A 57,671-nucleotide genomic window follows, 5' to 3' on the forward strand; every position below is an offset into this window, starting at 1 on the left:
GATCACCAAGGTCGCATGGTTGGCAGCCAACGAACCCGAGCATGCTTCGAAGGTCGCTGCCGTATGCCTTCCCCATGATTGGCTGAGCTGGCGCATAGCAGGTCATGGACCGGTCGAACGTGGCAACGCCGATTTGGGCGCGATCTTCACCGACCGTTCCGATGCATCGGGAACCGGGTATTTCGATTCGGTCCATAACCGATATCGGATGGATCTGTTTGAAATGGCGTTCCATCGCAGAGACGTAGTTCTGCCGCGAATTTCAACGGTTGACGATTCTTCCGTCATCGCCGACCCAGCCATAGCGGGGGCTTCGATTCCAGGTGGCTGCATCATTGCACCGGGCGGAGGGGATAACGCCATGGCATCGCTCGGGTTGAACATGGGCGTTGGGGATGTGTCGATTTCTCTGGGAACCTCCGGTGTGGCTGCGGCTGTCTCATCCGTTCCGGCAGAAGACATGACCGCATCCGTCACAGGATTCGCCGATTGCACCGGCCGCTGGCTTCCCCTTGCATGCACGATAAACGGATCGCGCATTCTTGATGCAGGGTGCAAGGCTCTGGGGGTTGGATACGATGAGTTGGCCCGGCTTGCCCTCAGTGCGAGACCTGGTGCCGATGGGCTTGTGCTGATACCCTATTTCGACGGTGAGCGCACGCCCAACCGCCCGGATGCCAAGGCCGCCCTGCATGGCATGACTTTGCTCAACCTCAGTCGGGAGAACATGGCGCGGGCATTCGTCGAAGGACTGCTCTGCTCTCAAAGGGATTGTCTTGAACTGCTTGGAAGGCTCGGAGTGACGATTCGTCGGCTTCTGCTGATCGGTGGGGGATCGCGCTCCTTGGCGGTGCGTGAGCTCTCTTCCGAAATACTGGGGATGGATGTGATGCTTCCCCATGCCGACGAATACGTTGCCATTGGTGCCGCACGCCAGGCATCCTGGGCATTGTCCCGTTCCTCAGAGCCTCCGGAGTGGCCGCTGACGATCGATCGACGGCTCTCATCGCCTGCGTACGAACGCGTGTATCGACAGTATGTGCAATACCGTGGCTGAAGGCAGTGTCTTTCCTGCATGCGGCGGACATCTTCCTCGTCATGCACAAGCCCCCGCCTGCAATGTGCTCGCAAACGGGGGCTTCGAAGGAGTTTGATGCCAGAGAACTGTTCTATTCTGCCAAGGCGTCGATGATGTAGTTGTTGATGGTGGCCTTGACCGATTCGAGGTGATCGGACTTGGTTGCGGCGATCAGGTCGGCCTGTGGAATGTCAAGCGCATGGTCTTCAAGCTGCGCGAGGGAAGAGATGGATCCATCGTCGATCTTCTGCCCGATGCCGGAGTCATAGGAGCTGTATCTCGTTTCCTGCAGCCTTTCGATGTAGTTGTCCTCATGCATCTGCGCTGCCACCAGAAGTCCTGCCGCGTATGTGTCCATTCCCGCGACGTGCGAGCGGAAGAGATCCTCCTCGGTGAACGAGGAGCGACGGGGCTTCGCATCAAAGTTGAGTCCGCCGTGGGGGCCGATGCCTCCTGCCGCGAGCACCTCCCACATGACCGCAACGGTTTCGTAGAGGTCGGTCGGGAATTCGTCCATGTCCCAACCGATGAGCTTGTCTCCCTGGTTGGCATCGAGCGAACCCAGGAAGCCGGACTCTCGGGCGACGCGTATCTCGTGCTGGTAGGTATGGCCTGCAAGGTTTGCATGGTTTCCTTCCAGATTGAGCTTGAAGGTATCTGTGAGATCGTGGGCTCGCAGGAATTCGATGGCGGTCGCGGCATCGAAGTCATATTGGTGCAGCGTCGGTTCCTTGGGCTTGGGTTCGATGAGGAACTGGGCGTTGAAGCCGATTTCATCCGCATAGTCGGCGCATAGATGGAAGAAGCGGGCGATATGGTCGGTTTCACGCTTCATTTCCGTGTTCCACAGATTCTCATAGCCTTCGCGCCCACCCCAGAACACATAGTTCTCAGCGCCGAGCCGTTTGCCGATCTCGAGGCTTTTCTTGAGTTGCCCGCCTGCATAGGCATAGATGTCGGCGAATGGTGAGGTCGCGGCCCCTGAGACGAAGCGAGGATTGGTGAACAGCGAGGAGGTGTTCCACAGGAGCTTCACGCCGGTCGCCTTCATGTTCTCTTCGATCTTGGCGACGACCCTGTCGAGATTTGCGTTGGTCTCGCGAAGAGTGTCTCCTTCTGGCGCGATGTCGCGGTCATGGAAGCAGAAGTATTCGACTCCTAGCTTCGTGAAGAGCTCGAATGCGTAGTCCACCTTTGCCAGCGCCTGGTCCATCGGATCGGTGTATTTGTAGTATGCACGGTGCGCGGTTCCTACGCCAAAGGGATCGACGAGTTCCTGGTTGAAGGTGTGCCACCATGCGACGCCGAATCTCATCCAGTCCTTCATCTTCCTGCCGGCTACGACGCGTTCGGCATCGTAGTAATGGAAGGCAAGTGATTCCTGCGGGCCTCGCGTTCGCCCCACGTATGCTACTTTCTCGACATTCCACAGGTCCATGTGCTGCTCCTTTGCTTGAAACGAATATGAACCGGGCTTCGCTGCCCGGTGTTACAGAAATGATAAGAGTGTCGAACATGTTTGTCAAATCGTTTAACTTATTTGCCGGTACCAATGACCGACCTGCCTTCGTGCATGATGTCGGGTCAGGACTGCCTGAGAATTGAATTTGTTAAATCGTTAAACTAGATATATGCTGTTAGGGAAACCAGTTGAATGGCCATCTGGTTTTACAACTCACATTTCTGAAATCATCCATTATCTCATCAAGGACGAGGAGAAATATATGAAAAAACTCATGAAAGGCATGGCTGCGCTCGGCACTGCGGCAATTCTGATTTCCATGGCTGGCTGCGGCTCTGCAAGGTCGCAGAGCGAGTCTTCCGATGCAAAGGTCAGCGTGGGGATATCGATGCCCGAACAGCAGCTGGAACGATGGCAGATCGATGGCAACAATCTGAAGAAAAAGCTGGAAAGCTACGGATATTCGGTCACCCTGCAGTATGCGGACGGCAAGACGGACCAGCAATCATCCCAGATTCAGAACATGGCGAACAATGGAGTCGATTACGTCGTGATCGCATCGATCGATGGAACCGCGACTGGTTCGGCAGCGGAGCAGGCGAAGGCGGCAGGAGCGAAGGTCATCGCCTATGACCGCATGATCATGAACACCGACGCGGTCGATTACTATGCGACCTTCTCCCTTACCGAAGTCGGAAAGATGCAGGGTGAATACATCGTCAAGAAGCTCGGCCTCGACAGTGGCAAGAAGGGCCCCTTCAACATTGAGCTGATGTCGGGTTCTCCCACCGATAACAATGCCAAATACTATTACCAGGGTGCCTGGTCTGTTCTGGAACCATACTTCAAGTCAGGCGCTCTGCAGTCGAAGTCAGGGAAGGTGCCCAAGACCGTCGACGACTATCGTTCCATCGGCATCGACAACTGGGATCAGCAAAAGGGCCAGAACGAGATGGAGAATCGTATCAATTCCTTCTATAGCAATGGCACCAATCATCTTGATGCCGTCCTGGCGCCCAATGATGCTCTTGCACGAGGCACAGTCCAGGCTGTGCAAAGCGCTGGGCTGGGCTATTACCCGATCATCACGGGCCAGGATGCGGAGCAGGCCAGCGTTCAGAACATCGTCAAGGGTCAGCAGTCGATGACCGTATACAAGGATACGCGAAAGCTTGCCACAAGCACCGCGAACCTTATCAAGAGCCTGGTGGAGGGCAAGACCCCGGAAACCACCAGCACCTTCCCCAATGGGAATAAGGATGTTCCGTCGATCATGCTGACTCCTGTCTCGGTTGATAAGTCGAATGTGAAGAAGGAACTTGTGGACTCAGGGTATCTGACCGCCTCAGAGGCAGGCCTGTGAGCCATCGTCAGAAAGGGGCGCGGCGCCAAGGCCGGCGAAGTGCCCCTCTGGGCAATCGAACACTCAATGCATGAACGATCAAGGAGCCACTATGGCAGATGAGCACGATGTGATATTGGAGATGCGGCATATTGTTAAACGCTTTGGCCCGGTCACCGCCCTTAACGATGTCAGCATCTCGGTGAGGCAGGGGCAGATTTTCTCCCTCTGCGGAGAAAACGGCGCTGGAAAGTCAACGCTGATGAATGTGCTTTCCGGCGTGTACCCATACGGAAGCTACGAGGGTGATCTGATATATAACGGAGAAACCTGCAAGTTCAAGACGATCCATGATTCGGAGCAGCAGGGAATCGTCATCATCCATCAGGAATTCACGCTTGTTCCTTACATGACCATCGCCGACAACATATTCATGGGCAGCCACATTCGCAAGGGTCTTTCGGTGGACTATGACGAGCAGAGGAGAAGAACGGCGGAAGTGCTGGCCCTTGTGGGGCTGTATGAGAGTCCTGACACGCTTATCTCGAATCTTGGAGTCGGCAAGCAGCAACTCGTGGAGATCGCGAAGGCCCTGACGAAGGATGTCAAGCTCCTGATTCTGGACGAGCCGACCGCGGCGCTCAACGATGAGGATTCCTCGCATCTTTTGCGGATCATTGACGATCTTCGCAAGACGAAGGGAGTCACGGCAATCATCATTTCGCACAAGCTCAACGAAATCGAGGAATCCGCAGATGCGGTTCAGGTGATCCGCGATGGAAAGACGGTGTCTCATGTTGACATTGATTCCAAGCATGCGCTTGACGTCGATGCCCTGATCCGTGACATGGTCGGCAGGCCGTTGACGAACAGGTATCCGGAGCATGTCTCGCATATCGGAAAAGAGCTTTTCCGTGTGGAGGATTGGAAGCTGTATCATCCGATCGACGAGAGCAGAATGATCGTGAAAGGCGTGAGCTTCAACGTTCATGCCGGAGAGATCGTTGGCTTGGCTGGTCTGATCGGCGCTGGCCGGACGGAAACGCTGATGAGTGTCTTCGGTCATCAATACGGAGTCAAGGCATCGGGAAGACTGTTCATAGAGAACAACGAGGTCAGATTCCCAACCGTGCGCTCCGCAATCGAGCAGGGCGTCGTCTATGCGACCGAGGATCGCAAGAAATTCGGATTGAATCTGCTGAAATCCATTCGGGAGAACATTTCCTTGGCAAGCCTGCTGAACATCAGCCTGCATGGCGTCATCAACCTTGGCGAGGAACTCGATATGGCCGAACGCTTCCGGAACGAGCTGAAGCTCAAGGCCTCGAGCATAGAGATGGAATCGGGCAATCTTTCCGGAGGAAATCAGCAGAAGGTCGTCCTTGCGAAATGGATGGCTGCCAATCCTCGTGTCCTCATACTCGACGAGCCCACGCGCGGCATCGATGTGGGCGCGAAATATGACATCTATGAGATCATCAACCACCTGGCGGATTCGGGCAAGGCCGTGATCGTCATATCGTCTGAACTTCCGGAGCTTCTGGGCATCTGCGATCGCATCTATACGATGAACGCCGGGAAAATCACCGCTTGCGTCGACAGGAAAGACAGCAGCCAGGAGACGCTCATGCATTACATGATCATGGATGATTCAAACGATCCGAATCTTCTTGCCAGGCAAGCACTGGCTCTCAATCAACAATAATCAAGAAAGGCATTACGAATATGTCAGCCGTTGAATCGCATGCACAAGACAAGTCACATGAAAAGTCCGTTCCGACCTTTTCACTTAAGGGTCAGATACTCGCGAATCTGAGATCATACGGAATCTTTCTCGCACTGATCATCATCATCCTCATCTTCCAGGTTCTTACAGGCAACCGTTTGCTCTATCCGAACAACGTCGTTGCACTCGTTCAGCAGAATGCCTATGTGCTCATCACTGCAATCGGCATGCTGATGCTCATCATTGCCACTCATATCGATCTTTCCGTGGGTTCCGTCATCGCGTTCATAGGCGGTGTGGGTGCCTACGCGATGATGAATTGGGGAATGAACTGGATGCTGGCCATTCTCTTCATGATCGTCGTCGGACTGCTTGTCGGCGTCTGGCAGGGTTTTTGGGTCGCATACGTCCACATCCCCGCATTCGTGGTCACCCTTGGTGGCATGCTGATTTTTCGAGGCCTTGCAACCCTTATCGCCGGAGAATCGATAGCCGTTCGCTCAACTCCCTTCCGCACGATCGCAATAGGCTATCTTCCCAATGTCTTCGGCTTCTGGTGGGGCTTTGACGGTCTGACCATCGTCATAGGCGCGATTGGCATTGCCCTGTTCGTATGGTCCCAGTTACGCAAGCGTGCGAAGGCGGCAAGGAACAGGATCGAAGTGGAGTCCTCGATCTGGACGACGGTCAAATGTGTGCTTGGCATTGCGATCATCGGTTACGTCACCTATCTCTTTGCAGGATCGGGAAACGCGACCGAGGGTGGAATCCCCATCATGTTCGTCCTGATTGCGGCGCTGATCGGAATATATTGGTTCGTTCTCAACCGCATGATCCTTGGGCGCGATATCTATGCCGTGGGCGGCAACAGAAAGGCTGCAATCCTGTCAGGAGTAAATACCGAAATGGTCGATTTCAAGATTTTCCTCAATATGGGATTGCTCACATCCATCGCTTCGATCGTCGTTCTTTCAAGGCTTGCATCTGCGAGTGCGGCGACCGGACAAGGTTTTGAGATGGATGCGATAGCCGCATGCTTCATCGGTGGCACTGCCGTGTTCGGTGGCATAGGAACAATACCCGGGGTCTTGGTGGGCGCACTTATCATGGGAGTCCTGAATCAAGGCCTGTCGATCATGGGCATTGACGCTTCGATCATCAGCACCATCAAGGGTCTCGTCGTAATCGTTGCGGTGGCCTACGATCTCCTGAGCAAAAGAAAGAAGGCATGAGATCGTGTCACCCGGCATCAATGGCAAGGCCACTGCAAAGACTCGTTTCGAAGCTGACGAACGGTTCCATATGAGGCTATACGCGCTTACCAGCATTTCCAGTGTGGGTTGGCTCGTGCAATCCATGCATTCGAGTCTCGGTGAACCTGCGTTCTTTAGCGTCGCGCATGTCGTGCTGTGGCTTTGCATTCTGACGACAATCGTGTACACCGGATACAATGCCTTTGTCCTGAACAGGGAGTTGAAAGTGGCCAAGGGCGGCGGCGGATCGGATGCTGTGCGTGATGCTGACGCAATGAGTCCTGTATCTCCGCCACACGGTCAAGGAAAGGATCACGCGGAAGGGCAGGCCGCCGGTCTGTGAAAAACCGATGGGAAGCTGACGTGAGCAAGGACCCCATGGGTTGTCCCGTCTCGTGACCTTTCGGGTTGAACTTTTCGGGTTTCAGCCTTCCGGGGTCTCGCCACGATATCGCGCCATCATCTGGGTCTGGAGCAGCTGTGCGCTTGGGGGAGTCCATGTCAGAGCGTCGGCGCCTGCCTCGAGCGTGCTGGCGATATTGATGTCCGTGCTCCCGCATGACGCGAGAATTGGTATTTCGGGGTGATGCGCACGAATGCCTGTCACGACCGAAGTCGTATTGGCGCCGGCTGCGACATTGATTATTGCAGCACCTGCAAGAATTTTTTCCTCGGTGATCTCATCGTCGGCGGTGACGGTTGCGATTACTGGGATGTCGATTGAATTCATTGCAGCCTCGACGGTCTCCGCAGGCGCAGGCGAATTGATGACGACGCCGGCGGCGCCCTGCATCTCTGCGACCATGGCCAGCTCGACGACGCGAGTGCCGGTCGTCGTGCCTCCTCCGACTCCTACGAATACCGGCTGCTGGGCGACGATGAGCAGTGCCTGTGTGATGACCGGTTCGCCCGTGAACGGATAGACGGCAAGAATGGCATCCGCATTGGTGTTACGAATCACCGCAGCATCGGTCGTATATGCGAAGGTCTTGATCGTATGGCCTTTGATGGTGATGCCACCCGCGCTCGCGGTGGATTCGGGAACTCGGGCAACGGGAGATGTCAGGCGTCCCTCGACGTTCGCCGTTCCCCTCGTCGTGCGGCTCACCGATGGTGTTGCACTATGCTGCTCGATCGCTATTGATTCACTCGATGAGAACATGTGCATGGTTGGTTTTGCGCTCATTCTTCCCCTTCTTGCATATTTGCCTCACGAAATTCACGCATAGCTTCCTTCATCATCCTACGGCGTTCCACAAACTCGTCTTCGGGATACTTCTTCTCTATGTTTTCGATGACCCTCTGCAAATATCCGCTAAATTGTACCAATTCCTCAGCGTCGAGGCAGTCGAAGGCATCGGCTGCATTCTGCATGGTCTTATGCAACTGCTGCGCGGCCTTCCTGCCTTTCTCCGTTATCTCGACCATGGCAACGCGCCTGTCGCCATCCGACGGTTTGCGCGAGATATAGCCCTTTGCCTCGAGCTTCCCCAGCAACTGACCCAGAGCCTGACGACTCAGACCGAGAATCGTTGCGAGGTCGCGCTGGCTTACCGTGGACCGCAGGGTGAGGGTGAGCAGTACTCGTCCCTGTCCTCGCAGGGCGTAATCGCCTCCGCCGAGTGCCTCCATGGGATTGGGCATGCCTGGCATGCGCGCCCGGTCACGGCTTCGTTCGGCCATGCGGGCCTGACGCTGAGCCATCCGGCGCTCTGCAAGATGGCGATAGGCTCGTTCTTGCATGCCGTCGTCGATGCGTGAGACCTGCGTCCGGATCCGGATCATCATCATGCTGAGTTCGCGAAGTTGGTTGAGTATCTGCGGCTTGAGCTCTGTCTTTCTTCCGGTTTCCAGGTCTGAATCGCTGCCGTGTGCTGAGCCGTCGGTTCTGTTCGTGCCGTGTTCAAGATGCGTAGCCATCATTGTTCCTTTTTTGGTGTGTGCCCTGCCTTGCCTCGTTTGGGAGGAGTCGAGCGTCCCGATAAATTTGTAAAGTACCTGACAGATATAACTGTATTCGAAGAATCGTATCTGTCAAGTACTTGACAGTGTCATATGGGTGGCAGGAAGCGTCTTAAATTGCCTGCGTTCTCGCAATTCGGCGCCATTCGTACCTTGGTGGCAAGTTCTCTGATTACGTTGTATGATATTTAGCTGTTGCCCCTCTAGCTCAATGGCAGAGCAGCGTCCTTTTAAGTCGTGGGTTCTCGGTTCGAGTCCGAGGGGGGGCACCTTTTCTCCGTCGGATTCGGTTCATGTTGCTTCGGATTCTGATCTTTTGATTTTTTATCCGATATTCTGTACTGTTCCAATCCGATATTTTGCATCATCGACAGCCGGTATTTTGTATAATTGCATTCTGGCGGCTTATTGATGCCATGACGACTGCAGAAGGAGTGCCGGTGACGCTACGACATGAAACGTATCGTCCGCGCATCATCGACGCGGTTCTGAAACGTCACCTTGCCACTTTCGGTGCAGTTGAGGTTGCGGGCACGATGTGGTCGGGCAAGACGTGGAGCGCGCAGGCGCAAGCGAACAGCCAGACCAGTCTGTATTCGCAGCAAGCGGCTGACTTGGCTCGGATAGACCCTGGGACCGTGCTTTCAGGGGAACCTCCTCATCTCATCGACGAATGGCAAGAGGTTCCGAGTGTTTGGGATTCGGCCAGACATGCTGTTGACGAGGCGGGGAGCGTGCCGGGCCAGTACATGCTGACAGGTTCCTCTACTCCTGCCAAGAATCAGGTGAGGCATAGCGGTGCCGGACGAATCTCGCAATTGCGCATGTGGCCTATGAGTCTAAGCGAATCTGGGGATAGTGATGGATCTGTTTCTCTGAGCGGTCTCTTTGATGGAGATTTCACATCCGGCCCCACGCAGAGCAGCATTGATGATCTCGCGCGTTTCATCTGTTTGGGCGGATGGCCAGGTGCGCTCAAGCTTAATCCCGACTCTGCGATTCTGATACCTGCGCAATATATGAGCACCTTAATCTCATCCAGTCAAGGGAAGACCCCGCGAAGCCAGCGGCAGCTTCGGGCATTGGGTGTGTCATTGGCAAGAAATGTAGGTGCATCCGCAACTTTGGATACACTCGGTGAAGATATGCGTTTGGACGCCGAGGATGCTCCTCAGACCAGACAAGTCGTTCGCCAATGCCTTGATTTCTATGAGGAACGATATGTGATCGATGAGATCAGGGGTTGGGATGCTCCGATTAAATCACCAAGACGCTTAAGAACGAAGCCGAAACGCTATTTTTCCGACCCTTCGCTCCCTGCATCTCTACTTGGTATGACCCCTTCCAGACTTATGTCGCAGCCTCAGCTGTTCGGCAATCTTTTCGAAGAGCTGTGCATGCGCGATCTGCGTGTATATGTTTCTGCTCTGACTGCTTCGCCATTGGACTCATTGAGATACTACAGGGATTCCGATGGTCTGGAAGTGGATGCGATTGTTGAATTGAACGATGGCAGATGGGGTGCGATTGAGATCAAGCTTGGCTCCAACAAGGTCGATCAGGGAGTGCACTCCTTGCTGCGCTTACGGAACAAGATTCAATCGAATCCAGCTGCACATAATCCAGAGCCATCATTCATGGCGGTGCTGGTAGGCAAGACGGACTTCCAATATACGACGCCAGAGGGCGTGCGCGTATTCCCGATTACCAGTCTGACCGTCTGATCGCACGATATCGCCATTATTCAGATTTCAACATCACTTCGTTATTCTGTGCCAGCAGACTGCCGCGTTATGCGCCTGTCGGCTGCACATAAGGTCGGTCTGACTGGTCGAATGCGGCTCTCATGCATTGTGGAATGGTTGTCTTGCATCGTCGTCGGCGATCACGGTCTGTCTTGGACGGCTCTCATAACAATGCCCCGGAACGGGCTGGGGGTGACCTGCTCGTTCCGGTCGGGGTTGCAGCAGCCGTGCCTGTGCCGCCGCAGTCGTGGAAGAAATGACCTCTTTCAAGAGCAGTCGCCCTACTCATGAATCCTTGTAAGTCGTGGGTTCTCGGTTCGAGTCCGAGGGGGGGGCACCGTCTTGGGGGAATCCGGTCTTGTATGGAGAATCTGGGTTTGGTGGGTGTCTCGCCGAATCGCCCGCGTGTCTATAGCTCTGAGTTCGGGTCGAGGTAGTGGTTGCCGAAGGGCACCACCTTGCCGTTCTTGTCATAGGCCTGTATCTTGCAGTGGCCCTTCGCGGGGTGCTGGCTGTCGAAGAGGCTGTCGCATTCCTTGCCGCTGGTACTGTTGGGCCAGTTCTTGGGATATGCGAAATACCAGTATCTGACGCCCTTGTAGAAGAAGCCGGGTATCGCGTGGGTGGGCACGCTCTGATGCTCGGCGATCTGCACTCTCACCGCGTTCGCCGGCGCTGGCGCGAACAACATGAGATCGCTGCCGTTCTGTGTGGTTGATCCAAGGAGGAAGCTGTATTGGTGATCCACCAGTCTCGTGTTGTCGAATCCACACCCGCCTCCGCCTTCATCAAGGACGTATGCGTTCGGATGCTTGGGGTTGTCGGCAATGTCGTCCGAAAGGCAGAGAGTGTTGTCGTTCAGCTTCGAACTGAGTCGCCACCGCGTGCCGTCCGGCGCGACTCCGGTGGTGAGGGTCTGCCGCGGCATGCTTGCTGCAGGTATCGGTCTGCCGAGAAGGAACCAGGTGCCAACCAACGCACCCAGCACAAGAATTGTCGCGATCAGCTTCCATCGCCCGCGACTCCCTGCATGATGGGGAGACGGGACTGTGTGCTTCTCCGAATTTTCGACATTCATCACATCCTGATCCTGCCGAGGCAAATTGATGTGCACATCGTCGTCAGTTCCACTCATCGCGTTCTCTCCCGTTCTCTTCCCCCATGCCCATCAACCCTACTATTTGTTCTGTGACTGGTTTCACGATCCAGATTCTTGCATTCCTTCCAAGGCCTTCTCAGGAATGATGGATGGGCCGGCTCTCCTCAGATCGAAAGCCAGTAGTGGAATACAAAGGCAAGATTTCACACACGGGCGGTAATTCTCGCCAAAAAAAGCAACAAATGACGGTGTTAGCTTAGGAGCGTGCAACAACGAAGGTTGCAGCAAGCTAGCTTCATACAGTTCATGTAAGGAATGTCACGATGACTTTGCCACCCAAGGAAGGAGAGGGAATGCCCAGACTCGACGTGCATCTGCCCTCTTCGACATCACATATCGTCTGCATAGGCGACAGCATAACGAACGGCGATACAGGACTGGGGTTTCATGCCTCGCGTCCGTGGCCGCAATCCGTTGGAAGGCTGTTGAACGCCAAGGTCACGGCGTGCGGTCACGATGGTGCGAGCACAGTGGATTACAGGAGTTGCCCCGAGTATGGGCAAGCGAAGGCGGCGGTTCCGTCGGCCGACATCATTGTCTTCGGTCTGGGCACGAATGATGTGGATTTGGAACATGCGCGCGATCGCGATTCGGTCGCCAAGGTGATTCCTCGTCTTGAATCCCTTGTCAGGGAATGCATCGGAGATTCGACGCGCAATCCTGAGATCGCAGTCCTGTCAGTGCTGCAGTTCGCGACCGAGGAGCCGATTTTTCGTGAGCGCTTCGAATTGGCTGAGCTTGAGCAGCTGAATCAAGGGGTTGACCTGCTCAACGCCGAATACCGATGCATGTGCCGCAGAAACCATTGGCATTTCATCGACTATGCTTCGAACTTCAATCAGCGCCGTGAGTATTATGGCAATTCGATTCATCCCAATCAGCGTGGATACGACTTCATCGCGCGTATCCTCGCACCACGTCTTGCAGGGCTGCTTGGAGCCTGAGCGATATCTGCCGAGCGGCGTCTACACGCCGAAACGACCGGGAAGGCTCACCGGGAGAACTCACCGGGCGAAACATGCCAGAACCGTCATTCACCCTGCACGAAGCAATCCACGCGCATGCCAGAGTTGACTGCGCCTGCATTCTTCATGGGTGTCTCAGAGGTGAGCGGACGGTCAGCGCATACTTCAGAACAATCTTCAGAACATTCTTTCAAAGAGGTCAGAATCATATGGAACCAACAATGTCAGAATATCTTCCAATTATCGTCTGATTCATAGTGCCTTGGCCAATAATCTATTGGGATTTACGCAGTAAATACCTGGTTGCTCAGTGGCTGAGACTTTGGTTCTCATGACAGAGTGTTAGGTGCGAAGTGATGAAATGTGAACAGAAAGGCAACAAAGGGATTGTTAAATAAGGTCATATCGCTTAAATTAATACGATATGTTATTTTTTAATTTATCTGCTCTATTTTCATGCTAGAAAAGAGAAATCATGCCTTTCAGTAACCATAAATTGCTTCGTCAAATGCTTGTGCCACTTATTGCAATCACAATAGCTGTATCTTTCTCATCTGTGTCAGCAGCTTCAGCCGAGGCAGATGAAAATCGATTAAGCGAGCTTTCCAGTGTTGAGGATTTTTCGTATGCAGAGGAGCTTAATTCAATTGAGTCTTCCAACGAGCCTACAGATGATCTTGCAGCCATTATCTCGGCGGCATCGAACTATGATTCCGAGGAACCCTCAACGGTGCTTGATCTTGCTCAAACAGTCGCGGGACGTGGTGCAAGCTACCAAGGCTCCGATGATGATTCAGTATCAGCGCCGGACGGGACGATGCTTTCTGTTAGCCCAGAATCTGGAGAGATTAGTCTGAGTACCGATGACGCAATGGGTGCTGGAGAAGGAATATCGTTCAGTACTGCTTCGGAACCTGCTTCGACTGAGATTCTTGATGGCGCTATCGTCCAACAGGATATTAACGGGGACAACTCAAGTTCCATAACCCAACCCACAGATGATGGTTTCCAGGTTATTTACATTCTTGATGATGCTGAGTCCGCAGATAATGTTGAATTTGACATTGAACTACCGGCTGACACAACACTTCAATTGCAAGAAGACGGTTCCATATCTGTTATTGAAGAGATAGATATTGAGGTGCCGGACACTCAAGATCAGAAGCGCTATGAGTCGGAGGTTGAAGATGTGCTTGGTTTGTCATTGGAGGAGGGTTTGGAGTTGTCAGAGTCCGAGTTCAAACAAATTCGGACCGTAGACGAGGTGACCACCGACATTACGACCGTGCCGATTGAAGTCGGACTAATTGAAACACCTTGGGCGGTGGACGCAACAGGTCAAGCATTAGAAACTCACTTTGAAATTACGAACGAGGGCATTCGTCAGGTAATCGAGACCGACGAAAACACCTCTTTTCCCGTGATAGCGGACCCCTCGTGGTTTGACAAAGCAAAAAGCTGGTTGGGAAAATCCTGGACTTGGACCCGTGGAAAAGTCTGGTCTGGGGTTACTCGCACCAGTAAATGGGTGAAAGTTGGAAGTAAATGGGTTTGGAAGTCTGGCAAGTTTGTCATAAAGAAGGCAGGTTATCTCGGGCTTGCCCTTTGCGCGGCCGGGGCGGGATGGGCGTGGTATCGCTCTGATGCCTCGGGATGGGTAAGGGTTGGAGATGCAATAACGGGATGTATTCTATGAATAGTGTCAAGCTTCTCGGATTAAATTGCATATTCTGGCTAGTTTCAATGCTGTCAGCTATAGCAATTTCTAGAGCGCTAACCCCGTTCGGGCTAATAATCATTCCAATCAGCTGGTTCATCTTTCTGATCATTGTATGGATCGTACGAAAAAAATACTGCTCAGAACATTCTGCCAAATTAGATTCATTTTCATTATCTGTGTCGTTCTTTATTCTGTCGTTCTTCATCGCTCACATAATTTCCTTTTCCACCACAATAGGAATAATGGCAACATATACGTATTGCGGCGGGTGGCTATTATCAATCATGATCGCCCTTTTCTTTGAATTGCGATCTAAGCGTGTGAAATAGTTGTTAACTTTCCAATGCAGTGCCGGTGATCGCACGGATAGGACGTTTGGCGCGATGCAGAACATCCCGTCCGTGCGATACCTGTAGTCGAACGTTGTGAGGGCTCAGCGTTGCCGCTGCCGTAGTATCTGCAATCATCATGCACGGCCTTGTACGTTTATCGGAGTCACAACTAGGAATGGAATGTGCCATGTGCAAGCCTTCTTGCAGCAACCATCGCTTACATAGTGAACGGCTGCGTATCACATTGACGATATGCCTTATTTTGGTGCTTGGCATTGCTCTCATTGTGCCGGCAGCGCTAACAGCCGGTACTGGGAACCGCGACAGCGCGCCGAAGGTAACGCCGACAGCTCCTCTTTATACATATCGAGAATCGCAATAACGAAGGCTCTGGACGAAGCACAAGGGGCTGAAAATGGGGCAGCGGCTTTGGAAGAAGTTCATGGGTGGCAAGCGACTTAGTTGATGCCGAGGCGTTCCACGACATCGCTGGAGAAGGTCTGTTTGTGAAACTTTGATGAAACAGCTGGGCGCAAACGGTCTTCATGCCGCGGCTGCAGATGCGTGGCTACGGTGCCTGGCCATGACACCCAACAACGGGCTGTGCCCCGGTGCGGAGCAACAGGGGTGTTTTCTATGAATCGTTTCAAGCTTCTCCGGAATGCTGGAATGCGGTTCTGATTTCCTTGAAGTGCCACGGCCGGCCCTCTATATGGGCTCCCTGCAACTGGAGCAGAACGACTCCCCATTCTCGTACATGATCCCGTAACAGTAAGTTGGGCTTCCACCGCTGACCTCGAAGCAACTCTCATGCCAATCTTCACCATTGAAGTCTATGTGACTTCCCTCATCCTTAATGGGTTCGCCACATCCGGTACAAACGAGCATAACTATAAGCTTTTCCCGATGATAATGCGCCCAACATTCGGGAGAGGTAAATGGCGAGCAATGGTCGCTATCATGACGTTCGGAATAGTCATTCATATTTGCGGTCATACGACCGCAATTCGGGCATGTCTGGTGCTCGCCCGGGCGCGTCCGGCTGTTGTGCCCATCCATTCCACAAATAGAACAGGTCATAGGCATCGCATTGACATGTTAATTAAACTGGGAATAACCTCACTGCAATGCACCCATTTTGACAGGTGGGGCGCTTCGTCTCAAATGTTGGAACAATTTGGCACACACAACCGCTTACCTGCTGCATTGTTGCCGACCTTTTGAGAAAGCGCTATTTGTTTATTTGGAAATGGCTTCATATCAACAATTGAAAATGCAATACTTATCTAAAATTCAAAACCGGCAACAAAGTAATCAGAACGAAGAGAGTATGTGCTGCAGACATGAGAGTCCATTCGCGTCTATTGAATGAACCCGTCAGAAGACTGATTGCTGGATTCGTATCCTTTGAAAGAGATGGCAGCATTGTCATGGATCTGTGGAATTCGGATAAAATTGCTGCCATGACTTTTGAGAAGAGATCGGCGAAAACGAAGATTCCTGTGTGGAGCCTTCTGATCATCACACTGCCCCTGCTCGGTCCTGTTCTCTGGTTTATCAGCGATTTCGAAACAGATCGGTCGAGGCAGGCGGGACTTGTCGCGATTCCATGCTTGCTCATCATCGGCTTTATGTGGGGCTATTTTTCACGAGAAGATGAAGTGCATGAACTTGCATCCTCAGTAGGTTCACGGTGATATGTGATGGTGAGGTTCTCTTCGAGATTGCGAGTTTCAAGTTTTGGGAACTTCGCAATGTAGCTAGGACCAAAATACTGGAACATCGACCGATATCAAGCCAAAAATCGGAGTTTGTACTTTCTGAAGTTCCCAAAACTTGCAATCTCGAAAGACGTCAGGGCTTTCCCTATGCGAGAACAGTCATTCTCGGCCATTCTTGAGAGAGATTTTTGCTGCGGCGCCTGCAGCCTTTGATTGCCGTCAGCATATGAACATCGCAGAGTAGGCATTGCCTGAGAGCCAGTGATGAGCGGCACTTGCGAGTCCCGTTCGCGGATGTGTCTAGACTCCGGTCTGGCTGTGATACATCTGCGCGTAAATGCCATTGCGTGCGAGAAGCTGCTCGTGTGTGCCCTGTTCCGCCAGATGTCCATGGTCGATGACGACGATCAGATCGGCGTTGCGAATCGTGGAAAGCCTATGGGCGATGACGATGCTTGTGCGGCCTGCCGTCATGGTTGCCATCGCCTGTTGGATGGTCGTCTCTGTCACCGTATCGACCGAGCTTGTGGCCTCATCAAGAATGATGACCGGCGCATCGGCGAGCATCGCACGGGCGATGGTGAGCAGCTGGCGCTCGCCTTGGCTGAGCTCTGATCCGCCAGCACGCAGATAGGTGTCATACCCATGCTCAAGACGCGAGATGAATCCTTCGGCGCCTGCTGCTTCGGCGGCGTGAACGATTTCCGCCTTGCTCGCATCCTCCTTGCCATACGCGATGTTCTCCGCGACTGTTCCTTCGAACAACGATGGATCCTGCAGGACGGTGCCGAAGGTCCTTCGCAAGTCCAAGAGCCTATATTCCTGAATTGGCTTCCCATCGAGCAGAATCTGTCCGGAATCCAACTCATAGAAACGTTCCAGCAGATTGATCAGCGTCGTCTTTCCTGAGCCGGTCTGACCGACGACCGCGACCTTGGTTCCCGCCGGAATGTGCAGGCTTATTCCATGGATGACCGGTTCGTCCGGATCATATCCGAAACGGATATCGTCGAATGTGATGTCTCCCTTTGGATTCGTCACGGCGAGGGCCTCTGCCTGGTCGACCGGTTCGGTCGGTTCGTCCATGATCTGGAAAATGCGTTCAGCGCCGGCAACGGCAGTCTGGAATGTATTGTAGATATTCGCGATATCGACGAACGGGCGCGAGAATTGGCGGACATACAGCAGGAAACTTGCAATCACGCCAATCTCGATCTGCCCATGGACCGCCATGATGCCGCTGGCGACGCAGACGGCCAGAAAGCCAAAATTATTGATGACATTCGATAATGGCATAAGCATTCCCGACCAGATCTGTGCGGTGGTCGCGGTTGTGCAAAGCTCCGAATTGAGTGATTCAAACTGCTCGGTCACAGCCTTCTCTCTCCCATATGCCTTCACCATGCTCAAGCCAGAAACAGTTTCTTCGACATGGCCGTCAAGTCTGCCGAGAACCTGCTGCTGCCGCGCATACAGCGGCCTGGTGCGAGTCGTGACCACCTTGGTCAGAATCAGCACAAGAACCACGGGAACGATGGCAATCAAGGTCAGCAATGGACTCAGAATCATCATGAACGTCAAGGTTCCGAGAATCGTGAAGCTGTAGACCATCAGCTCCGCGACGGAATCTGAGATCGTCGTGCTGATGTTGTCCACATCATTCGTCAGCCGGCTCATAAGCTCGCCATGCTGATGCCGGTCGAAGAACCTCAGTGGCAGATGCTTCAGGGAATCAAACAATGCCACGCGCAGATGCAGCACGACCCTCTGGCCTGCCGACGCAATCAGGTATCCCTGTGCAAAATTGACGAACCAATCGAAGACGTAGACGAGTGCCAGCAGGAACAGCGCACTTTCAATCGGATCTCTCAGAGAGATGCGACTGATGACCTTGCCGACCATCAGCGGAGAAAGGACCGATGAGCATGCCGATAGGCCGGAGAAGATCAGAACGGTCCCAAAGCCCTTGCGGTGCCCTGATGTGAGATCGAAGAGACGGCGCAGGGTTCCTCGCAGATTCTTTGGCTTGATCACGGCTCTGCCACGGCGCGCCATGCCGCCACCCATAGTGGGTCCGAAACCTCGTGCGCCGCTCATGCTCTCACCGGTCCGATCTGCGATTCAAAGATGGCATGATATTGTGCACTCTTCGACATGAGTTCGTCATGAGTGCCGGAATCGCTCAGACTGCCCGCATTCATCACGAGGATCTCATCCATGCCTCGTACCGTGGATATGCGTTGCGATACCACAATCATCGACATGCCCTTGGATTCAGCTGACATTTCACGCAGATTATCAAGCACCCGGGCCTCGGTGAAACCATCCAGTGCACTCGTGCAATCGTCGAGAATCAAAAGTTCCGGCTTTCGAAGGAGGGCCCGAGCCAAAGAAAGCCGTTGCTGCTGACCGCCCGACAGATTCACGCCGCCTTGCCCTATCTCCGCATCGATGCCGTGATCAAGGTGCTCGATGAATTCGTCGGCGCTTGCCCGGCGAATTGCCTGCCACAGCTCCTCATCGGTGGCCGCGGGGTCGCCCCATAGCAGATTCGAGCGAACGGTTCCTGTGAACAGCACAGGATGCTGAGGAACGATTGCCATGTGCGCGCGCAGATCATGCAGGTCCATGGAATTCAGAGGCACGCCTCGATAGAGGATTGTTCCCTTCTGAGGCTGATAAAACCTGGGAATCATGGTAATGAGTGTGGTTTTGCCTGAGCCGGTCGGACCGATGATTCCCAAGGTGGAAGGGCCGGGCATGTGAAAGCTCAATTGCTTCAACGAAGATGCCGAAGCCCCTGGATGGGTGAAGGTGACGTTCGAGAATGTGAGAAGATCGGTGCCAGCTGCATTCGTTCGTGGACGGACGGGATTCTCCGAAGGCTTATGGCGTGCGTTCTTCGACTCGGTCTGCGCAGGTCCTTCGCCAGTCGGCCGCTCATCTGGTTCATCAAAGATCTCTTCGATTCGATGGGCCGACGCCGATGCCCGCACTGCCGTATTCAGAATCGCAGAAACGCGGCCAAGTGCGAACAGAACTTGCGTCATGTAGTTCACGCAGGCCATGAGCACGCCGATTCTGCCTGGGTCCTGTGTTCGAGAAAGCCATAGCAGTGCGATTATTCCGGCATTGACGGTGAGATTTATCAATGGCCCATAGACGGCGGAGATGCGTGAGGCACTTACGGTCGCACGCGCGAAATGACCGGCGGCAATGTCGAATTTCCTCTGTTCCCGATCTTCTGCGCCGAAGGACTTGATTACTCTGACTGAGACCAGAAACTCCCTGCTCGCGCTGCCAAGACTGTCAAGCGCCTTCTGGGCGCGCATGAAACGGGGGAAACCTGCGCGCATGCTCGCGGTCGTGAGAGCTGCGCAGACCAGTATGACAACCAGAATAACCGCTGTCTGCCGAGGTACCTGAATGATGATCAGAACGATTGCGCCGATGCATGTGATGGGTGCCTTGAGCATGATTCGCGTCATGCCTTGCGTAAAGTTCTGGATCTGAACGACGTCGTTGGTGATGCGTGTGATTATTGCGCTGGTACGCAGCCTGTCGACGGATTGGAACGGTAGTCTCATCACCTTGGCAAAGGCGTCTGACCGAATGTCGCGGCCGATGAGCTGGGAGAACCTCGATGAATAGACGTTCCGTATCACTGCGGCCATGGCACCAAGCGCCGCGGCTCCCAGCATGACCATGCCCCAATGAAGCACGCTGGAAACATCGCGACGAGTCACGCCGTCATCCACGACATGCGACATCAGCGTGGGTTGAAGCAGATCGGTTATCGTCTCCACAAGCAGAAAGGTCAGGGCAGTGCACACCATTGCGATGTGTCTTCGAACATAGCCACCAATCAATCTCATGTGCCCTCCCCGAAACTGCGCCGTCCAGATGCCGTCATTACCGTGTGGACGATTCATGAGCTTACGCCAGAAACGGTCGCGAATCTCGACTTTCATGATTGGCGAGACGCCAGGCAACGGCAAGCCACCAATTTCATGCCTTTTCACTGGCGAATCCTGCGAGCTGCTAAGTTTTTGGCACTTCTCTGAGTAGTAGATGCTGAAATCGGTGAAATCACGGTAGCGGTTCGGCTAGATTCGAACGTCGATACTTGAGCGAGTGCCAAAAACTCGCAACCCCGACCTGCAATGCGGAAAATCATGCCGGAGATTCCCGTTTAGGCCTTCATGAACATTGCGCGTTCGCGATAGAGTTGCCTCATGGTTGACATTCTCGTGGTTGAAGATGAGCGTGATCTGAATGACGTCGTTTGCATGTATCTGCGGGACGCTGGATATGAGGTGACTGGCTGCCTGAATGTCCACGATGCCTATGAGGCGATGCACGGACGCATGTTTGATTTGGTGATCTCCGACATCATGATGCCGAATATCGATGGTTATGCATTCGCTGCAAAGCTTCGTGAGCTGTATGCGAACCTGCCAATAATCTTCATGACTGCCCGTGATGACATTGCATCCAAGAAGAAGAGCTTTCACACCGGCGTTGACGATTACATGGTCAAGCCAATCGACTACGACGAGCTTGTGCTGCGTATCGAGGCGCTGCTCAGGCGTTCGCACATCGTCGATGAGAACAGGTTGGAAATGGGTAATTTCTCCATGGACGCAGGCCAGATGACATCAAGCATAGGCGGCGAGGAAGTGCCGCTGACCGCGCGGGAATTCAATATCGCATACAAGATGCTGAGCTATCCGAAGCAGGTTTTTTCCAGGGCTCAGCTGATGGACGAGTTCTGGGACACTGAGTCATACACCGGTCTGAGGGCGGTTGACGTCTATATCACCAATCTTCGCAAGAAACTTGCCGATTGCGATGGTTTCGACATCGTGACCGTTCGAGGTCTGGGCTATAAGGCGGTGCCACGGTGAGAAGAAAATCATCAGTCGAAGCCCTTCAGATCCACGGACCTGATGCGTCCGAGATGGAAGCTCTTCCCAGGAAGCGCTCCATGCGTATCAAGGAACGCAGATTCGCGCCGAGCACCTTCATCTGGACCTTTGTCATCCTCTGTTCCCTTGCTGGATGCCAGGCCTTGATCCTGGGCTCCTATGTGAAGCTTCCCTCGTTCCCCCCGCTTTTCATTGCCGGAATGACCGGCTACTGGGCGATCGTCGCCGGAATCGTCAGCTTCATATCCTATCGCCAGGTCCGCAGGCGTCTTGAACCGGTGCATCGCTTCAGCGAAGCCAGTCAGCTGGTTGCCGACGGCGACTTTTCGGTCTATCTCAATCCCAGGCATCTGCCCGAGTCGAAGGACTGGGATGCCGACGACGAGATGTTCAAGGACTTCAACATCATGGTCGAGGCACTGGGAAGCATCGAGACCATGAAGAACGATTTCGTGGTCAATGTATCCCATGAGATCAAGACCCCGCTCGCCATCATCCAGAGCTATTCCCAGTTATTGGGCAAGCCTGGCCTGAGTGACGAGCAGCGCACGCACTATAGCGAGATCGTGACCAGCGCGACCAAGCGCCTTGGTCAGTTTGTGACCAACATCCTCAAGCTCAGCAAGATGGAGAACCAAAGCATCGACCTGCAGCTTGAGGACTGTGACATTCCCCGCCAACTGACCGATATCGTTCTGGGTCTGAGTGACAGCTTCGATGCGCGCGACATTCAGCTGGACATCGATATGGACGATACGGCCTTGGCCAAGGCCGATTCTGGTCTGTTGGAGATCATCTGGGGAAACATTCTTGGCAATGCCATGAAATTCACGGAACCTGGCGGCCATGTCTCCATCAGGCAGAGCTCCGATGATTCGATGGTCAGCGTCGAGATTCGCGATGATGGCTGTGGAATGAGCTCCGATGAACTCGCCCACGTCTTCGACAAGTTCTATCAGGCAGACACCTCGCATGCAGCGCAAGGCAACGGATTAGGCATGGCGATGGTGCATCGTGCGGTTGAGCTGCTCGGCGGTTCGATCACCATCCACAGCGAAAGGGGCAAGGGAACTGAGGTGCAGGTGAGGCTCCCTGCCGCCTGATCTCTCCAGTGTTCGTGCGTATTCGCAGAATTCGCAATAACTAACACAAATCAAACAATTCACCAATATTCGCCGAACGTGTCTTCTTTAGATTAGATGTTGTCAGCTCAACAGCACAACGTGAAGGAGATAGCAATGACCGCCGCAAACGCAACAACGATCTCAGCAGCAGCACATGACTTCGTTGGATACGAATACAAGACCATATCGGTTTCCGCGTCGCTCGAAGGCCTGTATGCAGACAGCTACCGTTCGTTCGGATGGTCGCTCGAATCATCGGAGCAGGATTTTCTGTCGAAGAAATCGATTCTCAAGTTCAAGCGCGATCGACAGATTCGCAACAAGGCGGAGCTGCTTCGCCTGCAGCGACAGTTCGATTCATATGCGGACCGCATCGATTCCTTGGAGACGGAGCCAAAGTCAAATGCAGGAATGCTTGCCGTCGGCATCGGGGTTGTGGGATGTGCGTTCCTTGCAGGCGCTGTCTTCTCATATCTGGGTGGCCTGATCGTCGCCATGATCCTCCTCGCGATTCCAGGATTCCTGCTCTGGATGCTCGCCTATCCGATGTTCCGGCATTACGTGTCTTCGAAGACCAGCAAGGTCGCCCCTCAGGTCGATGCGGCATACGATGCAGTCTATGAAACGGCGAAGAAGGCAAGCTCGCTGCTGTAGTGCCAGACGACGATTCGCAGTCGCACCCCGCTCGTGCAATCAGGATTCATGTATCCAAAACTCATTCAATTCACTAAAAACTGTCCAACAATATCAGTACTCACAATAAATCAACAATATTATGAAGGAGTCATCATGAAGGTTTTTCTAGGCATCGTCGCAGCAATCGGCATCGCAGCAGGAGCTTATATATGGAGATCACGCGCCGTGGAGAAGAATTGACGTATTCGATTTCGATGGCTTTGCCGCAGGTGGTGCGCAAGGCCATGAGAAGTCCGCATCATGAGAGGCTAGCCGATCCGAGGATTCGGCATCGTTCTGGGTGCTTAAAATCCATACTGCGATCAGCGCGCACTTATGATGCATGAAGTGTGAAGAGAGGAGAAGGGGATGATTCATTACGCCCAGTCGCTTTGGAAGCAATACAAGAACCTTGAGGTTTCCGATCGGGCGGCTCTTGGCGCAGCAGGTTCCTTTGCCGCAGGTGTCGGGATGGCATCCGTAAAGTTCGGGTTGGGAATCTTCACGCAGTCAGTCCTGTTCATCGTCAGCGCCGTGTATTACCTCGTGCTATGCCTCTCTCGATTCGTCATCGTGTACCGTCATCAGAAGATCAGGCAGCTGACAGATGCCGTTTTGCGTCTGAACCGTGAGACGAGCGTGTATCACAGGACCGGCCTGTTCCTATCATGCATAGGCCTGAGCTATGCCGCATTCTCAGTGACATTGATCTTCGTTGGATCGACGGGAAAATATTCGGATATAGTCGCGATAACCGTCGCGACGATCACCTTCATCAAGATCGGCATTGCAGCCAGAGGTCTGATTCTTTCTAGGCGTGAACGCAATCCGATGGACTCTGCCGTGCGCTTCCTGGCGTTCACTGACGCGATGCTGTCGATCGTCGTCATGCAGAACGTTCTGCTGGTTTCCCAAGGCATCAGTGAAGCGGGCAGAAGCTCGGGAATCTTTGGAATCGTTCTTGGCGTATGCGTCGTCGTCGCCGGGCTTGTCATGTTCTTCAGGCGTACCTCGAAAACGACGTTCCAGGCGAAGCAGATCGAGCGATAGCTCAGTCGAGACCCAGCTCGAAGGCTGCCTTCATTTCCTTTCGCGAATACGTCTTGAAGGCCATCAGGGTCTGTGTGCTCAGGACTCCGTCGACCTTGGCTATGCCATCGGGGATGATGCCGGTCAGGTCATCGAATGCCGCAGAGGATACGACGGCCACGAGGTCGATGTCGCCTGCCACGGAATAGACGTCCCTGACACCGGGAATCTCTACGATTGCCTGTGCAGCCTCATTGATCTTCTGCGATTCAGCGCTGATAAGTACGATTGCGTCTGCCATAATGCTCCTTCTTGATGACACCGAGGGATTCGTCACGATTCTACTCGCTGCGTGGCCTCATCCATCCTTCGCCACCTTGCATCTCAAGTATATGGCGACGATTGGGAAAGCAAAGGTGCATGTCTGGAAGTGCCTCATTTGCTCGATTCCTCGCAGTGATCGGCATTCACTTTCCTCTGCCATACGATGGAGGGAACTTGACGACGACACGACTAAAGGTCACATAGACCATAAGTCATGTATACTGACAGTGGTTTCCGTGAACGGCGCGGAATGCAAGCCACGCGAGTTGTGAAGGCCATTGTCCGTATTTGATGAAGATTGCCGTCATTGCAATGGGCGCCGCCTTGATGCACTCGTCAGAGAGAGGTGAATCATGCCTTTGGGAAATGTCTCGGAGCGCAGACGAAGCGCCCCCGATCTGGGCGTATCGGTGGTCATCCTTGCTCTTGACAAGCATGGCGGGGCATCCGCTGGGACTTGCGATTCAATGGAGTCACAGGGTTTGTCCAAGCCCGAAGTTGGCAGGCTCTGGCTGCCTCTTGTCAGGCGCGTGAAGCAGCCATTCCGCGATTGCTGGGCTCTGCCTGGGGCTGGTCTGCGAAGCGACATATCGCTTGAGGATGCCGCATTCGCCGCCTTGGAATCGACGACGAAGCTTCATCCTCACTATCTTGAACAGCTCTATACCTTCGGAGGCCCACATCGCTCCCAGGGAGGACTTCCTATGGTCTCGATCGTGTATTGGGCCCTCGTCGGACAGGCCGAAGCCGAGGCACTGCATGAGGCGCACAACGTCCAGTGGTTTGCGACCGATGCCCTGCCCACTCTTGCCTTCGACCATGCTTCGATCGTCGACTATGCGCTCTGGCGGCTGAGGAACAAGATCGAATATTCCTCGATAGCGTCACGACTCGTGGGAGACGAGTTCACACTCGCCCAGCTTCGGCATGTCTATGAGGCGGTTCTTGGAAAGGCTCTGGACCCTGCGAACTTCCGCAGACGGCTTCTCTCTTCGGGAACGTTGCAGGCGACCGGAAAATCCCAGGTCCGGGGTCGCCACAGACCTGCTGCGATTTACCGCTATGCTGCAGGGACGCCCGCCGATGAAGCGTATGAGGGAGTGCTGTCCGCGGTCACTGCAAACAGGCTGTTGGCAGACAGGATTTCCGTCGGGGATTCGCAATGAGACGGAGATTCGCAGTGAGCTGGGGATTCGCAATGAGACGGGGAAGCGGGGGTGTCCGGTGCTCATGTGCGGCGAATCCCGCGGAATCGAATCTTCGAATCCCCAACGATCAGATGAAGATGTGATGAGAGAAAAGGAATGTCATGACCGCAATCAATGAGATACTCGAGCGTCTTGGCGCCGAAGACAGCTGTGATTCCCGGCTCACCCTCGACCCCTGGGCCTTCGACAGACCTGAGGAGAAACCGACATATGGGCCAGGAGCCTCGATCTTCGACACCCTGCCATCCTTGGCTCCCAAGCAGCGCATGATTCCCGAGCGTTACAGGTCGGCCAGCGATGCCGAGCTGGATTCACGCATCACGGAGGCCAAGAGGAAACTCGGGTCACAGCTACTGATTCTGGGACATTTCTATCAGCGTGACGAGATCGTCGCTCATGCCGACTACATAGGGGATTCCTTCCAGCTTGCCAAGAACGCGACCGAACATCCCGAGGCCAGATATATCGTGTTCTGCGGCGTGCACTTCATGGCCGAGACTGCGGACATCCTGTCCAACCCGGAACAGTCGGTAACGCTTCCCAATCTTTCCGCAGGCTGTTCGATGGCCGACATGGCCAACATCGACCAGGTCGAGGATTGCTGGAAACAGCTGATGGATGCTTGCCCAGACAATGCAGACGACGATGTCCGCGCTCCCATCATTCCCATCACCTACATGAATTCGTCCGCAGCCTTGAAGGCCTTCTGCGGTCGTCATGGCGGCATCGTATGCACATCGTCCAACGCCCGGGCTGTGCTGGAGTGGGCCTTTGAGCGCGGGAGGCGGGTCCTCTTCTTCCCCGACCAGCATTTGGGCAGGAACACCGGGATGCAGATGGGCATTCCTCCCGAGAGGATGCGGTTGTGGAATCCCAGGAGGCCGATGGGCGGATCGACGGCTGATGCGTATGCCAATGCCAGGATGATTCTCTGGAAGGGCTTCTGCTCGGTCCATCAACGATTTACCGTCGAACAGATCGAAAGGGCACGGCAGGCATATCCGGGCGTGAAGGTCATCGTGCACCCCGAATGCTCGATGGAAGTCGTTCAGGCGGCCGATGGCACGGGATCTACCGCCTATATCGTCAGGGAAATAGAGGAGGCACCATCGGGTTCGGCCATAGCAGTCGGCACTGAGATCAACCTTGTCAATCGGCTTGCCGCCGAGCATCCGGACAAAACGATTTTCTGTCTCGATCCGGTAGTGTGCCCTTGTTCGACGATGTATCGCATTCACCCTGCATATCTGGCCTGGGCATTGGAGAGCATAGTCGAAGGCGACATCGTCAATCGCATCACGGTGGACCCGCGGACGGCAGCCGATGCACGCGTCGCGCTGGAAAGAATGTTGGAGGTTCGTCCATGATCGTCGTCGTCGGTGCAGGAATTGCGGGGATATCCGCTGCGCTCGCCATAGCCGGGGGAAGCGGTGAGAAGGAACTCGATTCAGGGCAGACCGGGCAGGATGTGCTGCTGATTTCCAAGACCAGCTTCACCATGTCCAATACCTTCTGCGCACAGGGTGGCATAGCGGCTGCGGTCGCCGATGACGACAGCCCTGAGATGCATGCCCATGACACCCTGATCGCAGGCGACGGGCTGTGCGACAGGGAAGCGGTCGCAATCCTGACGACCGAGGGAGCAAGGGAGGTGAAGGCTCTGGCCAGGAATCTCGTGCATTTCGACCGTGACGGTTCCGGCCAGCTGCAGCATGGCATGGAAGGGGCCCATGGCGTTGCACGCATACTGCATGCCGGTGGCGATGCCACTGGATACGTGATGGAGAACGACCTGGCATCCGTCGCAGCTCTGAACCCGCGCATCCACATTCTTGAGCACGCTTTCCTGGAGAGTCTGCGCGCACGCGATGGAGAGATCGAAGGTCTGCGCGTGCATATCGATCTCGACGCCGAGATGTCTGCGATGTTGAGGAAGGTCTATGAGACGCGAGCGGACGATGAGGTGGTGCATGAGCTGCGTGCCAGAGCCGGAAGCGATGGTGGCGGCGCGGTCGAGATAGCGGCGCGGTCGGTGATCCTAGCCACTGGGGGAGCTGGGCAGGCGTACGAATATACGACCAATCCCGAAATTGCCACCGGTGACGGTGTGGCCGCCGCGTGGCGAGTGGGAGCTCGCATACAGGACGCGGAATTCTATCAGTTCCATCCCACGGCTCTTGCGGCCAAGAAGCATTTCCTTGTGTCGGAGGCCGTTCGGGGCGAGGGGGCGGTGTTGCTTGACAGTGCCGGGGAGCGATACATGCCAGATATCGATTCCAGAGCCGAACTCGCTCCACGGGACATTGTCGCACGGGCGAATTTTCGCACGATGCAGCGCCAGGGTGGGGATCCGGTTCGTTTGGACGTCACCGTTCTGGCAGACAGACATCAGGATCTGGCCGCTTTCCTGAAACGGCGCTTTCCGACATTGGACCACTTCACGAAAAAAGAAGGCCTTGACTGGGCGACGTCGCCGATTCCGGTCACTCCTGCGGCTCACTATTGGATGGGCGGCATCCACACCGATCTATGGGGAAGAACCACGGTTCCAGGACTCTATGCCGCAGGGGAATGCGCGAGAACAGGAGTTCATGGAGCGAACCGTCTGGCTTCGAATTCGCTGCTCGAAGGCTTGGTGTTCGGAAGACGTGCGGGCATTGCCGCCGTGATGGACGCCGCCGCCAGCCGTGCCGATGGCAGTCCTGTAGATGACAATGGTGTAGATGACAGCGGTGTAGATGACAGCGGTGTAAACAGCAACCGTGTAGATAGCAACCGTGTAGGCAGCAGCGGTGTAAACAGCAACCGTGTAGATAGCAACCGTGTAGGCAGCAGCGGTGTAAACAGCAACCGTGTTGATGCCGTTCGCCTATTCCCGGATGGAACGCTCCACATTTCGGGACATATTCCCACCCGCGAGGAAATCCAGAGGCTGATGTGGACGAACGTCGGCGTGATTCGCAGAGAATCCGACCTGAAGCAGGCCGTCCATACCCTCTTCGAGTGGTTGCAGACAATGGATGCGGTATATGCGCATCGACTTGCGAGCGACGTGCAACGGGGTGGCGGAGCCAAGGGGCAGGGCGAGACCCTTGGAGACGGAAAGCCTGAAAGTCCGTCGCAGTTCGAAGAGAGCAAGGCGTCTTCGGCAACGACCTTCATGGAAAATCGCAATCTGGTGACTGTGGGGTATCTCATCGCAAAAGCGGCCCTGAACCGGCCAGAGTCGCTCGGCGCGCATGCCAGAGAGTGAATGAAGACAGCATTGAGACATGCTTGATAACGGTTCGGGGGAGTGTGCGAAAGAGAAAGGATCCGATTGCAGAAACGTCAGGTCCTGACTCGTGGTCCAGGAATGCATGTTCATCCAACCGCAACAGCTGCGCCCTGTCTCCATCAGGTCAGGACGACTGCCGATTGACCCCGTGCGTCCATATAGATAAGGAAGCTGTGATGTTGAACCAAACAATTGTTCAGGAACTTCTGCAAAGAGCATTTCAAGAGGACTCGCCCCAAGGGGACATAAGTTCGAGCCAGGTCATTCCAGAAGACTTCATTGGTGAGGCGGATCTCGTTGCCAGGCAGGAAGGCGTCATCAGTGGGATTGACATATTCGCGCAGGCATTCGGATACATCAATCCGCAGGTGACGGTCGAGCGATTCATAGCGGACGGCCGGAAGTTCGATTCTGGCGAGAGACTTGCAAGGGTGTGCGGTCCCATGCGGGCGATTCTGAGAAGCGAGCGCGTCGCACTGAACATCGTGCAGCATATGACGGGCATAGCGACGGCGACTGCGGCATTCGTCCGCGAGGTGGAAGGCAGGAACATAGCCATAAAGGATACGCGCAAGACGCTGCCTGGACTTCGGGCCGTGCAACGCTATGCGGTGACCTGCGGCGGTGGTGTCAACCATCGCAATGGTCTGTCGGACGCCGTGATGATGAAGGACAACCATCTGGCCGTTCTGCGTGCCCTCGGGGTGCCTGTTTCGCGGGCAATCGCTCATGCCCGAACCATACGCATCGATGGAAGTCCTGTCGTCGTCGAGGTAGAGGTTGATGATCCTACCCAGATCGAGGAAGTCCTGTCAGGGCATCCGGATGTCATCATGCTTGACAATTTCTCGCCTGAGGACACCGTCGCTGCAGTGAGACAGATCGATCATAGGGCAGAGGTCGAGGCGAGTGGCAACATGACGCTGGAGAAGGTTCGTTCGATTGCGGATTCAGGAATCGACACGATTTCCATAGGATCGCTCACCCACAGCGTCAAGGGAATCGACCTAGGTCTGGATTGGGCGGATTGATGGCAGGGAATGCGTCCTGGGAGGCGTCGGATGCTCATGATTCATATGCTGCAGATGAGGCCATGTATCTGGATGCCGCCTCGACCGTGGCTGTGTCGCCAAGCGTCATCAAGGCGATGCTCCCATTCTGGCTGAGCGATTATGCGAATCCTTCAAGCGTCCATGCCTATGGGAAGTCAGCTGCCGAATCTCTGGAGAATGCAAGAAGGATATTCGCAAGCGACTTGGGTGCGCCAGCTCATGAAGTGATTTTCACATCGGGTGGCACGGAGTCGGATAACTTGGCGATCAAAGGCATGGCCATGGCTCTGCGCTCTGCGCAGATCTCCGATGGCGACACAGCCACTCCTAGAGGCGACCGCACCCGACGAAATCACATTGCAATCTCTGCCATCGAGCATCCTGCCATAATGGAGTCCGCACAGTGGATGTCTCGGTATTTCGGTTTCCAGATCGATGCGCTGCCTGTCGACTCGTCTGGACGGGTTGATGTGGAAGCATATGAGACGATCGTTTCACATCGCACCGCATTGGTGAGTGTCGCCTTGGCCAACAACGAAGTGGGAACGATGCAGCCAATTTCGGAGCTTGCGCGAATAGCCCATCTCAATGGTGCCTTGATGCATACCGACGCCGTTCAGGCCGCCGGCCATGTTCCCATAGACATGGCTTCCCTTGGCGCTGATGCAATGAGTGTTTCCGGTCATAAATTCGGCACTCCGAAGGGCATGGGAGCTCTTATCCTGCGTTCGGCAGCGCCATATGAACCCCTTATCTCGGGTGGAGGGCAGGAGTCAGGCCGCCGTTCAGGGACTCAGGACGTCGCAGGAGCCGTCGGCATGGCGGTCGCGCTTCACGAATCTGTGCAGCGCATGAGATCCGTTGGCGAACAGATCGCGGAATCGCGCGACATGCTCATCTCGGCGGTTCTCGAAGCCATCCCCGAGGCCCGGCTGACCGGTGCCCGAGAGCCTTCGCAGCGACTTCCGGGCCATGCGTCCTTCGTCTTTCCCCGTGTCTTGGGCGAGGCACTCCTCGTGGATTTGGACACGGCAGGAATCATGTGCTCCAGCGGATCGGCATGCTCCGATGCACGCGACGTGGCACCGCGCACCTTGATGGCAATGGGATATGACGAGCAGACCGCGAAGACATCGATCAGGATGACATTCCAGACACCATTGGAACCAGGACAGATACGGAGAATCGTTCATGTGCTGGATTCCTCCTACCATAGGCTCGCAGGGTAGCCGATCCAGCCGGTGGTCCTTCCCGAATGAGCTCAGGTCTCGGTCTTGATTCCGGTTCCGTGACGGTCTTCAGGAAGCGCCGTCGTCAATCCATGGACTGCATGGCGTTCAGCTCTTGTCGTCATCGTTCGGATGCTCGGATTCCAAGGCGTCATCATCTGGAGATTCATTCACGTCTTCGAGGATTCTTTGTGGGCCCTTATCGGAGTCGAGCCTGTCATCATCCTTCTTGGATCGTGGAGACTTTGCGTGCTTGCCCACATATCGAAGCGTCGGTTTTGATTCCAGACGGGATAGGCCATTCCATGCAAGATTGACGATATAAGCGGCAAGCTGCTCCTTGCTTGCCTTGCGGCTATCGGCCCAGTACTGCCCAGTGAACACGGTGAGCCCAACCAGCATCTGGGCATAGAACGGACTGCCTTTCGTGGATATCCTGCGACGATGAAACTGCTCGCTCAGAATTTCCTCGACACGCATGCTCACCTCTCCCAGCAGCGAGCTGAAGGAACTGGCAGGGTCGGTTGTAGGGGAGTCGCGTGCAAGAATCTTGAATCCCTCGGTGTGCTCCTCTATATAGGTGAGCAGAGCCAGCGCGGTCTTCTCGACGATCTGACGTGGATGGCCCTCGGCATCGCTCAGAGCCTCTGTCAACGCATTCGTCAGGGATTGCATCTCTCTATCCACAACAACGGCATACAGGCCCTCCTTGCCGCCGAAATGCTCGTACACTATCGGCTTGCTCACCTTGGCCTTCGAAGCTATTTCCTCGACGCTCGTCGACTCGAAGCCATGTTCTGCGAATAACGACCTGCCGATGGCCAGAAGCTGCTCCCGGCGCTGAAAAGAAGTCATCCTTGTAGTCCCGCTCATGCTTCCTAGTGTCGCACGCGTGCTAGCCACACGGGATACTATGCTCAGAGATGGCACACATCGGAAGCTGACGATGAACGCGCTTTGCCTCGATCGTTTCCTGCGCCCGCATTCGCCTGCGGCAATGCTGCAGCGCAGTGATGCTTGGGCAAAAACCGGTCCTCAGGTGTAAGGAACAAGGAGGAGTGCCGTTCGTTGTTGGAGAATTGAGCGGAAACTGGCAGAATGAACACTATGGTTTGGGTAATTCTCATTTGGCTGCTAGTACTTGCAGTTCTGGTAATTGTGGTGCTGTGGCTCGCTCGCGGGAATCAAGGAATGGTTCGGGTGACCGCTGACATAGACGAGCATGCGCGCGAAGGCTGGGACATCAAGCGCAAGCGCCACGATCCGCGCGTCGCAGGCACCGCGCCGTCGTTCCAGCCCAAGGTCCACGCGCATCCTGCTTCGGGTGCACGCAGCATTCTTGAAGAGACATCTGAGAATCCGGTATATGTCAACAACGACTCGGTTGTCGAGGTGCATGCGCTGTTCCAGAGCGATTCCGACGAACCTTCCTCGTTGAAGGACGACACGAACCAGGGCTTGTCCGGCACGCATTCGCCGCAGGATGACCGCGGCGGTTCCACGGCCGAAGGCCAGTGAGGAAGTCTGTCCCTCTCCATTTTTAGGGTGAACGGTATGGATACAACTTCAGTAATTTACATTGTCATCGGGCTGGCGATACTGCTTATCGCAGTCGTCGTTGCAGCGCTGATCATCAGACGCGCCGGAGTCAGACGGCGTGGCGCGAGCGCATCAGGTGTTTCACGTGAAACCGAGGCTGGGACGCAGGGCACTTCGCCGGATGTTGAGCATGCGGTGGTTTTGACCGCATCTCAATCGGAGACAGAGACCGTTCCAGCGTCGTCGATACCAACGGCAGGTCAAGACACACGACCATCCTCGCCGCTTCAGGCTCCTGAGTCATCGTCGTCGAGGCTCGTGCGCCTCAGAGCGAGACTTTCGAAAAGCGCAAATCCGCTTGGCAAGGCGCTGCTCACCATTCTTTCCAAGAGTCATCTGACCGAAGGCGATTGGGAGGATGTCGAGGACACGCTGCTGCTGGCCGATGTCGGTGCCGAAACGAGCGCTCACCTTGTCGAGCAGCTGAAATCCGATGTGCGCGTGCAGGGTGAGGCCGATCATGCGGCCGTGCGTGAAATGCTCAGAAATCGTCTGCTTGCAATAGTCGACGCAGGGATGGATCGTACGCTTTTCGCTGAGCGAGCCGAGATGCAGCGATCTGATGCGCCAAAGCCATCCGTGATCATCATGGTGGGCGTCAACGGAACCGGAAAGACGACGACCGCCGGGAAGCTTGCACGGCTTTTCGTCGCCGAGGGCAAGTCGGTGATGATGGCCGCCGCGGATACCTTCCGAGCCGCCGCCGCGGACCAGCTTGAGACATGGGGCAACCGTGTCGGAGTGAGTGTGATTCGCAGCGACCAGGACGGTGCGGATCCGGCGTCGGTGGCCTTCGAAGCCGCGCACGAGGCGCAGGACAAGAATGTCGACGTGCTTGTGGTCGACACTGCAGGTCGTCTCCAGAACAAGGCCAATCTGATGCAGGAGCTGGGTAAGATCCGTCGAGTCGTGGAGAAGACGGCGAAGGTCGATGAAGTACTGCTTGTATTGGATGCGACGACAGGCCAGAATGGCATGGCTCAGGCGAAGGTGTTCGCTGAGGCCATCGGAATCACCGGCATAGTATTGACCAAGCTCGATGGCTCGGCGAAGGGAGGCATCGTCATCTCGGTGCAACAGGAGCTCGGAGTTCCTGTGAAGCTTGTCGGATTGGGCGAAGGTCCCGACGACCTGACCGTTTTCGACCCGCCCGCGTTTGTTGAAGGTATCCTTGCAAGCAGTTGAATGAACCCAATGTTGCAGGATGTTTAATTTTGTTACATTGTCGTAACGCTGAGTGACTCTGACCGAAATCCGTTGCACGTTGTATTGCAATCGTTGGTCTCTAAGAAGAGGTCGCTACCATTGTTACAGGTCGGGTTCACTCGACATCGGTTCTCGGTCTTGGTAGGCAGGGAGAAAGAAATATGAGAGGGAGGTAGATATGGACACTGGAAACGCAGCATGGATGTTAACGTCCGCGTCCTTTGTATTCCTCATGACGCCAGCAGTGGCGTTCTTCTATGGAGGTATGGTCCGCGCAAAGGCAATTCTGAACATGCTCATGCTCTCGGTAGGCGCATTGGCGGTTACCGGAATCGTATGGACCCTATGGGGTTGGTCGATTGCATATGCAGGTACTGACATCGGTGGGATTTTTGGCGACCCTGCCACCGGGTTCCTGCTTAAGGATACGATGGTCTCGACGGACGGCGTCTTTGGATCGGTGAGCACCAAGGGAGCCTCGTACCCACCGAGCATTGACGTCGCCTTCCAGGTAACGTTCGCAATGATTACCGTGGCCCTGATTTCCGGTGCTCTTGCAGAGCGCATAAAGTTCAGCACCTGGATGATATTCGTCGCCCTATGGATCACATTCGACTATGCACCGATGGCGCACATGGTCTGGAATGGCGGTCTGCTTTCTCCAGATGGCGCGATCTCACAGGCGATCGGTGCGCATGCCCACGATTTCGCAGGCGGCACCGTTGTCCATATCAATGCTGCAATAGCGGCTCTGGTCATCGTCCTTATCATTGGCAAGCGCAAGGGCTTCGCCAAGGAGCCATTCCGTCCCCACAACGTCCCATTCGTCATGCTTGGCGCATTCCTCCTGTGGTTTGGCTGGTTTGGATTCAATGCAGGTTCCGCATTCGGTGCGAATGGCACCGCGGGCTATGCCTGGGTCTCCACGACGGCGGCGACATCCGCCGCAACCTTGGGCTGGCTCTTCACGGAAAAGATTCGTTCGGGGCACTACACGGCAATTGGCGCGGCGTCGGGCATGGTCGCAGGCTTGGTCGCCATCACTCCTGCCGCTGATGTGGTATCACCGTTCTGGGCCATGGTCCTCGGACTCATCGCAGGCATCGTCTGCTGCTTCGCATGCGGACTCAAGTTCAAGTTCGGCTACGATGACTCGCTCGACGTCGTCGGCGTGCACGGTGTAGGTGGCGTCACGGGAACCGTCCTTATCGGCTTCTTCGGCGAAGGCACGGGTTTGTTCGCGGGTGGCGACTTCAAGCAGCTGCTCGTTCAGATTGTGATCGCATTGGTTGCGATCATCTTCTCCGCAGTCGTTACGGCGATCATCGCCTTCGCTCTCGAGAAGACCATTGGATGGCGCGTTACCGAAGCCCAGGAAGTCAGCGGTGTCGACTTGGCTGATCAGGGCGAGCGTGCCTACGATTTCGCTGGGACTGCCAGCTCGATACTCAAGGAGGTGAAGTGAGATGAAGCTTATAACAGGAATCATTCAGCCACATAAGCTTGATGACGTGAAAGAGGCATTGTCTGCTTCTGGGGTCCATGGTCTTACTGTTTCGGAGGCCAACGGATACGGCCGTCAGCGAGGACACACCGAGATCTATCGCGGTGCGGAATATACGGTCGATCTCATTCCAAAGGTGCGTATCGAGGTCATCGCGGACGACGCTGATGCGGAGACGCTTGTGGACGTCATCGTCAAGGCGGCGGCGACCGGCACCATCGGCGATGGCAAGGTCTGGGTTTCGGCTCTCGAATCGGTGACACGGGTTCGTACCGGCGAGACTGGCTCCGCAGCCATATGATAGCGACGCAATGAGCACATTTCAGCTCACAATCGAACGAATCCCCATACATGGTCTTGTGTGGGGATTCGTTTTTTTGAGATCGCGAGTTTTGCGGCAATCCGAAAGTATGCAAGCAAATTTTTGGCTTAATGGCATCGTCATTTCAACGATATATAGGTCTTGTACCTTGAAAAGGTCGCAAAACTCAAGATCTCGCGTTGTGATACCGAGATTTTTCGGGACAACTACATGGTGAGGGATGAATTTTCATGATTACCGCGGTTCAAGGTCTCCATGACAAGCTCGTTTCGATGAGCCAGCCTGACTCCGATGGCGTATATCGACAGGGCAGCAAAAAACGTGGCGAACGATCCGAATTTGTGCTCGGTGCTCTGCATTCCTTGTGGGAACAGGCCACAGAGGAAATGCCTTTCGAGATACCCGAGAGCGGTGTTGGACTTGCGGCGGTCGGATCACTTGCCAGGAAGCAGCTCGGACCATGCTCCGATCTCGATCTGGTCTTGATCGTTGACACCCATGCCTTAAACGATGGACAGATTTCACAGCTGGCCGACAAGCTGTGGTATCCGCTGTGGGACTCGGGTCTGGACCTCGATCATTCGGTAAGAACGCGGGCGCAGTGTGAATCAGTGACGGACCATGATCTTCCAGCGGCCATGGGATGGTTGAACGTGATTCCGGTTGCAGGCGATTCCGAACTCATCACCGACATAGCATCTTCGATTCTCGATCGTTGGAGAAAGGCTGCGAGAAAGCGTCTGCCAGAGCTCATCGAGTCGGCCGCCACCCGCCTTGACAGGTTCGGGCGCCTGGCATATATCAACCAGCCTGATATCAAGGAGACGCGCGGTGGATTGAGGGACACCATCCTGGTCTCCGCGCTCACCGCATCGTGGCTTGCCGATCGGCCGCATGGAAGATATGATGCCGCGGTCGAAAGGCTGCTTGACGTTCGAGACAGCATTCATCTGGTTGCCAGGCGGGATACCGACATGCTGCTCCATCAATATCAGCCGAAGGTGGCCCAGATGCTGGGCCTGACTGATCCGACGCTTCCGGAGGAGTCTCGGGACATCGTCGCCATCGATGACCTGCAGACGCTGCTTGCCGCACTTGGACGCCGCATTGCCTTCTCGCTTGACATGACCTCTTCGAACGCCCAGCACTCGATGATCCACGAAAAGCCGCGATTCACCTTCTTTCGGGGCAGGAGAGGCGCTCCACGATTCGATGTCGTCGCGCACGGAGTCGCCAGGCATGAACAGGAAATCGTTCTGGCAATCGGTGAGAACCCGGTTCGGGATCGTTCGGTCGCCCTGCGCGTCGCAGTCGCGGCTGCCGAGTTCGACCTTCCAATCGCCGTGGCGACGCTGCTGAATCTTCGCAGGTCTCCGATCCAGGATCACGCCTGGACCGACGAGGAGCGGGAGCTCTTCGTGCGGCTCCTTGCATCCGGCCCAACGCTTATGCGCATATGGGAAGAGATCGATTACGTTGACATTCCAGGTCGACTCGTCCCTGAGTGGCTAGGCGTTCGCAACCGTCCAAGCGCCTCTGACGCCCACCGATACACCATTGATCGTCATATGGTCGAGGTGGCTTCACGGCTTGGAAGGCAGACCCACAGCGGAGGGCGCTATGACGATGAGCATTATGCCGCCTTGCTGCTCGCCGGGATCTTCCACGATATCGGCAAGCGTCAGGGCATACTGGACCATTCCATCGAGGGTGCGCGGCATGTGCCCATCATCCTCAGCCGAATCGGCTATCCTCAGGGCATCGTCGACATGGCGACGCTGCTCGTTCGTGAACATCTGACGCTATCGCAGTATGCGACATCGAAGAGTCCCCACGATGCCGCCGTGGTCGAGGACCTTGCGAATCGAGTCCGCCGCGATCCGGTGCTTCTGGATATGCTCTACGACCTCACGAAGGCGGATGGGTCGTCGCTGGGCGCGACGGCAAGTGAGGCAATCACGAAGAGATACGGCTGGTCGGCGTGGCGCGCATCAATCGTCGAGAATATGTATCAGGCGGTGCGAGAGGCCATTGCCCATCCGCGGGTCTGATTCATGCCATGGATGGAAGGTGCCTCACGGCTCCGACGGCTGCCTGCCATTCCAATGCGTCAGCTGCATGCTGTGGCACTCTGGTGTGCAGGCCGATGGCAAGAGCACGGCGATAGGCACCGATGGTATCGCCGCGTTGCGGTCCTGAGACTATCTGGATGTCACTCCGACGAGCGCATGGTCTATCCATGCATCCCCGCGGGCCCGGATTCCATTGCTTATGGCTCGGATCCCGATGAAGAAGACATTGATTGCCGCCCATAGCATGGCGATTCGCCATACGTCGCTGCGCCATTCCAGCGATGTCAAGCCCCACAGGGCGAGGACGTAGATGACCGATGTGAGCGTGCAGGTCGCGGCCAGATATCGATAGTCCTCGGCGCCGATGAGAATGCCGTCGAGCGCCCACATCCATCCACACAGGGGTAGAAAGACGGCCTGCACGACCATGCCGACAGTGATCAGATGCTGAATGTGCGAATCCGGGCTGAACATGCCGGCTGCAGTGAAGCCGATGATCGCCATGACGCAGCCGGAAGCGACTCCCATCCACAGTCCGGCGGCACCGGAGGCGCGGACCATGCGACGGGTTTCCCGACGGTTCCCTGCTCCCAGTGCCGTGGCGACAAGGGATTGTCCAGAAATGCCGATTGCATCCAATACGTTCAGGGCGAAGTTCCATGTGGCACTGACGCCCTGATATGCGGCCAGCACCTGCTGGCCCATTCTTGCCGCGGCGACAACCGTCATGAACAGCGATGCGCGCAAGGCCAGTGTCCGTATGAACAGGGGCAGCCCATCGCTTGCACTCGATGCAATGCCGGATACGCGGGGCATCCAGCTGGCTCCCTCCTTGAAGACCCACACGGCCGCAGGTGCGATGAGCATGATGCACATGACCCATTGTGCGATCAGCGTTGCGATGCCCGATCCAAGGATGCCCCAATGCAGTACGATCACGAACAATATGTCGAGAATCGTATTGATGACTGCACCGGTAATCGCCGCGATCAGCGTGATGCGAACCTTCTGAAGACCACGGAAAATCCCATTGGCGGCGTAAACGAGCAGCATGCCGGGCAGCCCGAATACGATGGCATTCACATAGGTCTCAGCCTGATCCAGGACCTCGCCCTCTGCGCCCATGAAGGAACATATCTGGCGGCTGAACAGAAAGATCGCAATCGAGACGATCACACCGACGATGAGCGCAAGCCACATGCCGTCCACTCCCGCTTCGAGGCCTTCGCGCCTTCTGCCTGCTCCGATCAGCCTAGCCACCTGAGAGGTCGTTCCATATGCCAGGAACACGCATAGTCCGACCGTGGTGAGGATGATGGTGGAACCGATTGACAGACCAGCGAGAGCGGATTCGCCGACGTGGCCTATGACCGCCGTATCTATCAATATGAATGCCGGTTCGGCGATCAGCTGCCCAAAGGTCGGGATTGCAAGAGTCGCTATATGCAGCAGCGTCGAACGTCGCTGCATGGCAGACATGTCCTTGTTCTCTGGGCTTTCTCGCATCGCTTCCCCTTGTCAGCTCAGTCATCCACGTTCATGATCATTGTGCGCCTATGCAAGTATAAAATGCCGAAATCGTTGAAATGGCAAGGCGTCGAGGCAAAATCAGTCTGGGTTTCTCGAAGTGTCGAACAGGATCGGCTCCGTATGGATGGCAACGGTGATGCGCAGGCCTGCGCGCACCGCCACATGCTCGAATGAGATTGCATAGCATGGCGGGGAGAAAAAGAGAAGCAGGCAACGCCCAGAAGCGGTTTATCCCCCGTCTGTCCACAAAGTTGTCCCCATCATGTGGATAACTTTGTGAATTATCCCCTTAAACACGCCTAAATTGTGGATAACTTATTTTGTTATCCACATCGGGTTATTGGGTGGTGAACGTCAGTGATATTGTCGATGAATTCGTTCAGATAAGGCTTGAATTCAAACCGTCCGTTCATTCATGTAATTTATTAGGGAATCATCATGTTGCTCATCGAATGAGGCAACGGGTGAAAGGGGACATATGAACACTGACAAATTCTTCCACTACCTCAGCTGGGTGGCAACGATAACCGCAATACTGATGTATGTCTCGTATATTCCGCAGATTGCCAACAACCTCGCAGGAGACAAGGGAAGCCCCATTCAGCCGCTTGTCGCGGCTTTCAACTGCACTCTTTGGGTAACCTATGCCTTGCTCAAGAAGCCCAAGGATTTTCCGATCGCCATTGCGAACGCTCCTGGAATACTCTTTGGCCTGATCGCCTTCTTCACCGCGCTCTAGTCCACTCGCGCTCTGATCGTCTCATATTGTCAGCGTGCCATGTGGTGAGTGCTGACAAGGGGGAATCGTAGAATCATCGATATGAGTTCCTCTGATTTCTCTCCTTCATCACGTAAAAACGATTCAAGGACCACTGCCAGCCTGCCTTCGGGCGATGCACTCTTCGATCGCGTTCCACCTCACGACGACGAGGCGGAAATGGCAGTTCTGGGCGGCATGCTGATGAGCAAGGATGCCATTGGCGAAGTGAGTCAGCTGATCGACGTCTCTGATTTCTATCAGCCGAAGCACCAGACCATCTATGAGGCTGTCATATCCCTGTTCTCGACTTCCCAGCCTGTCGATGCCGTTCTTGTGGCGAATCAGCTGCTCAAGGATGGCAACCTCGACAAGGTTGGTGGCACTGACTACCTTCACTCGCTGGTCGCATCGGTTCCGACCGCTGCGAACGCGACATACTATGCCGAAATCGTGCATCAGAGGGCGATCCTGCGCAACGTGATCACTGCTGGGACGAAAATCGCCCAGCTTGGATATTCGGCCGAGGGCTCGCAGGCGGAGGACATCGTCAATCTCGCCCAGTCCGAAGTCTACGAGATGAGCGTCGGAAAGGTCCGTCAGGACTACTCTGCGATAGGCCCGGTGGTCCACGATGCCCTCGATCAGCTCGACAAGCTTCAGAACGGGGACCTGCAGCGCGGCGTGCCGACCGGTTTCCGCGACATGGACGATGTGACGCAAGGCCTGCAGCCAGGCCAGATGGTGGTCGTTGCCGGGCGACCTGCAATGGGAAAGTCGACCTTGGGCGTCGACTTTGCAAGGTCGGCCGCACTGCATCACGATATGGCGACCGTCATATTCTCTCTGGAAATGAGCAAGACCGAGCTGGCGCAGCGCATCATCTCGGCAGAGACGAACATTCCCCTGGTGGCTCTGCGACGTGCCGACGACATAACGCCCGAGCGTTGGAACACGTTGAATCGTTTCTGGAGCACGCTCGATCAGTCGCCTTTGTTCATCGACGATTCGCCGAACATGAGCCTGATGGAGATTCGTGCGAAATGCCGCAGGCTGAAGCAGACCAACGATCTGAAGCTTGTGGTCATCGATTACCTGCAGCTGATGAGCTCCGGCAAGCGAGTCGAATCACGTCAGCAGGAGGTTTCCGAGTTTTCCAGGGCGTTGAAGCTGCTTGCGAAGGAGCTCAATCTTCCCGTCGTCGCCTTGAGTCAGCTGAACCGTGGTCCGGAGATGAGGAACGACCGCAAGCCTATGCTGGCGGATCTGCGTGAATCCGGCTCGATCGAACAGGATGCGGATGTCGTGTTCCTTGTCCATCGTCCTGATTTCTACGATAAGGAGGATCGCCCGGGCGAGGCGGACATCATCATGGCAAAGCACCGAAATGGTCCCACCGACACCTTCCATCTCGCGTTCCTCGGTGCGACATCGAAGTTCAAGGACATGCCGCAGGACTATCAGCAGGACGGTGTGTGACAGCGTCAGGGCAGGAACCCACGTTTTGGTGCATTGGGTGTGTATCATGGCGTGGAAACGCAAAGCGGGCATCGCATGCCGCGGTGGACGGCGGCGAAGGACTTTGGCGATGCACCGCATGGCCGGGCGTGACGGCTGCGCGATCAGGCAGGTGTGAGCTTGTGGGGAAAACGAGATGCATTTGGTTTGCAACGATTCGAGCAATGTATGTGGTGGTGTTGAATGACCTCAGCAATCAGCAAGGATAGGCCTATGGAACCGTGGTACGCGTTCATGATCCCGGCACTGGGAAAGGGCATCCGCGCACTTTCGAGGCTGGCCCGTCATGGCGGCAGCGCGCTGCCAGGCAAGGTCATCGAGGCGTGTGATCCGGATTTTCTGGCTCGGACCCTGGCGCAGCTGCCTGGGGGCGTGGTTCTGGTTTCGGGGACGAACGGGAAGACCACGACGACGCGAATGGTCGCATCGATTCTCGAATCGCTGGGCATGAGGGTCTTCACCAATCCGACGGGCTCGAATTTCACCCGAGGAGTGGTCTCCGCGCTTCTGGACAAGGTGGACATGAAGGGTGCGATTGACGCCGACATCGCGGTCCTTGAGCTTGATGAGGCATACGCGGTGCATTTCGTCCATCAGGTCGAGCCGAAATATGCATTGCTGCTCAATGTCATGCGCGATCAGCTTGATAGGTTCGGTGAAATCGACAACACTGCCAAGCTGCTGGGCGAGGTTGCGAGACATACGACCGGCACTGTGGTCCTGAATCGTGAGGACCCGCGGATATCGGCGCTTTCGCGCGAGATTCCCATTGGCACTCAATGCGCATATTTCGGCCTCGCTCCGGCAATGCGCAAGTATTTCCCTGATGACGACAACATGCATTACGACAACATGCATGACGACAGTATGCATGATGATAAAACCGATGCCCATGGCTCCGAAGAGGCGGCAACTCTCGCTGAGCCGGACCAGATGACTCCCGAGCCTTCCGCGGACGTCACACTCGACGGTCTGGTCGACCACGGTGCGATCTTCAGGATGGACGGTGCGACCCTGCAGACCACGGTCAGGCTCGAGGGCGTCTATAACCTCTTCAATGCCGCCGCAGCGCTGACCGTCGTAGGCAGGGTGATCAGGAACGCACCCTCTGACAGCAAGGCCAGTGCGGCTGACGCGCATGCGATGCTCAAGGCACTGTCGCACGTCACCCCTGCCTTCGGTCGCGGAGAGGTGATCGATTTCCACGGCACTCCCGTCGAGCTCGTTCTGGTGAAGAACCCGATGGGCTTCCGCCTTGCGCTGGCATCGTTCGACCCAGCGGGCCATGACACGATGATCGTCATCAACGACGATTTTGCCGACGGCCGTGATATGAGCTGGCTTTGGGACGTGGAGTTCACGACTCTGCGTCAGACCGGGGTGGCGGTGGTGTCGGGCGTGCGTGCATGGGACATGGCATTGCGTCTGGATTACGACCAGGTTCATGTGGGAGCGACCGAGACGAACCCGGCCACAGCCCTCGAAGCTTTCCTGGCAGTGAATCCAAGCCAGCCGAAACGGATTTTCTGCACATATACGGCTATGCTGAAGGTCCGAACCTTGATCTCACATCTTACGAAGGTTGCCGATGCAGGTCTGTAAGACATGCATGAGGCGTCCAGAACTCACACCGCATGGCACTGACCATGGCAAGGGAGGCAGCAGACTGTGGCTGAGGTAATTGACATTGTGTCCCTGTATCCGAAGGACATGAACATCTACGGCGATTCGGGCAATCTTCTCACGATCGAGCGCCGCCTGAGGCTGTACGGGTACGAGCCGACGATTCACCATTACAATCAGGATGATTCCTGGCCGGACCATGTTGACATGGTTCTCGGCGGCGGCGGTCAGGACGAAGGCCAGCGCAAGATCATTCGCGATCTGTGCAAGCGCGGGGAATTGTTGCGCGGGCTGGCGCATCAGGGCGTGCCCATGCTCATGATCTGTGGCCTGTATCAACTGTTCGGCGAATATTTTCAACCCATCGAAGGTGACCGGCTTCCAGGCATCTGCGTTCTCGGCGCTCATACGATTGGCGAGAAGCTGCGGCTCATCGGCAACCTGGTCGAGCATTCGCAACGATTCGGTTCGGTCGTGGGCTACGAGAACCATTCCGGCCAGACTTTTCTGCATGAGGGCACCAAGCCTCTCGGAGAGGTCGACGCACCCAACACGGGCAACAATGGCTCCGACCATACCGAAGGGGCCATGAACGACAACGTCATAGGAACCTACATGCATGGCTCCCTGCTTCCCAAGAACCCTGACATAGCTGATTTTCTGATAGCGAAGGCGGTTGAGCTCAGATACGGCAGCTTCAATCCCCAGCCGACGCAGAAGGCGCTTTCGGAGCTCAAGCGTCTGGATACCCTTGCCCAGCATGCCAGGGCGGTCGCCATGCGCAGGCCTCGATAGAGGCAGCGCGCCCCTGGAGTCACTCTGAAGATATACGCACAGTTAAACCTCAGGATTAACCCGTGCGGCAGAGTAGAGTTGAATGAACGCAGACACGCAGGACCGGGGCATATGCCTTGTCCGTACCGCCCTGCCTGTCATGTCTGCTCGTGCGATACACGATTTCAACAGCTAAGGAGAGTGTCATGGCTACTCAGGATCTAGGTGACGGACTTCGCAAGGTCTTGCTCGCGGGCGTCGGGGCATTGGCCTCTGGAATTGAAAAGGGCCAGGCGATCGTCGATGACCTTGCCCGCAAGGGGGAAATAACGGTCGAGCAGGGTAAGCAGCTCAATACGGAACTCAAGCGCACCTTCAAGGAGAATACCGGTTCGGATGCCCGTTCGGCCGCGGCGGATCGCGTCGATGCCAAGAACGAGGCCGACAGTGCCCCATTCGAGACGGCCGACAATGACTCGGCTAGCGACTCGGCTGCCGACTCGGATGGTGACCTTGGCAATGGCGTCAATGCACTCTGAGTGCATGGAAAAGGCTCTGTGAGGGGCGGTAAAGATCAATGGTCTCAGGCGATGCAGACGCATCCGAATTCAACTCAGCCAATGATGGTGGGGGGAATCGGCAGCGGGTTCGGACGCAGAAAATCGGTCTGTTCGGCGGATTGTCTGACAGCGCGGAGGGGGAGACCCTTCGCGCAGGCAGGCATGGTCGGCTTCGCAGGCTGTTTCAGATTGCCAGAATCACGAGCAAGTTCGACATAGTTCACGGCGTGACCCCGATGAACATGCGCTTGATGCTTGAGGCACTTGGCCCCACATTCGTGAAGGTGGGGCAGATTCTTTCGATGCGTTCGGAGATACTCCCCGAGGCGTTTCGTAAGGAACTCTCGAAATTGCGGGCGGATGCCGATCCCATGCCGTACAAGACGGTCATCGACACCCTCACGAAAGAGTATGGAAGGCCGATCGATACGATCTTCTCCTCGATCGATTCGACGCCCCTTGGATCGGCTTCTCTTGCCCAGGTGCATCGCGCACGGCTGCTGACAGGAGAGGACGTCGCGATCAAGGTACAGCGGCCAGGCGTCAAGGAGACGATGGCACAGGACGTCGAAATCATGCGGACCTTTGCCAGCTACGCGACACGATTCACGCAAAGCGCTCAGATACTCGATCTGAGGGGTGTCGTCGAGGAACTGTGGGATACCTTCCAGGACGAGACCGACTTTCTGATGGAGGCACGCAATCTCAGCGACTTTCGTCGCTTTTGCGCACCGTATGCATACATGGACTGTCCGAGCCCATACATCAGGCTTTGCACCCAGCATGTGGTCGTGATGGACTACGTCGAGGGCATTTCCGTCTCACACCCGCAGGAGCTGATCGAGGCCGGCTACAGCCTCAGCGACATAGGCGAGAAGCTCGTCGACAACTATGCCACGCAGATTCTCGACGAAGGCTTCTTCCACGCAGATCCGCATCCAGGAAACATCATTATCAAGGGCGGACGCATCGTTCTCATTGACCTGGGGATGACAGGACGCATAGGCAAAAGTTCGCGCTCCGCGCTCAGGGAGATGATCTTTGCTGTGGCGAAGCGCGATTCGCCGGCACTTGCAAGGGGTCTGCTGCGATTCACGTCGAGCACCGACAAGGTCAAGGACGACTATCCGATTCTGCTCGCTGACCTGGATTCGGTCATCGACGAATATGGAACGGTCAACCTTGCAGATCTGAACATCGGCGAATTCTTCAATGCAATCATGCAGCTAGCCCGCAAGCATTCGATCGCCGTCCCGAGCTCCGTGACGACCGTGGCTCGCGGACTGGTCACGCTCGAGGGAACCGTTGACGAGTTTCTTCCCGACGTGAACATCATCGAAATCATCTCGCGCCACATCGCAGCCTCCCGCGGAGGCATCGAAAGCCTGAAGAACGAGACCGTTCAATTGGGCAGGGAGAGTGCCAACGCCATGCATGGCGTATTGGGGGCGCTCGCCGATGCAAAGACCGTCTCCACCATGCTCTCCCGTGGCCAGCTACGGATCAACATGGAGCTTGTCGGTTCGGAACAGCCGCTCCAACAGCTTTCTGACATGGTGAACCGCATCACCATGGCACTCATCGTGGTCGGGCTCTACGTTGGTTCGTCGATCGTGTACTTTGCCGGAATCAAGCCAGTCATTCTTGGAATTCCAGTGATCGGCCTCATGGGGTACGTTGTCGCCTTCGTGCTGTCCGTATGGATAGTCATTGACATCTTCCGCAAGAATCGTGCGGTCCGCAAGCATGCTTCGCGTGCGTGAGTTTCAAGGACATGCGTGTCGCCTTCCTGTTCGAGGCTGTTTCCGAGGAGCTTTGAAACCGGCAGAGGGGCGCCGCCAACCCTTATATGCCGCCATTCTCTAAGTGGCTACAAAAGATTGCTATAACGCTGGTCGAAAAAATAATCGACCAAGTAACACATTTTCGCTTTTCTTCGGTTACATTGAAGTCTGTGATTGAGCCGGAACGTGGGGCACGCACATCGCACTGGGCGATGCGCGCAGCCCTGCCGAACGGATCTAGAAGAAGGAGATCGATTATGTCACTTATGGGGAAGCGCGTGCGTTCCTATCGCAAGGCATACGTTGCTGGTGCCGCAGTTCTCGCGGCCGCCTCGATGTTGCTTGCCGGTTGCGGCGAGGCGCCAACTGCGTCAACGGCCAGTGGAAGCAGCTCAAGCTCTTCCGTGAATCCGGACATCGATGTCAGCGCCTATACGAAGATCATCGATTCCGGTGCGACTGCAGATTCCTCAACCGTGGAGGCCAATACCTGGGCGGCTGCCATCAAGAAGGCCGGTGTGCTGAAGGTCGGTGGCACGAAGACTTCGACGCTGTTCTCGCTGCAGTCCACAAGCGACAACAAGATTCGTGGATTCGATGCAGGTCTTTCCCAGCTGCTCGCCAAATACATCATTGGAAAGGCCGACACGCAGCTTACCGTGGTCGACTCGTCGACACGAGAGAGCGTTTTGCAGAACGGCACGGTCGACTCCGTGTTTGCAACCTATTCAATAACCAGTGAGCGCAAGGAAAAGGTTGACTTTGCCGGACCTTACTATGTCTCTCAGACTGGCATTCTGGTGAAGAAGAGCAATACCGACATCAGCAGCGTCAAGGATCTGAACGGCAAGAAGGTCGGCGTTCAGGAAGGATCGACCGGAGCTGACATCGTGGCGAAGAACGCTCCCAAGGCAACGGTCGAGCAGTTCCAGACCGATGCGGAAATCACCCAGGCCCTGCGTCAGGGGCGCATCGATGCATATGTCGTCGATGAAAGCCTCCTTTTGGGCGATGTGGTGAAGAATCCGAACGACTTCAAGATCGTCGGCAAGCCATTTGGCGATAAGGATCCTTATGGCATCGGATTGCCGAAGGGCTCTGACGCCACGAAGTTCGTGAACGCCTGGTTGAAGAAGATCGAAGCGGATGGAACGTGGGCAAAGCTCTGGAAGGTCACCATCGGTGACCGCACGGGTGTCACCGATGTTCCGACTGCGCCGACGATCGAATAGGGACTGCTGCGACGCAAGACCGCTGCACTGCATGGTTGACATTGCGGTGCAGCGTTTTGCGTTGTACGGATTGAGGGTTGCCCTGTCGGTCCAGACTGCGAGCGTGGTGAGCATCGGCAATGCGGTTAACATCCGATGCGAAGGCCGCAACTTGCGAGTGGTAGCTTGGTTTCATGATCTTGTGCAGGGCGCGCCTCTGCATGGTTTCGTTTGGGAGGACATGTGAAGCAGCTGATAAGCGACTATGGTTGGCAGTTCATTGCGAGTTATGGCGTCTCATTGCGCATCTCGTGCATAGCCTTCGTGCTGGGTCTGCTGCTTGGTACGGTGCTTACGATTGGTCGAATCAGCCCGATTCCGCCTCTGAGAGAGGCGATCAACGTCTATGTCGAGACATTCAGGAACATACCTGTTCTGGCGCTTTTGGTGTTCATCGTCTATGCCTTGCCCGACCTGGGCCTGGTCATCGACTATGAGCCTTGCGTCATCATTTCTTTGATTCTGGTCTCGTCCGCGTTCACCTGCGACAATCTGCGCACGGGCATCAATACGATAGACGCCGAGCAGATTCAGGCTGCCCGTGCATTGGGATTGAACTTCAGCACCATCGTGATGTCGATCATACTTCCACAGGCTCTGACTGCAGTGATACAGCCGATGGTCACCCTGTTCATCTCTGTGGTCATCAGCTCTTCAACGGGTTCCCTCGTGCCGCTGGCACACGAGGAATTGACCGGTCTGGTCACCGAGATCAACAACAAGGAGGCGATGGGAGTCGTGACCTTCCTTGTGGCATCGATCCTCTATGTGCTGACTGGGCTGATTATCGCATTCATAGGCCGCAGGCTTGAGAGGAGGTACGCAACATGGCGATGAGCAGGACGGAAGCGGCTCTCTTCGAGGCGAGTGGCCCCAAGGCACGCCGCAGAATCATGATAGGGACGACCATCAGCGTCATTGCGCTGCTCGCCCTTGCCGCCTGGGTTGTGTACCGCTTCTATATCGAAGGTCAGCTTGAGCCGCAGTATTGGTATTTCTTCACGCAGCTCAATGTATGGGAATTCATAGGCGCCGGCCTCGTAGGAACGATTCGGGCCGCAATCGGTTCAGGTGCCATCGCGCTCATCATGGGTCTGGTGCTGATGTTTGGCAGGAACTCCAAGATCGCACCCGTACGTTGGCTCGCAACGACGCTTATCGAGTTTCTTCGCGGCACACCGACGCTGCTGTTCATATATTTCATGTTCCTTGTTCCATCGCAGTTGGGGCTGCATATCAGCACATATTGGATGGTCGTCATTCCAACGTCTGCATATGCCTCCGCCGTGCTTGCCGAGGTGTATCGCGCAGGCGTTGCTGCCGTGCCTTTCGGTCAGAAGGAGGCTGGTCTGTCGCTTGGCTTCACCCGCGCACAGAACTTCCGATACATCGTCCTTCCTCAGACGATGCGAATCGTGACTCCCGCATTGGTGGCACAGCTTGTCGTCGTGGTGAAGGACACCACCTTCGGCTATGTCGTCACCTATCCTGAGCTCATGGTCAACGCGAAGGTGATCATCGCGAACTTCGATTCGCTCGTTCCGGTCTACCTTGTGGTCGCCATCATCTATATCCTGGTGAATTACGCCATTTCAAAGTTCGCTAACTGGCTTTCCCACCGCCAGAGCGTCAAATTCAACATCTGAGCGAACGGGCATTCAAGTTTTTGGCACTTGTCCAAGTATAAAGACGGTTTTTCCGCGGTATCACGTTCCATATTGCAACGATTATTCGTGCAGATACCTTGACAAGTGCCAAAAACTTGAACGCCCGCCGAGCTTTACCCTTTTCCCGCCGTCGTTGACGGGTCGAGTGCGCCTCCACGGCTGAAGTGAGGCTGCACCGCTATGATGGTGTGTGGTTGTCGAAGAGTTTGCGACAGAGGTTTCCTCGCCGAATATCGATTCCGACTGAAAGGGTAGTTGAGAGTATGGGGTTCTCCAAAATAGTGAAGTCGATGGCTCTGTTGGGCGCCGCCTCCGGCGCAGCGGTCTGGGCATTGCTGCCACGCAACGCACAGGGACGAAAAGACGCATGTGTGTCTTCAATACCTGGTTCCTTCGGTTCCGGTTCCCAATATCGTGACGACGATGTCATTCCTGATGTTCCCTACGCTCATCGCGGTCTGCACGATGCAGGTTCGGGACTGACTGATGCATATGCATCGACCAGCAGCGAATATGTTGCCTTGGCGAGGGCCATGGCGGCGAAGGCTGGATACGGCAGCCTGCAGTCCCGCTGCCCGATTGCGCCAGAGAACTCACTCGCCGCGTTTGCCGCTGCATGCGAGGCTGGCTATGGCATCGAACTTGACCTGCAACTGACCCGTGATGGCCAGGTGGTCGTCGTGCACGACGACAATATCAAGCGTGTGACCGGCATCGATGCGAAGGTGGCCGATCTGACGTATCAGGAATTATGCGAGATCCCGCTTTTCCCCACGCCGGCGGTTCCCGGCGATGCCAAGGCCCGGCCGTCTGATTCCGATGCTGCGATAAAGGATGAGCCCAATGGCATCAAGCCAGGTGAATTCCAGCATGTCCCGCTGTTCACCGATGTGCTCGAAGTCATTGCCGGCAGAGTGCCGATCATCGTTGAATACAAGATGGGAGAGACCTTCGATGAGCCATTGATGGAGGCTGGACACGAGATTCTTGAGGAATATAGAGGACCTTATGTCATTGAGTCATTCCATCCGGATGCGGTTGCCTGGTACCGCAACAACGATCCTCAAGTCTGCCGTGGACAGCTTTCGAGTGAGTTGGGTCGGCCGATCAGGACTCTGATCGACGGACAGCAGTGGCTGCTCGCAAAGCTGCTGCTGAACTGGAAGGGTCGGCCAGACTTCATCGCCTATGACTGGCATGGGGGTGACTCATTGCAGCTCAAGGCCTCGGTGAAGCTTGGAGCCATTCCGGTGTCATGGACGGTTCGCAGCAAGCATGAGTTGCAGGCATCGGCTCCGCATTTCGATAGATACATATTCGAGGCCTTCGTTCCTGAGCAATAGGTCTCTCAGCGGGAGTCGTCGAGGAGGCGTTTGCGGGAGCTGAGACAAAGACGGCATTGACTTTCCAAAATGGGCGGGCTGCTCTCAGGAATCGCCTGAGAGCAGCCCGCTCACTCCGACTGTCGTCTTGATCAGTCGATCACACCGTACAGTCTGTCACCGGCGTCGCCCAGGCCTGGCACGATGTATGCCTTGTCGTTCAGCTTCTCGTCAACCGCACAGACGACGACCTTGAAATCGATCGAAGGGTCGATATCGCGCTTCAGACGCTCAAGACCTTCAGGGGCGGCGAGGATGTTGATGGCAGTGACGTCCTTCGCACCGTGCTCGGCAAGATAATGCGTCGCCGCGACGAGTGTGCCGCCTGTGGCAAGCATCGGATCGAGAAGGAAGCACTGACGTCCCGAAAGGTCGTCTGGCAGACGATTCGCATAGGTGATGATGTCGAGTGTGCTTTCGTCCCGTTTCATGCCGAGAAAGCCTACTTCGGCGGTTGGCAGAAGACGTGTCATGCCATCGAGCATGCCCAGTCCTGCCCTGAGCACCGGCACGACCATGGGCCGTGGGGTGCTGAGTTTCTTGCCGACCATGGGAGCGACCGGCGTTTCGATGGGATATTCAGAGACACTCAGATTTCGTGTCGCCTCATAGGCTTCCAGCATGACGAGCTCACTTACGAGCTCACGGAAGGTGTTGGATGGTGTTTTCTTATTCCTCAGGACTGTGAGCTTATGCTCAATCAGAGGATGTTCTAGTACATGGAGTTCCATACCTCTAAGCCTAACCCTTCGGCAGTCAGAATCGCAGGTGGACGTTTGACATTGATGTGTTTCATCGGATTGTCCGCTGAAATTCCGAGTTTCTCGAAGTCGCGCACCCATTCGAGCAAGGGCATCTCGGAGGCGAATATGAGGAAACGCCGAACCGTGAAAGCGCCTGTCGGCGCAAACGCCGCTCGCAGCGGCAACAAATGGAGCCCGGGGCTTAAACACGGTTCGACGCGGATTTCATTGTACGGCATGATTTGTTGTCGTATGTTCATAAGCGCTCTGCGAAAGGCATCGCAAAGGCCCTTTCGCATGTTCCGCAGGGACGGGCGAGTCTGCGATGGGGCAGACGGTTCGTGGCGAATCGATGCGAAATGGGTGCCAAATCCCTAGGGTGAGCCGCCAGAGAGCTCGGTGACCTTGCCTATTCGAGACTGTCCTGACGCCACAGGTGGGCCCCATGAATGAAGTCGCGGCCTGTGGTGTGCAATGCCTGCGCGGAATGCAGCGAACGCGCCAGCTGTGTTGCCAGTGCCGACCTGGACGGCGAACCTATGGCATCGGCGCTCGCCTTTTGCCGCCGTCTGCATTGCGTGCGGATTCCCAGACTGATGACCTCGCAGAATGCACCCGCCCGCTCAAGCGCGACTGCGAAGTCGCCCTGGAATGCACCCGAAAGGATGGAATCGGCCGTATTGGCTATGTCGTTCGCTATCAGCGGCCTGTCAACGCCGACGATTGCCGATGCTGCTGTATCAACAGGTTCTCCCAAGGCCCATAGTTCACTGATGACGGCCGAATCGCGTCGCATCCAGCTTCGGAGCGTATAGAGTCGCCATAGGATGCCAGGAAGAGAGTCGGCGTCGGCATCGCTCCACAGCTCGGCGATGATGTCGATTCCCTCGCGATCCACGAGCGTGAGCACACGCTGCACGATTGCGGGATCCTGCGTCCGATGAACCCTGTTGAGCAGGGATGCAGCGGAGACATGGCTGATTTCGCTGACTTGCTGAGGGTCCATTCCCCCTGAGAGATGGTCGACGATGGCCTGATCGAGCTGTCCGGGGCGAGATGGCCGTTGCGAACCGGATGCAGAGAATCCTGAGCGTGATGCTCGAATGGAAGAGGAACCATAGCTTGATGAAGCTTTAGTAGACAATCGGAATCACTTTCTGTATGTCGATAACCCGCGGTCCGTCGCTTGTGTTCACCACGCTGAGCGCAACTCCATGCCCTGTGGGGATATATGGCGATTTCATGGGAAGGCGTTTCGCCAATGCGGTGCCTATGCACAATTCACGGACGAGGTTGAAGATACCACCCAGCAGCGGTCGGTGCGTGCATACGATGGAATTCTTCCGCAAGCGTATGGATTCGGCCAGAATCTCGTTCATTGAGTCAAGGGCGTCATGAGGCGCAATCTCGTAGCGTGATTCGGTGAGCCGCTCATCCTCGTGGATGTGCAGGTCTGACTGAAGCGCGAACGGTCGAATCGTGTCGATGCATCGCAACCATGGTGACGAAACCACGAAGGTGGGATCGAAGCATGCCAGTTCGCGGCCCAGCGCGTATGCGGCCGCTGCGCCTCGAGGCATCAGTGGACGGTCGCAATCCTTGCCGAGCCAGACCTTGCGCGATTCCGCCTTGCTGTGGCGCACGATGAAGACGATTCGAGAGCGTAGGGCGCCCTCCTGCACTCTGTCCGTGAATTCGTCGAGAACGTCTCTGTCGGTCGAGTGGGAAAGCATGTGCCGTGCCTCATGCGGGAACACCCACCGCACGCCATCGATCTCGTTGAGATCCGGCTCATGAACCGGGCCGAAGGTGAGCCTTCGACGCTGGCAATCCTGCTCTGGGAGCATGTGGGCAATCCAGAACGATACGCGCTTGTTGCCGGTGATGTTCCCCTTGCGGAGTTTTCCGCCCTCGCGATTCAGCGGATATTCAACCGTTCGCAGGAATGATTCCAGTGCGATGGGAATGCCGGTCTCCTCGCCGACCTCACGTACCGCAGCGTGGTATGAGGATTCATGCTCTTCGATCTTGCCTTTCGGCCAGCTCCAGTCATCGTATTTTGGACGGTGTACCACGCATAGCTCAATCCGACCCATCAGATCGTGCACCTGCTCGTCGCTCAACGGGAGTTTGCTGGCATCGTCAAGCGTTCGAGGCGTGCCATCGCGCCAGCGATAGACTATCGCACCAGCCGCTTCAGTCGTTTTGGACATTGATCATCGCTTTCCGGACCTGTCTTCCATCATGCTGCCGTCTGACGCGTCGGATGCCTTGCCCCTCGTTGATGGAAGTTGACGCAGACATCCGATGCAGTGGCAATAAATTGCGGTTAACGGAGCTGTGCCGTTAACCGCAATTTATTGCGTCAGTGGGTGACCCTCTTTATGCGCGTGTGCTTCTTGATGAGATATTCCTGACAGTCGACGAGCGGATTGCCCTGCTCGTCGCGCGAATGGCGAATATAGCTTCCGTCGCCCTTCATGTGCCATGATGCGGTGGTATCCGCCATCTGCAGATCGATGTATTTGATGAGCTCGTCGATTTCGTCGGGGGCAGTTATCCTCACCAGTGCCTCGACTCGACGGTCGAGATTCCTATGCATCAGATCGGCAGATCCGATCCAGACCTCCGGACCAGAAATCGGCCCTTCACCTATCTGCGGACCTTGAGAATTTGCAAATGCGAAGATTCGACTGTGCTCAAGGAATCGTCCGAGAATCGAACGCACGCGGATGTTGTCGCTCAGTCCTGGAACCTCCGGTTTCAGGGCGCAGATACCGCGCTCGACGATGTCGATCCTCACACCAGCCTGGCTTGCGCGATACAGCGCATCGATGCATTTCTCGTCTACCAGGGAATTCACCTTGATCTTGATCCATGCGTCCTTTCCCGCCTTGGCGGCGGCCTCTTCCCTCTGAATGCGTTCGATCAGTCCTGAGCGAACGGAACGTGGGGCGACCAGCAGTCGGTGGAAGCTTGACTTCGGCGCATACCCCGATAGCTGATTGAAGAGTCGCGTCAGATCCTGTCCGACGACCGGATCGCATGTCAGGAGGCCGAGATCGGTATAGAGCCGAGCTGTCTTCGGATTGTAGTTTCCGGTTCCGATATGGCAGTAGCGGCGCAGGCCATCGGCTTCCTGACGTACTACCAGCTGCAGCTTGCAGTGGGTCTTCAGCCCGACGATGCCATACACGACATGCACCCCTGCTCGTTCGAGCTTGCGAGCCCAGGCGATGTTCGCCTCCTCGTCAAAGCGCGCCTTGATTTCGACGAGCGCCAGAACCTGCTTTCCTGCATGGGCGGCGTCCACGAGCGCATCGATGATCGGAGAGTTGCCAGAGGTTCGGTACAGAGTCTGCTTGATTGCCAGAACCTGCGGATCGGCTGCGGCCTGAGCCAGGAATGCCTGAACCGAGGTTGAGAACGAGTCGTATGGATGATGGAGCATGATGTCATGCTCGCGGATCGCGGCGAAGATGTCCTGTGCGCGGCTTGATTCGACCTCTGCGATCTGACGGTTGGTGCTGGGAATGAAGGGCTGATATTTGAGATCCGCCCTGTCGATGGACTGCAGTTCGAAAAGCACCGTGAAATCGAGCGGCGCTGGGACCCGATACACCTCATCGTCGCTGACGCGCAGCTGGTTTGCGAGAAGCTGCGAGAGGAAGGGCGATGTGGTATCAGAGATCTCAAGGCGGATGGGAGGGCCGAATCGACGGCGCAGCAGCTCCTTCTCCATCGCATTCAGAAGATTCTCGGCATCGTCCTCCTCGACGTCGATGTCCTCGTTTCTGGTGACCCTGAACGAGCGGGCCTCCTTGATGACCATTCCAGGGAAGAGTGATTCGAGATGGGCGATCAGAAGATTTTCCATCGTGATGAAGCCATATCGTTCCTCTTGCCCTTCCTCGTCGGTAAGGTCATCGACCGCCACCAGCCGTGGCATGTTGTCGGGAATCTTGACGCGTGCGAAATGCGACTTGCCTGACGTCGGGTTCTCGACGATGACCGCGAGGTTCAATGAGTTGCCGGAAATGTATGGGAACGGGTGCGCTGGATCGACGGCCAGTGGCGTCAGGACAGGGAATACCTGCTGACGGAAGAAGCGTGAGAGGCGCTCCTGCTCGGTTGCGGTGAGCTGATTCCAACTCAGCAGAACGATATGCTGCTCGGCGAGCTCTGGAAGGATGTGGCTGATGACGTAATGGGCGTATTCGTCCTGAAGCTTGTGCGCCTGTTCGGAGATGGATCGCAGCTGCTGACGAGGGCTCAGACCGCTTGCCGCGGTGACCGCGATGCCAGTGGCAACGCGTCGTTTCAGACCGGCCACGCGAACCATGAAGAATTCGTCCAGGTTGCTGGCAAAGATGGCAGCGAAGTTGGCACGTTCAAGCATCGGCTGGGTGTCGTCCTGAGCGAGTTCGAACACGCGCTTGTTGAATTTCAGCCAACTGATCTCGCGGTCGAAGAAGCGATCGTCGGGCAAGGGCTCTGCTCCCTCATCCGGATTGGTTTTTCGCAACGAGCGTTCGGATTCTGCAATATGTTCCGCAATCTGGCTGCGGAGCACTGATTTCGAGGGTGCGTCAAATATCTGGGCCATGCCACCATCGTAGTTGATGGCTTGAGCAGCGTGGTGTCGAAGTCGTAATAATTCAAGTGGAATTCATGGAAATCTCAGGAATTTCAGGCAATCCATGCATGGCCGCGCCGTTTTTCTCCCAATCCGTCAGTCACACTCAGCCATGCAGCACAGTCACACCGCATGGATGGGGTGCGAAATGCGTGCGATGATACCGTGCGTCGTGTGGGCTCTGTGCCGCGTGGTGGCCAGGATCGGGCATCCTGCACATACCAATGAATCCGGATCGGGCCTGCAGAATTGCGAACCACACCTGCCATTGCCGAATCGAAGGATTGTCAGCTCGCCGTTCCTTTCGGAACGCTCGATGACCATGTCGACCAGGTCGAGGGGCTGATGAAGCATCTGAGCAGCCTGACGCGGGGTGGCGCCCGATTGGATCGCGCTGAGAATCCGGTCTTTGACGGAGCCTCGATTCTCCGATGTCTCATCGCGATCATGTGATGAGACGCGATTGGACACGTGGAGCGGATTGGTCAGATGCCCGGACCCATGCGTCTTCAGGGCGCTGCCGGTTTTGCGGAAGTGGTTCATAGCAGCCGTCCCAGTTGAAATACGACGACCGCGAGAACATAGGCAATGATCAGTCCCATGGCCACGGACTGCGCCGCTGCCCGTGTGCCGAACTGGCGTTTCATCTCGGCGATGGTGGCCAGGCATGGCGTATACGCCAGAACGAAGATCATGAAGGCAGCCCCGGCTGCCGCGGCATGGCCTCCGCTCGATTGTTCGAAGCTCTCGCGCACGGCTGTGCCGAGCGCCCCACGGCCTTGCGCGCTTTCCGAGACGTTGCCGGAATCGTCGATCGAATAGCTCTGGGACATTGACCCGACGACGACTTCCTTTGCGACGAATCCGGTGATAAGGGCCGCCGAAGCGTGCATGTCCCCGAATCCTGCCGGATTGAAAAGAGCGGCGGTCCTGGAGGCGACGACCCCGTAGACGGAATGCTCGACCGAGTCGACATGGCCGAAGCTGTTGGTCCCAGCGATGCCGGCGCTCACAGGAATGGCGGCCAGAAGCCACATGACGATCGTGGCCGAGATGATGATGGTGCTTGCTCCTGTGATGAAGGCCCAGAGACGCAAGCATACCGACTTTGCCAGCCGGAGAGGCTTCGGAAGCTGGTATGGCGGCAGTTCCATCGCGAAGGGCTGCGCCTGCATATTGCCGAACTGGGTCTTTCTGAGCGCGAAGCCAGCGGTCAGGATGATGACGATCGAGGCGACATACATGAGGAAGATTGCAAGTCCCGCATAATTGCCGAAGAAGGCATAGGCCAGAACGACGAAAACGCTCAGCCTTGCAGAGCATGAGGTGAAGGGTATGAGCAATCCCGTCAGCAGACGCTGCCTTGAATCGGGAAGCGTGCGAGTAGATGCCAGAGCCGGCAGGTTGCATCC

The 57,671-nt window shown here is 55.7% G+C and carries 50 protein-coding genes, 1 tRNA gene and 1 pseudogene (2 of these 52 only partly in view); 35 read left to right on the forward strand and 17 right to left on the reverse strand.

Annotation, left to right across the window (positions count from 1 at the left end; all coding sequences use genetic code 11):
• Positions 1-1,057 carry the 3' portion of a xylulokinase gene (locus tag QN062_RS07385; protein ID WP_369341183.1) on the forward strand. The gene continues 434 nt to the left of window position 1, outside the view, so the window shows 1,057 of its 1,491 coding nt (coding positions 435-1,491); the start codon falls outside the window, past its left edge; the stop codon is at positions 1,055-1,057.
• A 112-nt stretch (positions 1,058-1,169) separates the two neighbouring features.
• Here QN062_RS07385 and xylA read toward each other — a convergent pair whose 3' ends face one another.
• A complete protein-coding gene (xylA, locus tag QN062_RS07390; RefSeq protein ID WP_369341184.1) occupies positions 1,170-2,516 on the reverse strand; it encodes a xylose isomerase in 1,347 nt (448 codons plus the stop codon).
• A gap of 286 nt (positions 2,517-2,802) precedes the next feature.
• On the opposite strand from xylA, the gene QN062_RS07395 reads away from it, so the two are divergent.
• The 4 genes from QN062_RS07395 to QN062_RS07410 all read left to right on the forward strand — a co-directional run bounded on the left by QN062_RS07395 (position 2,803) and on the right by QN062_RS07410 (position 7,204).
• On the forward strand, positions 2,803-3,903 hold the full coding sequence (locus QN062_RS07395; RefSeq protein ID WP_369341185.1) for a substrate-binding domain-containing protein: 1,101 nt from the start codon (positions 2,803-2,805) through the stop codon (positions 3,901-3,903).
• A gap of 91 nt (positions 3,904-3,994) precedes the next feature.
• Entirely contained in the window at positions 3,995-5,587 is a 1,593-nt protein-coding gene (locus tag QN062_RS07400; protein ID WP_369341186.1) for an ATP-binding cassette domain-containing protein, read from the forward strand.
• A gap of 20 nt (positions 5,588-5,607) precedes the next feature.
• Positions 5,608-6,840: an ABC transporter permease subunit gene (locus QN062_RS07405; RefSeq protein ID WP_369341187.1), complete on the forward strand. Its 1,233-nt coding sequence runs from the start codon at positions 5,608-5,610 to the stop codon at positions 6,838-6,840.
• A gap of 4 nt (positions 6,841-6,844) precedes the next feature.
• A complete protein-coding gene (locus QN062_RS07410; RefSeq protein ID WP_369341188.1) occupies positions 6,845-7,204 on the forward strand; it encodes a hypothetical protein in 360 nt (119 codons plus the stop codon).
• An 81-nt stretch (positions 7,205-7,285) separates the two neighbouring features.
• Here QN062_RS07410 and QN062_RS07415 read toward each other — a convergent pair whose 3' ends face one another.
• Together QN062_RS07415 and QN062_RS07420 are read right to left on the reverse strand one after the other, a co-directional pair.
• A complete protein-coding gene (locus QN062_RS07415) occupies positions 7,286-8,023 on the reverse strand; it encodes a dioxygenase (protein WP_394854717.1) in 738 nt (245 codons plus the stop codon).
• Positions 8,024-8,043: 20 nt separating this feature from the next.
• Positions 8,044-8,781 carry a MarR family winged helix-turn-helix transcriptional regulator gene (locus tag QN062_RS07420; protein ID WP_369341190.1) on the reverse strand — a complete coding sequence of 246 codons (738 nt, stop codon included), beginning with the start codon at positions 8,779-8,781 and terminating at the stop codon, positions 8,044-8,046.
• Between the two features lie 239 nt (positions 8,782-9,020).
• On the opposite strand from QN062_RS07420, the gene QN062_RS07425 reads away from it, so the two are divergent.
• Together QN062_RS07425 and QN062_RS07430 are read left to right on the forward strand one after the other, a co-directional pair.
• A tRNA-Lys gene (locus QN062_RS07425) sits at positions 9,021-9,092 on the forward strand.
• Positions 9,093-9,263: 171 nt separating this feature from the next.
• Positions 9,264-10,547 (forward strand): ATP-binding protein, encoded by a 1,284-nt coding sequence (locus tag QN062_RS07430; protein ID WP_369341191.1) that lies wholly within the window; start codon positions 9,264-9,266, stop codon positions 10,545-10,547.
• A 430-nt stretch (positions 10,548-10,977) separates the two neighbouring features.
• Here QN062_RS07430 and QN062_RS07435 read toward each other — a convergent pair whose 3' ends face one another.
• Positions 10,978-11,703, reverse strand: a complete 726-nt coding sequence (locus QN062_RS07435) for a hypothetical protein (RefSeq protein WP_369341192.1) — start codon at positions 11,701-11,703, stop codon at positions 10,978-10,980.
• 287 nt (positions 11,704-11,990) lie between these two features.
• Between QN062_RS07435 and QN062_RS07440 the strand changes: the two genes are divergently transcribed.
• Complete coding sequence (locus QN062_RS07440; protein ID WP_369341193.1) at positions 11,991-12,671, forward strand: SGNH/GDSL hydrolase family protein; 681 nt, start codon at positions 11,991-11,993, stop codon at positions 12,669-12,671.
• 496 nt (positions 12,672-13,167) lie between these two features.
• Positions 13,168-14,388 (forward strand): hypothetical protein, encoded by a 1,221-nt coding sequence (locus QN062_RS07445; RefSeq protein WP_369341194.1) that lies wholly within the window; start codon positions 13,168-13,170, stop codon positions 14,386-14,388.
• Between the two features lie 1,064 nt (positions 14,389-15,452).
• Here the strand turns inward: QN062_RS07445 and QN062_RS07450 are convergent.
• Positions 15,453-15,830 carry an LIM domain-containing protein gene (locus tag QN062_RS07450; RefSeq protein ID WP_369341195.1) on the reverse strand — a complete coding sequence of 126 codons (378 nt, stop codon included), beginning with the start codon at positions 15,828-15,830 and terminating at the stop codon, positions 15,453-15,455.
• A gap of 344 nt (positions 15,831-16,174) precedes the next feature.
• Between QN062_RS07450 and QN062_RS07455 the strand changes: the two genes are divergently transcribed.
• The gene (locus tag QN062_RS07455; protein WP_369341196.1) at positions 16,175-16,441 is read left to right on the forward strand and encodes a hypothetical protein; all 267 of its coding nucleotides are present in this window, start codon (positions 16,175-16,177) and stop codon (positions 16,439-16,441) included.
• A gap of 324 nt (positions 16,442-16,765) precedes the next feature.
• Here the strand turns inward: QN062_RS07455 and QN062_RS07460 are convergent, their stop codons facing one another.
• Positions 16,766-18,562: an ABC transporter ATP-binding protein gene (locus tag QN062_RS07460; protein WP_369341197.1), complete on the reverse strand. Its 1,797-nt coding sequence runs from the start codon at positions 18,560-18,562 to the stop codon at positions 16,766-16,768.
• Complete coding sequence (locus QN062_RS07465; protein WP_369341198.1) at positions 18,559-20,340, reverse strand: ABC transporter ATP-binding protein; 1,782 nt, start codon at positions 20,338-20,340, stop codon at positions 18,559-18,561. Before QN062_RS07465 ends, QN062_RS07460 begins: the two co-directional genes overlap by 4 nt.
• 360 nt (positions 20,341-20,700) lie before the next feature.
• Between QN062_RS07465 and QN062_RS07470 the strand changes: the two genes are divergently transcribed.
• From QN062_RS07470 to QN062_RS07485, 4 genes are all read left to right on the forward strand, one after another.
• Positions 20,701-21,372, forward strand: coding sequence for a response regulator transcription factor (locus QN062_RS07470; RefSeq protein WP_369341199.1), 672 nt, complete (start codon positions 20,701-20,703; stop codon positions 21,370-21,372).
• The gene (locus QN062_RS07475) at positions 21,369-22,496 is read left to right on the forward strand and encodes an ATP-binding protein (protein WP_369341200.1); all 1,128 of its coding nucleotides are present in this window, start codon (positions 21,369-21,371) and stop codon (positions 22,494-22,496) included. Before QN062_RS07470 ends, QN062_RS07475 begins: the two co-directional genes overlap by 4 nt.
• A 135-nt stretch (positions 22,497-22,631) precedes the next feature.
• Positions 22,632-23,171, forward strand: coding sequence for a hypothetical protein (locus QN062_RS07480; protein ID WP_369341201.1), 540 nt, complete (start codon positions 22,632-22,634; stop codon positions 23,169-23,171).
• Between the two features lie 390 nt (positions 23,172-23,561).
• The gene (locus QN062_RS07485) at positions 23,562-24,242 is read left to right on the forward strand and encodes a hypothetical protein (protein ID WP_369341202.1); all 681 of its coding nucleotides are present in this window, start codon (positions 23,562-23,564) and stop codon (positions 24,240-24,242) included.
• A 1-nt stretch (position 24,243) separates the two neighbouring features.
• Here QN062_RS07485 and QN062_RS07490 read toward each other — a convergent pair whose 3' ends face one another.
• Positions 24,244-24,522: an Lrp/AsnC family transcriptional regulator gene (locus tag QN062_RS07490; protein WP_369341203.1), complete on the reverse strand. Its 279-nt coding sequence runs from the start codon at positions 24,520-24,522 to the stop codon at positions 24,244-24,246.
• Between the two features lie 376 nt (positions 24,523-24,898).
• On the opposite strand from QN062_RS07490, the gene QN062_RS07495 reads away from it, so the two are divergent.
• From QN062_RS07495 to QN062_RS07505, 3 genes and pseudogenes are all read left to right on the forward strand, one after another.
• On the forward strand, positions 24,899-25,711 hold the full coding sequence (locus tag QN062_RS07495) for an NrtR DNA-binding winged helix domain-containing protein (protein ID WP_369341204.1): 813 nt from the start codon (positions 24,899-24,901) through the stop codon (positions 25,709-25,711).
• A gap of 143 nt (positions 25,712-25,854) precedes the next feature.
• Complete coding sequence (gene nadA, locus QN062_RS07500) at positions 25,855-27,120, forward strand: quinolinate synthase NadA (RefSeq protein ID WP_369341205.1); 1,266 nt, start codon at positions 25,855-25,857, stop codon at positions 27,118-27,120.
• Positions 27,117-28,316, forward strand: a pseudogene (locus tag QN062_RS07505) (L-aspartate oxidase); the annotation flags it as partial. The gene nadA and the pseudogene QN062_RS07505, both read left to right, overlap by 4 nt.
• Here the strand turns inward: QN062_RS07505 and QN062_RS07510 are convergent.
• The gene (locus QN062_RS07510; protein ID WP_369342575.1) at positions 28,237-28,905 is read right to left on the reverse strand and encodes a pentapeptide repeat-containing protein; all 669 of its coding nucleotides are present in this window, start codon (positions 28,903-28,905) and stop codon (positions 28,237-28,239) included. The pseudogene QN062_RS07505 and the gene QN062_RS07510 overlap by 80 nt on opposite strands.
• An 8-nt stretch (positions 28,906-28,913) precedes the next feature.
• On the opposite strand from QN062_RS07510, the gene QN062_RS07515 reads away from it, so the two are divergent.
• The 3 genes from QN062_RS07515 to QN062_RS07525 all read left to right on the forward strand — a co-directional run bounded on the left by QN062_RS07515 (position 28,914) and on the right by QN062_RS07525 (position 31,311).
• Positions 28,914-29,006 (forward strand): hypothetical protein, encoded by a 93-nt coding sequence (locus QN062_RS07515; protein ID WP_369342576.1) that lies wholly within the window; start codon positions 28,914-28,916, stop codon positions 29,004-29,006.
• A gap of 200 nt (positions 29,007-29,206) precedes the next feature.
• Entirely contained in the window at positions 29,207-30,061 is an 855-nt protein-coding gene (gene nadC, locus QN062_RS07520) for a carboxylating nicotinate-nucleotide diphosphorylase (RefSeq protein WP_369341206.1), read from the forward strand.
• Positions 30,061-31,311 (forward strand): cysteine desulfurase family protein, encoded by a 1,251-nt coding sequence (locus QN062_RS07525; RefSeq protein ID WP_369341207.1) that lies wholly within the window; start codon positions 30,061-30,063, stop codon positions 31,309-31,311. The genes nadC and QN062_RS07525 overlap by 1 nt, the downstream gene beginning before the upstream one ends.
• Before the next feature lie 108 nt (positions 31,312-31,419).
• Here QN062_RS07525 and QN062_RS07530 read toward each other — a convergent pair whose 3' ends face one another.
• Entirely contained in the window at positions 31,420-32,166 is a 747-nt protein-coding gene (locus tag QN062_RS07530; protein WP_394854718.1) for a TetR/AcrR family transcriptional regulator, read from the reverse strand.
• A gap of 345 nt (positions 32,167-32,511) precedes the next feature.
• On the opposite strand from QN062_RS07530, the gene QN062_RS07535 reads away from it, so the two are divergent.
• The 5 genes from QN062_RS07535 (at position 32,512) to QN062_RS07555 (ending at position 37,993) form a co-directional block, all read left to right on the forward strand.
• Positions 32,512-32,829 carry a hypothetical protein gene (locus QN062_RS07535; RefSeq protein ID WP_369341209.1) on the forward strand — a complete coding sequence of 106 codons (318 nt, stop codon included), beginning with the start codon at positions 32,512-32,514 and terminating at the stop codon, positions 32,827-32,829.
• Between the two features lie 36 nt (positions 32,830-32,865).
• Positions 32,866-34,095 (forward strand): signal recognition particle-docking protein FtsY, encoded by a 1,230-nt coding sequence (gene ftsY, locus QN062_RS07540; RefSeq protein ID WP_369341210.1) that lies wholly within the window; start codon positions 32,866-32,868, stop codon positions 34,093-34,095.
• Between the two features lie 199 nt (positions 34,096-34,294).
• On the forward strand, positions 34,295-35,581 hold the full coding sequence (locus QN062_RS07545) for an ammonium transporter (RefSeq protein WP_369341211.1): 1,287 nt from the start codon (positions 34,295-34,297) through the stop codon (positions 35,579-35,581).
• 1 nt (position 35,582) lies between these two features.
• Positions 35,583-35,921, forward strand: a complete 339-nt coding sequence (locus QN062_RS07550) for a P-II family nitrogen regulator (RefSeq protein WP_369341212.1) — start codon at positions 35,583-35,585, stop codon at positions 35,919-35,921.
• Between the two features lie 251 nt (positions 35,922-36,172).
• Positions 36,173-37,993, forward strand: a complete 1,821-nt coding sequence (locus QN062_RS07555; protein ID WP_369341213.1) for a protein-PII uridylyltransferase — start codon at positions 36,173-36,175, stop codon at positions 37,991-37,993.
• A gap of 150 nt (positions 37,994-38,143) precedes the next feature.
• Here the strand turns inward: QN062_RS07555 and QN062_RS07560 are convergent, their stop codons facing one another.
• Positions 38,144-39,520 carry an MATE family efflux transporter gene (locus QN062_RS07560; RefSeq protein ID WP_394854701.1) on the reverse strand — a complete coding sequence of 459 codons (1,377 nt, stop codon included), beginning with the start codon at positions 39,518-39,520 and terminating at the stop codon, positions 38,144-38,146.
• A gap of 502 nt (positions 39,521-40,022) precedes the next feature.
• On the opposite strand from QN062_RS07560, the gene QN062_RS07565 reads away from it, so the two are divergent.
• The 10 genes from QN062_RS07565 to QN062_RS07610 all read left to right on the forward strand — a co-directional run bounded on the left by QN062_RS07565 (position 40,023) and on the right by QN062_RS07610 (position 50,841).
• Entirely contained in the window at positions 40,023-40,283 is a 261-nt protein-coding gene (locus QN062_RS07565) for a SemiSWEET family transporter (RefSeq protein ID WP_369341214.1), read from the forward strand.
• A gap of 81 nt (positions 40,284-40,364) precedes the next feature.
• The gene (gene dnaB, locus QN062_RS07570) at positions 40,365-41,780 is read left to right on the forward strand and encodes a replicative DNA helicase (protein ID WP_369341215.1); all 1,416 of its coding nucleotides are present in this window, start codon (positions 40,365-40,367) and stop codon (positions 41,778-41,780) included.
• A gap of 252 nt (positions 41,781-42,032) precedes the next feature.
• Positions 42,033-43,421 carry a MurT ligase domain-containing protein gene (locus QN062_RS07575; protein ID WP_369341216.1) on the forward strand — a complete coding sequence of 463 codons (1,389 nt, stop codon included), beginning with the start codon at positions 42,033-42,035 and terminating at the stop codon, positions 43,419-43,421.
• 66 nt (positions 43,422-43,487) lie between these two features.
• Positions 43,488-44,237: a type 1 glutamine amidotransferase gene (locus tag QN062_RS07580; RefSeq protein WP_369341217.1), complete on the forward strand. Its 750-nt coding sequence runs from the start codon at positions 43,488-43,490 to the stop codon at positions 44,235-44,237.
• Between the two features lie 185 nt (positions 44,238-44,422).
• Positions 44,423-44,755: a phasin family protein gene (locus QN062_RS07585; protein ID WP_369341218.1), complete on the forward strand. Its 333-nt coding sequence runs from the start codon at positions 44,423-44,425 to the stop codon at positions 44,753-44,755.
• A 38-nt stretch (positions 44,756-44,793) separates the two neighbouring features.
• Positions 44,794-46,539, forward strand: a complete 1,746-nt coding sequence (locus QN062_RS07590; RefSeq protein ID WP_369341219.1) for an ABC1 kinase family protein — start codon at positions 44,794-44,796, stop codon at positions 46,537-46,539.
• 278 nt (positions 46,540-46,817) lie between these two features.
• A complete protein-coding gene (locus tag QN062_RS07595; RefSeq protein ID WP_369341220.1) occupies positions 46,818-47,792 on the forward strand; it encodes a glutamate ABC transporter substrate-binding protein in 975 nt (324 codons plus the stop codon).
• A gap of 222 nt (positions 47,793-48,014) precedes the next feature.
• A complete protein-coding gene (locus tag QN062_RS07600; RefSeq protein WP_369341221.1) occupies positions 48,015-48,668 on the forward strand; it encodes an amino acid ABC transporter permease in 654 nt (217 codons plus the stop codon).
• Positions 48,659-49,477, forward strand: a complete 819-nt coding sequence (locus QN062_RS07605; RefSeq protein ID WP_369341222.1) for an amino acid ABC transporter permease — start codon at positions 48,659-48,661, stop codon at positions 49,475-49,477. The genes QN062_RS07600 and QN062_RS07605 overlap by 10 nt, the downstream gene beginning before the upstream one ends.
• A gap of 284 nt (positions 49,478-49,761) precedes the next feature.
• Positions 49,762-50,841: a glycerophosphodiester phosphodiesterase family protein gene (locus QN062_RS07610; protein WP_369341223.1), complete on the forward strand. Its 1,080-nt coding sequence runs from the start codon at positions 49,762-49,764 to the stop codon at positions 50,839-50,841.
• Between the two features lie 131 nt (positions 50,842-50,972).
• Here the strand turns inward: QN062_RS07610 and upp are convergent, their stop codons facing one another.
• The 6 genes from upp to feoB all read right to left on the reverse strand — a co-directional run.
• Positions 50,973-51,611, reverse strand: a complete 639-nt coding sequence (gene upp / locus QN062_RS07615) for a uracil phosphoribosyltransferase (protein ID WP_369341224.1) — start codon at positions 51,609-51,611, stop codon at positions 50,973-50,975.
• Positions 51,612-52,032: 421 nt separating this feature from the next.
• Positions 52,033-52,767, reverse strand: coding sequence for a thymidine phosphorylase (locus QN062_RS07620; RefSeq protein ID WP_369341225.1), 735 nt, complete (start codon positions 52,765-52,767; stop codon positions 52,033-52,035).
• Positions 52,757-53,836, reverse strand: a complete 1,080-nt coding sequence (locus QN062_RS07625; RefSeq protein WP_369341226.1) for a histidine phosphatase family protein — start codon at positions 53,834-53,836, stop codon at positions 52,757-52,759. Before QN062_RS07625 ends, QN062_RS07620 begins: the two co-directional genes overlap by 11 nt.
• Positions 53,837-53,988: 152 nt before the next feature.
• On the reverse strand, positions 53,989-56,229 hold the full coding sequence (locus tag QN062_RS07630; protein WP_369341227.1) for an RNA degradosome polyphosphate kinase: 2,241 nt from the start codon (positions 56,227-56,229) through the stop codon (positions 53,989-53,991).
• Between the two features lie 153 nt (positions 56,230-56,382).
• Positions 56,383-56,802 carry a hypothetical protein gene (locus tag QN062_RS07635; RefSeq protein ID WP_369341228.1) on the reverse strand — a complete coding sequence of 140 codons (420 nt, stop codon included), beginning with the start codon at positions 56,800-56,802 and terminating at the stop codon, positions 56,383-56,385.
• A protein-coding gene (gene feoB, locus QN062_RS07640; RefSeq protein ID WP_369341229.1) for a ferrous iron transport protein B crosses the window boundary here: on the reverse strand, positions 56,799-57,671 show its 3' end. The gene runs 1,209 nt beyond the window's last position; the window shows 873 of its 2,082 coding nt (coding positions 1,210-2,082); its start codon lies beyond the right edge, outside the window; its stop codon occupies positions 56,799-56,801. Before feoB ends, QN062_RS07635 begins: the two co-directional genes overlap by 4 nt.

This window comes from Bifidobacterium sp. WK012_4_13, assembly GCF_041080835.1.
GTDB classification, from domain to species: domain Bacteria; phylum Actinomycetota; class Actinomycetes; order Actinomycetales; family Bifidobacteriaceae; genus Bombiscardovia; species Bombiscardovia fermentum.

Bases quoted from the DNA above. Each gene is read 5' to 3' on its own strand.
- QN062_RS07485 (WP_369341202.1), top strand. From the start codon at position 23,562: ATGATTCATTACGCCCAGTCGCTTTGGAAGCAATACAAGAACCTTGAG.
- QN062_RS07435 (WP_369341192.1), bottom strand. From the start codon at position 11,703: ATGAGTGGAACTGACGACGATGTGCACATCAATTTGCCTCGGCAGGAT.
- QN062_RS07560 (WP_394854701.1), bottom strand. From the start codon at position 39,520: ATGCGAGAAAGCCCAGAGAACAAGGACATGTCTGCCATGCAGCGACGT.
- QN062_RS07445 (WP_369341194.1), top strand. From the start codon at position 13,168: ATGCCTTTCAGTAACCATAAATTGCTTCGTCAAATGCTTGTGCCACTT.
- QN062_RS07455 (WP_369341196.1), top strand. From the start codon at position 16,175: ATGGATCTGTGGAATTCGGATAAAATTGCTGCCATGACTTTTGAGAAG.
- xylA (WP_369341184.1), bottom strand. From the start codon at position 2,516: ATGGACCTGTGGAATGTCGAGAAAGTAGCATACGTGGGGCGAACGCGA.
- QN062_RS07415 (WP_394854717.1), bottom strand. From the start codon at position 8,023: ATGTTCTCATCGAGTGAATCAATAGCGATCGAGCAGCATAGTGCAACA.
- QN062_RS07490 (WP_369341203.1), bottom strand. From the start codon at position 24,522: ATGGCAGACGCAATCGTACTTATCAGCGCTGAATCGCAGAAGATCAAT.
- nadA (WP_369341205.1), top strand. From the start codon at position 25,855: ATGACCGCAATCAATGAGATACTCGAGCGTCTTGGCGCCGAAGACAGC.
- QN062_RS07585 (WP_369341218.1), top strand. From the start codon at position 44,423: ATGGCTACTCAGGATCTAGGTGACGGACTTCGCAAGGTCTTGCTCGCG.
- QN062_RS07405 (WP_369341187.1), top strand. From the start codon at position 5,608: ATGTCAGCCGTTGAATCGCATGCACAAGACAAGTCACATGAAAAGTCC.
- dnaB (WP_369341215.1), top strand. From the start codon at position 40,365: ATGAGTTCCTCTGATTTCTCTCCTTCATCACGTAAAAACGATTCAAGG.
- QN062_RS07565 (WP_369341214.1), top strand. From the start codon at position 40,023: ATGAACACTGACAAATTCTTCCACTACCTCAGCTGGGTGGCAACGATA.
- QN062_RS07420 (WP_369341190.1), bottom strand. From the start codon at position 8,781: ATGGCTACGCATCTTGAACACGGCACGAACAGAACCGACGGCTCAGCA.
- QN062_RS07605 (WP_369341222.1), top strand. From the start codon at position 48,659: ATGGCGATGAGCAGGACGGAAGCGGCTCTCTTCGAGGCGAGTGGCCCC.
- QN062_RS07630 (WP_369341227.1), bottom strand. From the start codon at position 56,229: ATGGCCCAGATATTTGACGCACCCTCGAAATCAGTGCTCCGCAGCCAG.
- QN062_RS07545 (WP_369341211.1), top strand. From the start codon at position 34,295: ATGGACACTGGAAACGCAGCATGGATGTTAACGTCCGCGTCCTTTGTA.
- QN062_RS07575 (WP_369341216.1), top strand. From the start codon at position 42,033: ATGGAACCGTGGTACGCGTTCATGATCCCGGCACTGGGAAAGGGCATC.
- QN062_RS07465 (WP_369341198.1), bottom strand. From the start codon at position 20,340: ATGAGATTGATTGGTGGCTATGTTCGAAGACACATCGCAATGGTGTGC.
- QN062_RS07530 (WP_394854718.1), bottom strand. From the start codon at position 32,166: ATGACTTCTTTTCAGCGCCGGGAGCAGCTTCTGGCCATCGGCAGGTCG.
- QN062_RS07635 (WP_369341228.1), bottom strand. From the start codon at position 56,802: ATGAACCACTTCCGCAAAACCGGCAGCGCCCTGAAGACGCATGGGTCC.
- QN062_RS07595 (WP_369341220.1), top strand. From the start codon at position 46,818: ATGTCACTTATGGGGAAGCGCGTGCGTTCCTATCGCAAGGCATACGTT.
- QN062_RS07550 (WP_369341212.1), top strand. From the start codon at position 35,583: ATGAAGCTTATAACAGGAATCATTCAGCCACATAAGCTTGATGACGTG.
- QN062_RS07480 (WP_369341201.1), top strand. From the start codon at position 22,632: ATGACCGCCGCAAACGCAACAACGATCTCAGCAGCAGCACATGACTTC.
- QN062_RS07625 (WP_369341226.1), bottom strand. From the start codon at position 53,836: ATGTCCAAAACGACTGAAGCGGCTGGTGCGATAGTCTATCGCTGGCGC.
- QN062_RS07495 (WP_369341204.1), top strand. From the start codon at position 24,899: ATGCCTTTGGGAAATGTCTCGGAGCGCAGACGAAGCGCCCCCGATCTG.
- QN062_RS07450 (WP_369341195.1), bottom strand. From the start codon at position 15,830: ATGCCTATGACCTGTTCTATTTGTGGAATGGATGGGCACAACAGCCGG.
- QN062_RS07400 (WP_369341186.1), top strand. From the start codon at position 3,995: ATGGCAGATGAGCACGATGTGATATTGGAGATGCGGCATATTGTTAAA.
- ftsY (WP_369341210.1), top strand. From the start codon at position 32,866: ATGGATACAACTTCAGTAATTTACATTGTCATCGGGCTGGCGATACTG.
- nadC (WP_369341206.1), top strand. From the start codon at position 29,207: ATGTTGAACCAAACAATTGTTCAGGAACTTCTGCAAAGAGCATTTCAA.
- QN062_RS07460 (WP_369341197.1), bottom strand. From the start codon at position 18,562: ATGAGCGGCGCACGAGGTTTCGGACCCACTATGGGTGGCGGCATGGCG.
- QN062_RS07555 (WP_369341213.1), top strand. From the start codon at position 36,173: ATGATTACCGCGGTTCAAGGTCTCCATGACAAGCTCGTTTCGATGAGC.
- QN062_RS07590 (WP_369341219.1), top strand. From the start codon at position 44,794: ATGGTCTCAGGCGATGCAGACGCATCCGAATTCAACTCAGCCAATGAT.
- upp (WP_369341224.1), bottom strand. From the start codon at position 51,611: ATGGAACTCCATGTACTAGAACATCCTCTGATTGAGCATAAGCTCACA.
- QN062_RS07610 (WP_369341223.1), top strand. From the start codon at position 49,762: ATGGGGTTCTCCAAAATAGTGAAGTCGATGGCTCTGTTGGGCGCCGCC.
- QN062_RS07525 (WP_369341207.1), top strand. From the start codon at position 30,061: ATGGCAGGGAATGCGTCCTGGGAGGCGTCGGATGCTCATGATTCATAT.
- QN062_RS07515 (WP_369342576.1), top strand. From the start codon at position 28,914: ATGGAAAATCGCAATCTGGTGACTGTGGGGTATCTCATCGCAAAAGCG.
- QN062_RS07470 (WP_369341199.1), top strand. From the start codon at position 20,701: ATGGTTGACATTCTCGTGGTTGAAGATGAGCGTGATCTGAATGACGTC.
- QN062_RS07440 (WP_369341193.1), top strand. From the start codon at position 11,991: ATGACTTTGCCACCCAAGGAAGGAGAGGGAATGCCCAGACTCGACGTG.
- QN062_RS07395 (WP_369341185.1), top strand. From the start codon at position 2,803: ATGAAAAAACTCATGAAAGGCATGGCTGCGCTCGGCACTGCGGCAATT.